Raw genomic sequence first — 57,537 nt, 5'->3', positions numbered from 1 at the left:
CTCCGGTCCCGCCGGCGTCCCCCTTGGCTCCGCCGGCCGTCGCCCGTCGACCGGACCCACGGACGGCCTTGCCGGAGGCGGCCTCGCCGGCCGCACCGGCCGCGGACCGGCGGTCGGAACCACGGCCGCGCGCTCCGCCGGCACCGCCCGTGGCCCCGCTGGCCCCCGCCCGGCGGGCCGAACCGCGCCCACCGCTTGCGGAGGCGCCACCCGACGCTGCCGTTCCGGCCGGTGCCCCGCGGTCGGAGCGCCGGCTCGCCGTGCCGGTGGCAGCCCCCGTCTCCGCTTCGGCCCCGCTGCCGTTTCGGCGTCGGCGGCCGGATCGCCTGCCGGGCTTGGTACCGGCCTTCCGGTCCGGGCGGGACGCCGTCGGTGTCGCCGGCTGGGGGACCTCGATGGTGACGGCCGTGCCGGAAGGCTCCCGGGCGCCGGTGAGGGTGGCCAGCTCCGTGTCGCTCGACGTGATGCGGGCCGTTCGAGGACGGATGCCCGCGTCCGACATGAGCCGGGTGACGTCCCGCTTCTGCTCGGGCAGGACCAGCGTGACCACGGTGCCGGAGCCGCCGGCGCGAGCCGTGCGTCCGCCCCGGTGGAGGTAGTCCTTGTGGTCGGTGGGGGGATCGACGTTCACGACGAGGTCGAGATCGTCGATGTGTATGCCCCGGGCCGCGACGTTCGTCGCCACCAGCGCGGTGACCTGGCCGGTCTTGAACTGTTCCAGGGTGCGGGTCCGCTGCGGCTGGGAGCGGCCTCCGTGCAGTGCCGCCGCGCGGACACCGACGGCCAGGAGCCGCTTGGCGAGCCGGTCGGCGGACCGCTTGGTGTCGAGGAAGAGGATGACCCGGCCGTCGCGGGCCGCGATGCGCGTGGTGACGGCCTTCTTGTCGGTCTCGTCCTGGATGTGCAGGACGTGGTGCTCCATGGTGGTCACCGCTCCCGCGGACGGGTCCACGGAATGCACCACGGGGTCGGTCAGGAACTGCTGGACCAGGCGGTCGATGTTCTGGTCGAGGGTGGCCGAGAAGAGCAGGCGCTGGCCGTCGGGCCGTACCTGCCGGATCAGCTTGGTGATCTGCGGCAGGAAGCCCATGTCGGTCATCTGGTCGGCTTCGTCCAGCACCGTGATGCGGACGTCGTCCAGGACGCAGTCTCCGCGTTCCACGAGGTCGTTGAGCCTGCCGGGGCTGGCCACCACGACTTCGGCGCCGCGCCGCAGGGCGTCGGCCTGTTTGGTGAGGGACAGCCCGCCGACCACGGTGGCCAGCCGGAGGTTGACCGCCGTCGCGTAGGGGGTCAGCGCGTCGGTCACCTGCTGGGCGAGTTCACGGGTGGGCACCAGCACCAGGGCGAGGGGTGCCTTGGGCTGCGCGCGCAGACCGGCCGTACGGGCCAGGAGCGCGAGCCCGAACGCGAGGGTCTTGCCGGAGCCGGTACGTCCCCGTCCCAGCAGGTCACGGCCGGCCAGCGAGTTGGGCAGCGTGGCGGCCTGGATGGGGAACGGGGTGGTGACGCCTTGCGCGGCGAGGGTCTTCAGCAGTCCCGCGGGCATGTCCAGACCGGCGAAGTCCTCGACGGCGGGGAGTGCGGGTGTCGTGCTTTCCGGCAGCCGGAATTCCCTGGGCGACGACGCGGAGGGTGGGGGCGACGAGACGCGCCGGTTCGGCTTCTGGGACCTGCGGGACATGCGGTGATCTGCCTTCCTGGAAACAGCACAAACCGGGGTCCGCACCGTGACGGTGCGGACCCCGGTGCGTGGATACGCGTCCGGCGATCAGGCGGGGACGATGTTCTCCGCCTGCGGGCCCTTCTGGCCCTGCGTGACGTCGAAGGAGACCCGCTGGCCCTCCTGCAGCTCACGGAAGCCCTGGGTCGCGATGTTCGAGTAGTGGGCGAAGACGTCGGGGCCGCCGCCGTCCTGCGCGATGAAGCCGAAACCCTTTTCAGCGTTGAACCACTTCACGGTTCCCTGTGCCATGACCTTCTCCGTTCTGTAGGCAGAGGCCCCATCCGGAGATGCCGGAAAAACAAATCATGCGCCTGCAGGGGAAACATTCCTGTCAGGCGCACATAGGTTCATGGGTACCACAACTGCAACTCCAGAACCTTAACACAGCTCGGCGGCCCGTGGTGGATCAAGGCGGCACTCGAAGACCCGCACGCGGTGGCGACGAGCGGGCAGACATGGGTTTCACCGGCCCTCGGCTGTGGCGAGACGGTGACGATCGAGCACGGTCCGCCTGGGGTGGACCAGGTTCTGCGAGTCGGACCAGTTCGAGCCCTTGGTGGTCCGGGACGGAGAGGTCGTGTGGCCCTAGGGTCCTCTTCCAGCCGCAACGGGAAACAGTGTGCGAGGCACGAGATGCCGTCAGGTTCCTGTTTGATCAGATGTCGATCGGCGTCAGAGCGGGGTAGATGTCCTGCCAGCGATAGCGACGGCAGTGGAAATGCCAGTACGCGAAGGCGGTCATGTAGCGGTCGAGGTGGGGGCGTTGCTCGTCGGTGGCGAGGTCCAGGACGCGGCGGTAGGCGGCCACGCCGCCTTCGAGGCTCCGGCGGTAGGCGGCGAGGTAGGGGATGTTCTCGCTCACCGACCGGCGGTAGATGAGGCTGGCGATGAAGTCCTCGCCGCTCACCGCCTCCTTGTAGAAGGACAGGACATCGTTGATGTCGTTGAGGAACGCGACACAGGAGCTCAGCGCCGCCGACCAGAAGGCCCGGTTGCGGTGGGCGCTCAGGCAGGGGTCGGTGAACTGGAGCGAGGCGAACCAGAACTGGGAGAACCCGTTGAAGACGCGGACGAAATCGCTGTCGACCTCGTCGGAGGTCTCCGGCGTGAACTCCGCCTCCATGAGGACGCCCGTCATCCCGTTGTAGAAGAAGGTCTTGAAGACGGCGAGGAACGTCGGATCGCAGAACCGCGCGACCTCGTCGAACATGTGCCGGATGTACCGGGCGTTGGACGACGGTGTGGGCACCTCGGGCAGCATGCCGGCCCGCAGGACGGCTCCGGCTTCCGCGCGGTTGCGGCAGCACACGTCATCGACGTAGGTGGTGAACACCCAGATGCGATCAACGGCGAGGGCGAGCGCGTCGTCGGCGATGGGCATCATGAGGGTGCGCATCAGCGTCACGTTGTCGGTGGTGGCGGAGGGGACGGTGACACCGAACGCCGCGAACTCCGTGTCGAGCAGGTCCGCGTGGGCACGGGCCTGCGCGAAGTTCGCGGGCGGGTCGAAGGTCTCGACGTGGGCGATCAACCTGTCGACGAGACCGGAGGACAGCACACCGGCGACCATCGCGCGGTGGCGGGGGTCAGGGACGCGATCGAGGCCGCGCCGCGCGGTGTAGTGGAGGGTGTCGACACCAGGCGGCCGGTGGTGCCTGGGCGTGAGGCGGCCTGTCGAGTTCACGCCGTGTCCTTCCGTTCGCCGCTTCCTGTCGCAGGCATACGTCCCTGTGGGCTCCTTCGGATACTCACACGGCTTATCGTTCCTCGGCGGTGCATCGGACACCGCCAACTCGACCGGGGGTACCCCCCGCCGGCGGCTTGACGGAAGCGGGACCCACCGCCCAGCGGCTGGCGTGGCCCCTCCCCCGCGGGATCAGCCACAGCGAGAGCGACGAGGCCGGCCAGCGCACGCCCGCTGCAACCGCCCGCCCCTTGTGGTCGTCTTGTGCGCTGACTGTGTACGAAACAGGGATGCGGGGGACGTTGTGACGCGGAACGTGACGAAGGTGGGTCTCGTGGCGGTGGCCATGGCGACGGTGCTCGGGGCCTCGGCCTGCGGCGGGAAGGCCGGCGCGGCGGTCGGGGGAGGCGGAGGGACGCTCCCCGCGCACGGGAAGGGGCAGTCCGTGGCGGCCTCCGGGCACGGGGCGTCGTCCGGCTCGGCGTCGACGTCTCCCGGCACGGTGGGCACGTTGTCCGGTAGCGCGCGGACCACGGCGTCGCCCGTCACCCGGCATGTGCCGTGGAACCTGGACATCCTGGACCAGCGGTCACGGCCGCTGGACGGGAAGTTCACCACCACCGCCACGGGCAAGGGTGTGCACGTCTACGTGATCGACACCGGGATGGATGTCGCCCACAAGGAATTCGGCGGACGCGCCCACCTCGGCGCCGACTTCGTGGGCCCGAAGGACTCCGGTGACTGCTTCAGCGAGGACGGGATGGGCCACGGCACGTTCGTGTCGGGCATCATCGGCGGGGCGAGGTACGGGGTGGCGCCCAAGGCGGAGCTCGTCCGGGTCCAGGGCGTCCTGTGCGAGAGCGAGGGCGGGGGCTCCCCGGCGGCGGCCGAGGCGGCCTTGGTGAAGTCGGTCAAGTGGGTCACCGCGCACGCGCAGAAGCCCGCGGTGGTGAACATGTCGCTCAACTTCGACCGCCGTTCGACGGCCGTGGAGTCCGCCGTGAAGAAGATGGTCGACGCGGGGATTCCGACGGTGGTGTCGGCCGGCAACTTCCATGACGACGCCTGCAAGCACTCTCCGGCCGGCGTCCCCGGCACGATCGTCGTGGCGGCCTCCACCTCGAACGACCGCGCGTGGAGCGACACCGGCTCCTACGGATCGGGCTACGGTCGGTGCGTGGACCTGTACGCCCCCGGCCAGAAGGTGACCGCCGCGCTCGCCGGCGGCGGCACGACCACGGAGAACGACGGCGCGACGTCCTGGGCCGCACCGCACGCCACCGGCGTGATCGCTCTGTACCTGTCGGCACACCCCCACGCCACGGCCAACGAGGTCCACGTCTGGCTCGACCACACGGCCACCCGCGGTGTCGTGCACGGCGTGCGCTCCGACACCCCCAACCGGCTGCTCAACACCGGCGGCCTCTGACCCGGTCCGCGGGTCCTGCCTCAGGCCGCCGGCCGGCGTACGACGGGCTGTGCCGCCGAATCGCGGTGGCACCGGTCGTCGACGCCTGTCGGCGGCGGTGGCGCGACCGGGGTGGGCGGGGAGCTCTCCCGTGGGGTGCGCGAACGTGCGGTGATCACCGCTGACAGGCCGGCGGCGGCCACGGCGGAGATCACGCCTCCGAGGACGAGGCTGAAGCGGGCGCCGAGGGAGTCGGAGACCAGTCCGACCAGAGGGGCACCGACCGGGGTGCCGCCGAGCAGGACCAACAGGTAGACGGAGACGATGCGGCCGCGCATGCCCGGGTCGGCGTTCAGCTGGATCATGGAGTTGGCGGTGGTCATCACGGTCACCGAGGCGAGCCCGGTGGGCAGGAGTACGAGCAGGAAGCCGGCATAGCCGGGCATGAGTCCGGCCAGGGACTCCAGGGTTCCGAAGACGATCGTGGCGGTGACCAGGCGGCGGGCGGTGGGGGGTTTTCGTTTTCCGGCTCCCCTGAGCGCACCGACGAGGCTGCCGACGGCGTAGGCGGCGGAGAGGTAACCGTAGGCGACGGAGTCCGAGTTGAAGACCGTTGTTGCGATCAGGGCGATGGTGACCTGGAAGTTGAAGCCGAAGGTGCCGACGAAAGCGATGACGGTGATCGGCAGCAGCAGTTCGGGGGTGGTGCGGATGGCTCCGAAGGCGTCCGACAAGCGGGTGTGCGCACGGTTCTTCTCCCCGGGCGCGTGGAGTTCGTCGGCGCGGATGGTGACCAGCCCGTAGAGGACGGCGAGGTACGAGGCCGCGTTGATCAGGAAGACGGCTCCCGTACCCGCGGTGGCGACCGCCAGGCCCGCCACGGCCGGACCGATCGCGCGGGCGACGTTGAACTGCGCCGAGTTCAGGCTGACGGCGTTGGCCAGACGTTCCCTGCCGACGAGTTCGGAGACGAAGGCGTTGCGGGCCGGGCTGTCCAGCGCCGTGGCCGTGCCCAGCGAGAAGGCCAGCACGTACACGGCCCCCAGGTTCACCGCGCCGGTCACCGTCAGGACACCGAGAACCAGCGACTGCACTCCCATGGCGGACTGGGTGACCACCAGCAGGCGGCGTTTGGCGAAGCGGTCGGCGAAGACGCCCCCGAAGAGGCCGAAGAGTGTCTGCGGCAGGAACTGCAGGGCGGTGAGGACGCCGACGGCGCTGCCGCTGTTGCCGGTGAGCTTCAGGACCAGCAGGTCCTGGGCGGCACGCTGCATCCAGGTACCGACGTTGGAGACGAGCTGCCCGGTCAGGTAGCGGCGGAAGTTGCGGGCCCCGAGCGTGGCGAGTGCCTCGCTCGGGGCCCGTCGCTTGCCGCCCCTGCGCACCCTGCGGTGCCGGCCGCCCACGTCGAGGGCGGCGAGGCGGGCGCGGAGAGTCTGCGACCTGTCGCTGCTGAGGACACTGCGGTGCTTGCTCATGACCTTCTACCGGTGGGGTCCGGCGAGGGCGGGGGCGTGGTCGAGGTGGTGGAACCGCGGCGCGGGATGCATCAGGAACTCGTGGTGGGAGATGTTCCAGGCGTACGCCCCCGCCAGCGCGAAGGCGACCTTGTCTCCGACGCGCAGCCGTCCTGCCCGCACGCCCCGCGCGAGGACGTCCTTGGGCGTGCACAACTGGCCGACCAGGGTGACGGCTTCGTCCCGTGCCTCGGGACGCTTCCAGGACCGGTCCCAGGTGTCGACGGGGACGACGGTGAACGGCTGGTCGTGCTGTTTGGCCGCCGGCGTGCGCAGATGATGGGTGCCGCCGCGCAGGACGGCGAAGGCGCGGCCGTGGCTGCGTTTGATGTCGAGGACCTCGGTGACGTACCAGCCGCAGTACACGGTGACCGAGCGGCCCGGTTCGATGCGCAGGGTCAGGTCCGGACGTCCCGCCAGCAGACGGCGCAGGCCGGTGCCGAAGGCCGCCCAGTCGAAGCGACGGTCGGGGCGGGCGTAGTCGACTCCCATGCCACCACCGAGGTTGACCTCGGTCAGTTCCACGCCCCTCTGGTCCGCCCATGCGGTCGCCCAGGCCAGCACCCGGCCGGCGAGGTCGAGGTGGGCGGTGGCACCGAGGCCGCTGGCGAGGTGGGCGTGGATGCCGCGCAGCCGGATGCGGGGGTCGCCGTTGATGAGGGCCAGGCAGCGGTCGAGGGGTTGAGGGTCCAGGCCGAAGGGGCTGGGCTGACCGCCCATGGCGAGGGCCGCCGGGCCGACGGCGATCGGGGGGTTGACCCGGAGCAGGACGTCCACGCTGCGCTCGCCCAGCAGGCCGGTGAGCAGGTGAAGTTCTTGCTCGCTCTCGATGTGCAGGCGGTCCACTCCGCCGCGGAGGGCCTGTTCGAGTTCGGCGGGTGTCTTGCCGGGTCCGCCGAAGGCGATCGGCGCGCCTGGGCAGGTGCTCTGGAGGTGGTGGAGTTCCCCGCCCGAGGCGACCTCGAAGCCGGCGACGTGGTCGCGCAGGACGCCCAGGAGGCGAGGGTCGGAATTGGCCTTGGCGGCGTAGAACAGCTGGACGCTCTCGGGCAGGGCGGCACGGATGGCGGCCGCGTGTTCGCGCAGATCCTGCAGGTCGTAGACGTAGGCGGGGAGGCAGTCGCCGCGTAGTTCGTTGACGTGCTGGAGGAGTTGCCGCCTCACCGGGTCACCTCCCGGGGGAAGCCCTCGCCCAGTGGGCTGGGCAGGGGGACGTAGGTGGCGTGCCGGTCGGCCTGCCGGGACCAGCGCAGCAGCAGGTTGGCCTTGGCGGGCAGCGGGACGCCCGAGAGCAGGGCGCGCAGCCGGGGTGGCTCGCCCGCGCTGCGTGCGTAGGCGTCGAGGTGGTCGCGGACCAGCCCCCACAGGGCGGGTTCCAGAGCGGGCTCGGTGTCGGCGAGGGCGGCGAGGACTTCGGCGGTGTGGTTGACCAGGAGGCAGTAGGCCACCCGGTTCCAGCCGCGCTCGGCGTCGTACGTCATCGGCGTGCGCACGTCTTCGGGCAGGGCGGCGAGGAACGCGCGGTGGTGCTCGGGGAGCAGCTTGGTGCCTTCCAGGTCGCGGAAGAGCAGCTGGGCCGGAGTGCCGTCGGCGCGTACGCCGACGACGACGTTCTGGAGGTGCGGTTCGAGGACGATGCCGTGCTCGAAGTAGGCGGTCAGGACGGGCGGCAGGAGCAGGCCGAGGTAGGCGTCCCACCAGGCGAGCACATCGCCGTCGCCGCGGGCCAGCAGGCGGGAGGCCTGGGCCGGGCTGGTGGGGTGCTCGTCGGCGATCGCTGCGGCGAGCAGCGGGGTCACGCCCGGGCGCAGGTGTTCGCGCAGGCCGGTGCGGACGATGACGCCGAAGCCCTCCAGGAGGCGGAGGTCGTCGTCGAGCGTGAGGGTGCGGTAACCCGGCTCGGCGAGCAGCGAGCTTCGGGGGTGTGCCTTTCCGATGTGAGCGAAGACGGGCGGCAGGAGCCGGTTGAGGGCGACGGCGCCGGACAGCTCGTAGGCCGCGTTCTTCCGGACGCAGTTGGTCAGACGGACGTCGAGGCTGAACTTCAGGAAGGTGTCGGCGTCCGGCTGGTAGAGGGTCCGCACGGAGGCGGTGGGGGCGAAGTCCGGGCCCATGACGCCCGTGTCGATGACCGAGCCCGCGGCCATGGCCCTGCGCAGGGCCGGATGGTCGCCGAGCATCCGGTACTGCCACGGGTGGACCGGCAGGGTGACGTAGTCCTCTCGCCCGTCCGTATGAAGGGCGTCGAGCCTGCTGAGATCGCCTTCCTCGCGCACCAGGCTCCGGTGCACGGCGAGGTGGCGCAGCGGGAACCGGGTGCCCGTCTCCGGGCCGTAGTCCAGCCAGTCCTCCGTGTCGCCGGTGCGCGACTTGGGTGAGGGGTGGAAGCGGTGGCCGAAGACCAGGGACTGTTCGGACTCCACGTACGGGTCCTCCGGCAGGACCGCCGTGGCGCGGTGTGCGAGGACGGTGCGGATGGTGTTCCGGCTGTCGCCGACCTGGTCCAGGAACTCGTCGTTGGCCACACCGGTCCGCAGTTCCAGCTCGTCCCGGATGTATCCGGCGAGCTCGCGCCAGCCGATCGGGGACCAGCGGGCACGGTCGTAGCGCTTGACCGGTCCGTCGAAGCGGTGTGCGCCGATCAGGGAGACGCGGCGCAGCGGGACGCGGAGCAGGATGTCGCGGCGGGGCAGCGACAGCAGCAGGTGGTCCTTGTCGACGGTGACCTGTCGCTCGGGCGCGGAGACCTCACGGATGAGGCAGTTGAGCAGGGTGTGGGCGGTGACGGTGTCGGCCACCTGGGCGGGACGGGCCGTGGTGGCGAGAGCGCTGCCGGTGGTGCTGGGGAACGTCATGCGGAACGACTCCAGTCGGTGCAAGGAGGTGTGGGGGCAGGCCGGGCGGCCGGAGGGGGACCGTCAGCGGTGGCGGGCCAGGGGGCTGGGGACGGGAGTCCACCGGGCGAGGCCGGAGTCCTGCGCCAGGCGCATCGCGACGGTCGCCTTCAACGGCAGCGTGTCCCCGAAGAACACCTCCCGGTCCCCCGCCGCGTCGGGGAGGCCGGCGTAGACGTTCCGGCCGACCGCGGCCACCGCCGCCCACAGCTCTTCGGGTTCGGTTCCGTGCGTGCGCGACAACACGTCCACCAGTTCGCTGAAGACACCGCTGAGCAGGCCGCCGAACAGCTTGGTGCGCAGTGCCGCCTCGTCGTTGCCGGCCCGGGTGCCGGCCAGCGGCGGCAGCGAGAAGCCGTGCCGGGCGAGCCGGCCCGGGTGGATGCGGACCCCGTCCAGGTCGCGGTAGAGCACCCGCACCGGACGTCCGTCGCGCAGCACGACGAGCGTGTTCTGGCCGTGCGCCTCCAGGGCCACGCCCAGGGACAGGAGCGTCAGCGCGGGCGGCAGGACGAGTCCGGCGAATTCCGCCAGCCAGGTGACCGGGTCAGCGCTCACCATCCGGGCCCCGGTGCCGTGGACCGCGGTGAGCGGGACGGCGATCTCCTGGGAACCGAGGTGCCGTTCGCCGGACTCACGGATCATCGCCGCCAGGCTCGCCGAGGGCGTGCCGTCCACGCGGATGGCCCCGCCGGCGAGTTCGCGCAGGATGCGCAGGCTCTCGCCGTGTCCGGCCTTGTCGACTACCGCGGTGACCAGCTCGGACAGTGGGGGGCCGTCAGCCACCTCTGCCGGCGAGATGGTGCGCCGGTAGTTGGTGACCTGCACGTCCAGCGCCGTCTTGATGTGGCAGCCGGACAGGGCGTCGAGGGGGGACAGGGTGCGCATCGACAGCAGCGGGCGGGCGGCGATCGTACGGTCCACGACCGTCAGGCCGGTCTGGTGCGGCAGGACGTGGTCGCGCTGCCAGGGGTGGAGCGGCATCAGGACGGTGTCGCCGTCGCGCAGCTCTTGCGGCCAGTCGCCGGTGCCCTGCCAGCGGTCGGCCGGTACGGCGACGAGCGCCAGGCCGACGACCGGGTGGTGCTCGGGCGCGTAGGCGAGGACCTCGGCGACGGACATTCCGGTGCGGGTACGGCAGCAGGGGTGCTGTGGATGGCCGTCGACCACGGCCTGCTCCGCGTCGACGGAGTCCCGTACCTCGTGCGGTTCCGGGTTGGCCGCGCGGGCGAGGGCCAGATTGGCGACGCTGTTGTCGAGCTCGGCAGCCAGCCGTGATGCGCCCTGCGAGTGGGCTGCGAGGGCGGCGAGGAGCCGTACCGGCTCCTCGATCGGGCCCTCGGGGCCCCGCACGGTGAAGTCGGCGGGGATCGGGGCGAATCGTTCGGCCGCAGCGGCAGGACCCGAGAGCTGTCCACCGGCCGTGAGGCGGATGACGAGGGAGCCGTCGTGGCGGCGGTCGACGACACCCGGCAGGGGTTCGCGGGCGAGGGCGCCCCATAGTCGGCCGAGCACCGTGGCACGCGCACCGGGAAGCGCGGCCTCGAACGGCTCGACCAGATCGGGTCGCACGTGGCGCAGTTCGTCGTTCGTGCTGCTGTACGGCATGTTTCACCGTCCCGTGGCATAGGAAAGCAAGGGGGAGGCTGCGGAAGGAAAAAGAAAGCGCGCAATGCGAGCACCGCCCGAGATCAGCCGCTGACAACGTTACGGGATCGTTAGTTAACTGATCGCCAGAGAAAAGGAAGGCCGGTATCAGAATCGATCCAGCATTCCGCGCGCTCGGCCGTCCCGAAAAATACAGCTGTCGTCGGACAATGTGCGGGATGTCCTGTGTGCCCGTGGTGAGGGGCCAAGCGACGACGCCGGACCGGCGCTTGGACAGGAAGCGTTTGCTGGGCGACGGAGCCGGCGCTGCCCTTTCTTAACAGATTGCTTGCACAACGCTGTACTTTCGCTGACGTTCTGCTGGGCGCGGGCTCCGTAGGGTCGTCGAAAGGCAGGAGACGGTAAGGAATACGGTTGTTCAGGTTCGCCGAAGGTAATTCACGCGACACTGAGCCGTTTTCCCGGCGCGGCGCCCTGCTGGCCTGTGAGTCTGTCGGCATGCGTGTCTTACTGATCGAGGACGACGACCGGGTCGCCGGCCCGCTGGCGGAAGGCCTGAGCCGTTTCGGGTTCACCATCGAGCACGCCCGTACGGGCGCCGAAGGACTCGCCGCGGCGGAGGCCGAGATGGTGCTGCTGGATCTGGGGCTGCCGGACATGGACGGCATCGATGTCTGCCGGCTGCTCCGGCTGCGGTCCCAGGTGCCCATCATCATGATCAGCGCGAGAAACGACGAGGTCGACCGCGTCCTCGGTCTGGAGCTGGGGGCCGACGACTACCTGTCCAAACCGTTCGGGGTGCGGGAACTGGTCGCGCGGATCCGGGCCGTCTTCCGTCGTACCCGGCCCGCCGCGGCCGAGCCGGTCGCGGTCTTGTCCGCTGCGGGCGGCGGCCACCCCGTTCCGGTGGCCCACGTCCAGCGGATCGGACCGCTGAGCATCGACCGGCGGGGCCGCCAGGTCCACCTGCGCCGGCGCTCCATCGCCCTGTCGCCCAAGGAGTTCGACCTGCTCGCCCATCTCGCCGACGATCCCGGCGCCGTCCGCACACGACAGCAGATCCTGGACGCGGTGTGGGAACCGGACTACTTCGGGCCCACCAAGACCCTGGACGTCCACGTCGCCGCACTGCGGCGCAAGCTCGGCGACCCCGCCTGGATCGACAACATCCGCGGCGTGGGATTCCGGCTCATGCCACCCACCGCCGGCGCGTCCACCCGGCGGGCGGAAGAGAACGACGAGGGAGGCGACCGGTGACCCGCCGCCTCCTGCTCAGCTATCTCAGCCTCACCCTGCTCGTCCTGCTGTGCCTGGAAGTACCGTTCGGCTACGTCTACGCCCGCGGTGAGATGTCCCGCTTCACCGGCAACGGGCAGCAGGCCGCGGTCATGCTCGCAGAGGTGCTGGAGGAGAAGGTCGAGCGGCGGTCCGTCACCGACGTGCCGGAGCTGGTGGAGAGCTTCGCGCAGCGCACCGGCAGCCATGTCGTGGTCGTGGACGGTGAAGGAAGACTGCTCGCCGACTCCCGCGACGCGGTGCCCGCCGGGACGGACCTGTCCGCGCAGCCGGACATCGCGGCCGCCCTGCGGAACGGGTCCCGTGCGCGGACCCAGCGGGATCCGGCTCTCGACGAAGCGGCCTTCTTCGCCACCGTGCCGGGCGCCTCGGGCGCAACGGTCCGCTGCGTCGTACGGGCGTCCTTTCCCCTCACGACGGTGACGTCCAAGGTCCATGACGCCTGGCTGGTACTGGCGGCCGTAGGACTGGGGGTGCTGGCGGCCGTCGCGTTGATAGCTCTCGCGCTGGCCCGCTGGATCACCCGCCCGGTGCGGGCGCTGGAGCACGCCACGACGCAACTGGCCGACGGCACCCTGAAAGACCTGCCCGCCACCGACCTCGGGCCTCCCGAGCTACGACGCCTGGCCGCCAGCTTCGTCCGGACCGCGACCCGGCTCCAGCATCTTCTCAAGGCACAGCACGCGTTCGCCTCGGAGGCCTCCCACCAGCTGAAGACCCCGCTGACCGCGCTGCGGCTACGGCTGGAGAACTTCGAGCCGCACCTCGACCCGCGTGCCCAGCCCAGCCTGGACGAAGCGGTGGGAGAGGTGGAGCGGCTCAGCCGGATGGTGCACGGGCTGCTCGCACTGGCCCGGCTGGAGAACGCGGCGACCACCCCGGAGGCCGCCGACCTCGACTCCGTCGTCGCCGACCGCGCGGCTGTGTGGACCGCCTTCGCCGGCGAGCATCGCGTGGACATCGCCGTCGTCGGGCCGAAGATCGGCCGGGTGCGGGCCATTCCCGGTGCCCTGGAGCAGATCATCGACAACCTGCTCTCCAACGCGCTGCGGGTCGCACCGCCCGGCACCACGATCACTTTGGCCACCGCCTGGGCGGGCGGAACGCCCGCAACCGTGGAGCTGCACGTGATCGACCAGGGTCCGGGCATGACCGAGGAGCAGCGGCGGCGCGCCTTCGACCGCTTCTGGCGGGCGAACGACGCCGACCACGAAGGCACCGGCCTGGGCCTGCCCATCGTGCAGCAGCTCGCCCGCGCCTCGGGCGGCGACGTGACCTTGCGGGCCGCGGTCGGCGGGGGACTCGATGCCGTGGTCCGCCTCAGGACCGAGGACGTCCACCGCACCGCCCCGCCTCGACGTCCCCGGCCGGCGATGTGGGCGAAGCAGGCAGCGGTGCCTGCCCTCCCCGCCGAACCGCCCCGTGCCGTATCCGACCGGCAGCAGTGAGGCGGTGGAAGCACACGGGCGCGCCGCGCGCCCATGTCGAAACATTGGCCATCTGCTGACACGGCGCTGGCGGGCCTCTGGCCCCGAGCCGCCCTTCTCACCCGTAGGGTCGTCGCGACAGCGCACCCACACGATCACGGACACAGCGATGCCGACGAACAGCGATCCCTCGTACACCGCAGGGGCCGAACAGGTCGTCCCGGCCGAACCACCAGCGGAGACCATGCGGCTCCTGCTCGTCGAAGACGACGACCGGATCGCCGGACCCCTCATGGAGGGGCTGAACCGCTACGGCTTCGCCGTCGACCACGTCAAATCCGGAGCCTGCGCCCTGACGGCCTGCACCGCCGATCTCATCCTTCTGGACCTCGGACTGCCCGACATGGACGGCATCGACGTGTGCCGGGCCCTGCGCACCCGCTCCGCCGTCCCCATCATCATGATCACCGCACGCGGCGAGGAGACCGACCGCGTCGTCGGTCTGGAAGTCGGAGCGGACGACTACCTCTCCAAGCCCTTCGGTGTACGCGAGTTGGTCGCCCGGATCCGAGCCGTCACCCGCCGCACCCACCCCGGCAGACACGCCCCACCGCACACCGGCGCGACAGCGGGACTCCCCCTTCAGCGCACGCAACTTCCGCAGGAGCGTGGCGTCCAGCAGCTCGGGCCGCTGACCATCAACCGGCGCACCAGGGGCGTCGCCCTCGACGGCCGCCCGCTCACCCTCACCCCGAAGGAATTCGATCTCCTGGCCCAACTCGCCAGTGATCCAGGCGCGGTGCACTCCCGCCAGCAGATCCTGGACACGGTGTGGGACCCGAACTACTTCGGCCCCACCCGCACACTCGACGTGCACGTGTCGGCGCTGCGCCGCAAGCTGGGCGACCCGGCATGGATCGCCACCGTCCGCGGCATCGGCTTCCGGCTCACCGTGCCCGGCGACAGCGCCTATGCCTGAACGGCGGCACACGGAGTCGTGCGCCGCCCGAACAGTCCCCGTTCGAGTACGTCGACCGCGTGCGAAGAGGCACACGACCGCCTCGCACGCGCCCCCCGGGCACCACGGTCCAGGACGACGCGTACGAGGTGAGTAGGGTGTAGCCGTGATCGCCTCGCAGCCCGCCCCGAGCACGGCCGCGGCCCGCCACCGCCGGGTGGTGCGGCCGGCCGTGCTGGTCGCGGTGCTGCTCGGGCTGTTCCTCATGCACGGCGGCCCAGCCGCGGCCGACGGCGGTTGCCACGGGGCCATGTCTGACACGGCGGTCCTGCAAGCAGCCCCTGGCACGATGACCGCGCACCCCGTGGAGGCCTCCGGGACCGCGGGGGAAAAGCCCACCGCGCATGCGGGCGAGGCCATGCGGGGCGCGCTGTGCCTTGCCATCCATCCCCGCTCGGAGATCCCGCTGCCGCCACTCGCCGCGGTCGCCCTGGTGCTCCCGGCCGGCGTCCTGCTGCCATGGGCCCGGCGGGCGTACGGCGACACCCGGCATCGCGGGCCACCGGCCGGCGGGCGCTCACTACTGCTCCAGGTGTGCATCGCGCGGACGTGACGAGACCTGCGGACTTCGGCTCATCGCTTCGGTCCCGCACAGGTCTCACGTCCACCCGCGCCACGTCACGGCGCCCACCTGGAAAGACACACCCATGTCCCAGCGTCTGCGGACGACTCGCCATGCTCTCGCGGCAGCCGCCGCCACGGCACTGCTCACTCTGGCCCTCGCCGCGTGCGGCTCCGGCAACGACTCGGGCCGCTCCTCCGCCATGCCCGGCATGGACCACGCAAGCGCGCCGTCCCCGTCGGCATCGGCCGACGGGATGGGGTCGATGCCCGGTATGGAGACCGCGTCCACCGGAAACGGTCTGGCCGCCGCGAAGGACGGCTACCGGATGACGTCCGCGGCCTCCACCCTGCCCACCGACGAGGCCGCCGCCTTCCCCTTCACGATCACGGGCCCGGACGGCAAGCCGGTCACCGACTTCGCCGTCGACCAGACCAAGCGGATGCACTTCTACGCCATCCGTTCCGACCTCACCGGCTTCCAGCACCTGCACCCCACCATGGCCGCCGACGGCACCTGGACCGCGCCGCTGGCCGCACTGCGACCGGGCCTGTGGCGGCTGTACGCCTCCTTCACCCCGGACAGCGGTTCCGGCAAGGGCGAGGACCTCGTGCTCAGCCGCACCGTGAAGGTCCCCGGCACGGCGAGGGCGACGACCCTGCCCGAGGTGTCCGGCACCACCACCGTCGACGGCTACACCGTGGCGGTGAAGGGGGACCTGATGGCCGGCATGGCCCACGAGCTCACCGCCTCCCTCACCAAGGACGGCAAGCCGGTCACCGACCTCCAGCCGTACCTCGACACCTATGCCCACCTGACCGCCTTCCACCAGGGCGACACCGCCTTCGCCCACCTCCACCCGGAGACCAAGGTCGACGGCGACCGCGGCGGACCGGCGCTGAGCTTCCACGCCGTGTTCGCCCGGTCCGGCAACTGGCGGCTCTTCCTCCAGTTCCGGACCGGCGGAAAGCTCCACACCGCGGCCCTCACCCTGCACGTCGGCTGACGGCCACGCCCCGACGGCTGCCCGGCCCGTCCACCCAGGTGGTGGACGGGCCGGGCCCCGGCCGGCCGCGGGCGCCGAGCGACCGGCGCAGGGCCGAAGAGCCCTGGCACCCCTTCAAGGCCGGAGGGACAGTAGGTAGAGGAAGCCACCTTGGGAGGTGGGCAGAGTGTGGTACTGGCATGGCGGTGGCTGGGCCCTGATGGCCTTCATGCCCATCGTGTGGATCGTGCTGCTCGGCGTCGTCCTGTGGGCGGTGGTCCGGCTCACGCACTCCCCGGGGCACTCCAGCGGGCCGGGTCCGGGGTGGCAGCCGCGGGAGACGCCCGAGGAGATCCTCGACCGGCGCTTCGCGTCGGGTGAGATCGACGCGGACACCTACACCGAGGCACGCGAACGCCTCGCCGCCCACAGGCCGAAGCCCCAGTGAGTGCGGCGCGGCGGTGGGCGTGCGGCAGCGGCCGCTGATCGCGAGCTCGTGGTCGCCGATCCGATCCGTGGCGCGACCCGTGTGTGGAGCTCGGCAGTTCCAAGGCCGCGCACAGGCGGCTGTCGTGGTGCCGAGCCTGAGTCGGCAGCCTCGTCCCGCCGGGTGACGCCCGGTCCGCCGTGCGGCGGAGCGCGGTGGTCCGCGTGGGGGATGTGCCCGGCCTGTCCGCCGCGAAGCCTTGTGCCGGAAAGGACGGCGGACTTACGGAGGCTGCGGTGGCTGTTCCCACCAACTCGCCGACACGCGTCGATGCCGGGCCACCGCCCGAGGCCACGGCGTGGACGACGTGGTGGCGGCGATGGCCCGGGTGGGCGCCGCGCGCCGCCCTCGTGTGGGGCGTGGGGGATGCCGTCGTCCAGACCGCGTGGGCGGTGACGGGGACCAGCGTGCCCGTGAAGCCGCACGAGACGTACACAGCGGGGGGTCCAGTTCGCCCTCGCGGCCCTCGCCGTGCTGGGCGGCGCCGCGGCCCAAGCCACCTCCCGGCCGCTCGGCAGACCCGGTCGGGTGGTGGTGTCGGTGGCGCTCGCCGCTTCCCTCCTCGTCTTCGGGGCGGGCGCGCTGGGCGTGACGGAGATCCTCGTGACGCTGGTGACGCTGTCCGGGATCGAGAGCGCCACCGGGGTGGTCCAGATCCTGCTGAACACGTCCGGCGCCGGCTTGCTGCTGATGACCGTAGTGGCGCATCGCCGCAGGCGCCGGGGCGGGTGCCCGCGGTGCGGGCACCCGCACACCAGGGCCGGCGACGGTCCGCTGGTCCACCCGGGCGCCTCCATGGCCTCGGCGCGCACCCAGGTGACGGCGTACGTCCTCATGTGCGGCCTGGTGCCGTGGGCGGGCCTCAAGACCATCTGGACGCTGGGCGGCGACGCGCTGGGCGTCACGGCGGAGGGCTGGCGGAAGCTGAACGAGGGCGCGGGGGCCGCCGGGTCACTCGCCTCGGCCGGGCTCGACGCGTCGGTGATGGCCGCGCTGCTCGGGGTCTTCCTGCTGACTGGGCTCATGTACCGGTGGGGGATGGCCTTTCCCCGCTGGACACCGTTCCTGTCCGGGCGCCGGGTCCCGCGCCTGCTGCCGCTGGTCCCCGCCTGGCTGACCGGCGGAGCGCTGTCGGTGTACGGGGTGGTCCTCAACGTCATGGCCCTGCTCAGCGCCATCCGGGTGATACCCGCCTTCGAGCCGAAGCCGCCGTTCACCACCAGCGCGGACCTCACCTGGATGGTGTGGTTCGGCGGCCTGGCCTTCGGCGGCCTCGGCTTCGCACTCATCGTGGCGGCCCGCTCCTACGCGGCTCGCACCCGCTACATCTGCGCGAGCGCGGACACAGCGGAGGCGGCGGGGTCTGACGGCGTCGACGTCGAAGCCCGGTGACCGGCCGACGTACGGGCAGGACGCGGGTGCAGCGGGTGACGAACCGGGGCCCGTGGAACCCGACGTCCCCGCAGTGTCGTGCGACAGCCCGTCCCGCCAGGGGGCCTGTCGGGCCGTCAGCCGCTCACTGCGAGGACACCACGACTCGGAAGGAGTCGAGATCAGACCTCTTCGACATCCAGGAAGAGGAGCCGCACCCCGCCGGTCGCCAGCTCGAAGGCCTTGGCGACGAACGCCGATGCCTCTTCGGTCGTCACAGCCCTGCTGGCCGCGTCGTAGTCGGCGAAGTACATGTCGAGTACGCGGTACGCCGGCGTCGCGCTGCCGTCCTCCTTCGGCCAGATCTTCGCGCTCTCGATCCGCTGGACTCCGGGGATCTTCTGCGCCAGATCGAGCTGCTCGTGGTGACCGGCCTCGAAGGCCTCGGGGGACTTCGGGTTCTCGTAGATTGCAGTGATCTTCGTCGGCACGATTCTCTCCTCGTGTTCTGCTACTGGGCTTTCCACTTCGCATTGTCGGGAATCGACTTGTTCGGCACGCGGACCTGGATGATGGAGGGGCCGCTCACGTTCTCCAGAGCGCCCGTCACGGCATCCCTCAACTCTCCATACGTGCCGACTTCCCACCCCCGGCAACCGAAGACCTCGGACAGGAGGCTGTAGTTCCACCGGTGCAGGATGCACGGCTTGTAGAACGGCTTGTCGGCATGGAAGACCGATGCATCGGCGAGCCACTGCTCCACGGCGTAGACGCCGTTGTCGATGACGAAGATGATCGGATTGAGGTTGAAACGAGTCTGCGTCGAGAGGCACTGGGCGGTCATCTGGAAGCCGCCGTCGCCCGTGAAGACCATGGCCCTCTGGTCGGGCCGCTTCGCCAGGGAGATACCGGTCGCAGCCGGCCCGCTGTAGCCGATCGACGAGTACGACGACTGGACGACGAACCCGCCCGGTCCTGGCACATCGAGCAGCAGGCTGCCGAAGTAGTTCATGCTCGCGTCGGCGCTGACGATGGTGTTCCTGTCGATGTACCGCTGGATGAAGTTGTAGAACCCCTGGTACGTGATCACGTCGGACGAGCCCATGGTCGGCGCGCTCTGCGCCGGCCTTTCCGGCAGCCTCCGCACCTTGGGCGCCACTTTTTCAGCCAGGATGCCGTCGATCAGATGCTCCAACGCGACCTGTCCGCCGAAGTAGGTTCCCAACTTGACCGCGTCGAACGACGCGAATGCGGTCTTGTCGTAGTCCGGGTCCCAGCCCAACGAGTTGATGTCCGTCAGCCACACACCGAGGGCCAGCACGAAATCAGCCGTCCCGACCAGATCCGTGACGGCCGGCGCTGACGCCTGGCCGTCGAGGACGCCGGCGAACAGCGCATCGTCCTCGGACAGGACGGACTTGCTGAGGAGTTCCGTGACGAAGGGGACGTTCAGTTGCTGGATCAGGCTCAGGGCCTTGTCCTGCAGGCCGAACCGGTCGATCTCCACACCAACCCAGATGAGCGGGTTCTCGGCGCTTTCGAGCCGTTCGCAGATCCGCGCGACCGACTGCTCCAGGCTGGTCTCGTCCGACAGGATCCTGGCCGGCTTCAGAACGCCCCTCGGCGGCTCGCATTCCAAGTCGACCATGTCCTGGAGGAGCTCGATATAAATCGGGCGCCGTTCTGTTATGCACTGGGTGAGTGCATAATCGATCAGCGTCGGCGCAAGGTCGGGGTTGTCGACGCGTACGGTGGCGGCCGTGATGTGCTCGAACGACTGCATGTCCGTTTCGCGTCCGCTGATGAAGTGGTGCGCGCTGAAGCCGGTCTGCTCGAAGGTGAGCGTCTTCTTGATACTCGGCGTGCCGTTGATCAACACCAGCGGCACCTTTTCGACGTAGGCACCGGCGACGGCGTTCACGGCACACAGCGCACCCGCGGAGTAGGTGACGCAGAGGGCCCCGATGCCCTTCAGCCTCGCGTACCCGTCCGCCGCGTATCCGGCATTGACCTCGTTGACTTCTTCTACGATTTCAATGCTGCTCGGCGTGACGTAGTGGTTCAACCAGTCGATCGAGTAGTCGCCCGCGATGGAGAACAGATGCTCGAGGCCCAGTTGGCGAAGCCGGTCTACCAGATACTGCCCTACGGTGCAGGTCTCGTTCACGTCTGGATACCTCCGCGGTCAGTAGTCGCTCGCGCCGCCGAACAGCCGGGGCATGTAGATGTCGAATATCCCCGGACACTTGCGTTCGGGATACCGCTGGAGCATGAAACCCTTGAAGGCGTCGCCTGCCAACCCGTTGCCGATCGCCTGCCGGGCGGCCGAGAGGTACTCGATGTTGCGAGCGACTTCGTTTTTGTCGGCCGGCAGGCCGTGGCCCGGCATGAACAGATCGTAGTCCGATAGCAGCATCCCCTGGAGCACCCGGATCCAGTGGTCCATATGATCCGTCAGATACAGATGGGTACCGCTGTAGATCAGGTCCTGAGTGAAATAGACTCCCAGATCAGGAAGCCTGATCGTCAGGTGGAAGTCGATTTCGGTTTCTGTCACCCGGTCGAAGATGTACCTGACCCCGTCGATGGTCTCGGTGCCGGGGCCGACGGCTTGCTTGGGCACGACTATCTGGTCCGGAACGAGGTCGCCCAGTTTCCAGTGGTCGCTCCTCGAGGCTTCTCCATGCTCCTGGATGAAGCTCATGGTCTCGGGCAGCGCGTGGATCGCGATGTCGCTGAACGCCGCTCCCAGGCCGAACCAGTGGTCGGGGTGCCGGTGCGAGAGGTACAGCCTTTCGATCGGCTTGCCCAGGCTGTCCGCGTAGTCCCTGAACGCCCTTGCGTAGGGAACCAGGAACTGCCCGTCGACGAGGACCAGTTGGTTCCTGGTTTCGACGATGTGCGTGGCGTTCGCGATGTTGTTGTACGCGAAGGAGGAGACGAAGGTGTGGATACGGACATCGCCCTCCTGCTTCACGACCATGATGATGGGATCTGACACCTGAGCCAGCATGCGGGACCTTTCCGAGGTCATGTGGTGTGCTCTCGCAGTTCCGCCAACGCAGCCCTCGCGACGTCGTAGGCGCTGTCCCCGCCCGGTACCGGGTCGTCCTCGCCCGGGCGCCAGAATCGCCGGCGTGCCATGCGCATGGAGCTGTCGAACGGTGGGATCGCGTTGAACACTTCGATGAGGTACGGCCCGCGGTACACCGGCTCGATCTCGTTCAGGATGATGTCCCAGGGGATCCAGCTGTCCTTCACCGCACCCCGGTCGGGTGCGGATATGTGGACGTAGGAGAGCCGATCCCGCCGCACGGCTCGCGCGATGTTGTCCCTGAAGACCGACGGCCCCTGGCTTTCCATCACCACCTGCGCGGTGTCGATCGTGACACCGCCCTGCGCGTGCCGGAGGCTGTCGAGGAAATCGAGCACCTCCGAGACCATGTTGGGCGGGGGCGTCTCCCAGCTCTTGACGGGTTCGATCGCGAGCTGTACTCCGCGCGCCGCGGCGTACTCCGACAGCTCTTCGAAGACGGAACGCGCCGCGTGATAGCGCGGCTTCATCCAGTCCTGGAGGGCGTCGCTCCACAGCGGTTCATTGGTGTCCGTGGCCGGAAAGACGCCGTAGGGGTAGAGGAAGGGCCCTGACATGATCGAGTCGCCGCCCAGGACCCGCGTGATGTCAACGCGTGACTTGAGGTAGGACAGGGCCTGTTTGCGCTGTTCCTCGTACGGTGACGTCGGGTCGAAGGTCCGCGTGGTCCCGACGTTGGTGGTGAACTTGGCGTCCTGCAGCCCTGCCTGGTCGAAGGCCTTCCTGAGGCCGATGTAGCTGTCGACCTCAAGCTTGTGGTCGACGGTCGGGGGCTGGGAGGCGATGTGCACGTCGAAGCCGTCGTAGCCCATGTCCGTGAGGGCCTTCAGATGACGGATCAGGATCTGGGTGTAACCCGGGTCCTGCGGCCGCAGGTCGGCCGTGAACATGAAGAAGCTGAAGAAGACGTCTCGCCTGAATGTCGCGTTCATCGTCACCAGCCCAGGACGTCGGCGAGGTAGGCGCGGGCCTTCTGGGCGTACTCGAGCGGGTTGGCCTTGTTCGGGTCCTGCTCGGCCTCCACGACCAGCCACCCCTGGTAGCCGGCGTCGGCCAGCGCCTCCAGGATGGGCCGGAAGTCGATCGCGCCGTCTCCGGGCACGGTGAAGACGCCGAGCTCGACGCCCTCCTGGAACGACAGGCCTTCTTCACGCACCCGGCTCACGACCTCGGGCCGGATGCTCTTCATGTGGACGTGGCCGATGCGGTCGGCGTAGGCCTGGGCCATGTCCAGTGGATCGTCGCCGGCGAAGGCGATGTGGGCGGTGTCGAGCAGGAGGTGCACCAGGTCCGGGTCGGTCGAGGCCATCAGCCGGTCGACGTCGGCCCGGGTCATGACGCCGGTACCCATGTGGTGGTGGTAGCTGAGCTTCATCCCGGCCGAGCCCGCGATCTTGCCGAGCTCGTTCAGGCCCGAGGTCAGGGCGTCCCACTGGGCATCGGTGAAGACCGGGCGGTTGGCGAAGACGTCGACCGGGAGCAGGTGCGACGACGCTCCGAACTCGGCCACGACCAACTCGGTCCCGCCCAGCGCCTTGACATGGGCCAGCGTCTCCTCGAAGGCGGCGATCGTCTTCTGCCGCATCTTGCCGATGGTGAAGTAGGTGCTCGTCCAGGGTTCGGACACCTGCAGGCCGCGGAGATCGAGCGCGGCTTTGAGCGCGGCGGCGTCCGAGGGGTACTTGTGCCCGATGCTGCAGCCCTGGAAGCCGGCGAGTGCCATCTCGCTCACGGCCTGGCCGAAGGAGATGCCGGCGTCGATGGTGGGGAAGTCGTCGTTCCACCACAGGGTGCAGCAGACGCCGAGCTTCACCTTGTCCGGGCCGAGGCGGTCCGCCAGGTCGGTCATTTCGTCGCCCCATTCAGGTAGCGGTCCTCGATGCGGGGTGGCTGAGCCCAGGAGCCGTAACCGGGGGCCTTCGCACCTGGCGGATTGGCCCCGATGGCCCGCCACAGCAGCCCCTCCTGATAGGAAGCGGCCGTGACCGTGGAGGTCTCGCCCGCGGCATGGGCTCCGTAGCGGTCGGTCCACTCGGGTGGCAGTGCGTACCACATCCCGGCGTACCAGAGCTTGATCACATTGCGGGCCACCGGGCCGAGGCGGTCGTCGCTGAAGATCCGGTGGCGCAGGGCGCGATCGAGCAGGGCCCGATCGGGCAAGGTCCGGTAGGGCAGGGCCCGGTCACGACCGCCGGCGTCAACGGCCGCGTCCGCGCGGGCCGCGCGGTGGGCGTCCAAGAGGGCGGTGACGACCTCGTCCCCGCAGGCGGCCTGCACTTTGGCCAGGTAGTCGCGGGCCAGACCCGTGCCGAGCAGCACGGTCTCCTCGAAGGCGGTCAGGTCGACCGACAGGGAAAGGAACTCCTCGAACGACGGGGCGGTCACCGCGTCACCCCCTGGGTACGCTCGCCGGCGGCCGGTGTGGCCTCCGGATCGGACCCGAACGCGACCGGGATCTCGAAGGTAGGAGCGGCGTGCAGGCCGTCGCTGCCCGGCAGGGGATTGCGGACCAGCCGGTTGAACCCGTCGCGCAGCCGGAACATGTCGCAGACGGCGTCCTGCAGGAGGCCCGGCCGCCCGTTGAACGCCTTGGTGAGCAGGGCGAGGAAGGCCCCGTAGGCGGCGTTGAAGTCCCGGGCGACACCGGCGAGTTCCGACCCCGCCGGGTAGTCGGCGAGCCGGGCACTCACCTTCACCGGGTACACATCGTCCCAGGCGACACTGAGCGGCGGCCCCGAAGGCGCGTCGGGTTCGTCGCCGACCTGGTAGTAGCGGCCGAGCTGCAGCTGCCGGAACCGGTAGTAGTGGGCCAGCTCGCCGTCCGCGTCGTAGATGCCGGAGTCCAGGCCCTCGCCCTGAGCGGCGATGAAGCGCAGTGCCCCGCAGGCCGAGTCCAGGTCGGAGACGACGATCACCTTCCCGCCGCCGGAGTAGAAGTACTCGGGCCCCACCTGGAGGTCCGGGTCTCCGGAGAAGAGCTTCGGGTCGTCGGCCGCCACCTTCTCGAGGCCTTCGATGATCTCCGCGTAGAACTCGCCGATGCTGTAGAAGCGCATCCCCTCGGCCGTCGGGCTGAAGGCCAGGACCGGACTCCCGCTGTCCGGTGTGCGCACCAGCCGTGCGTCGGCGCTGGGAGCCTGGCCCGGCCGCTCGATCTTGCAGAACGTCTCCACCGCCTCGGGGGACAACGGCCGCAGGTCGACGGTGAAGTCGTTCTCGCCGTCGGGCAGGTAGGCCGGGTAGGACGGCACGAAGCCGGGGCGGTTCAGGTCGGGCTTCCCGCCGATGGCGTTCAGGACGTTGGCGACGAGGGTCAGGTGCAGCATCTCCTCCACCGCGACCACCCGGATGATGTGGGCGGCATCGGAGTTGGTGGTGGACCGTATGGAGTAGTACGCGGTCAGGTACGGCGGGATGGTCGCGTGCTCCAGGGCCAGCGCCACGTGCAGATAACTGATCAGGTCGTCACGGTTGTTGATGGTCGACGCGGTCACCGGGCCACCTCCTGAGGCCGGCGCCGGCCGGCTTCGGTCGAGGTGACCTCGACCGGTGCGGTCTCGGAGTCGAGCTGGGCCAGTATGGCGCGGGTGCTGCGCAGGCACAGGGCGGCGATGGTGAGTGTCACGTTCGACGTGCCCACGGTGGGCATGCTTCCCCCGCCGACCAGGTAGAGGTTCTCGTGGTCCCAGCTCCGCTGATCCGCGTTGACCACCGATGTGGACGGGTCGCGGCCCATCATGTGGGTGCCGGAGAGATGGTTGCCCCCGCGGATCTCGTACCCCTCGCCGCCATGGACGGCGTAGCCCCAGAAGTTCGGGTCGTACTCGGTGTGGTCCTCGGCCCCGAGGCGGGCGAAGATCCGTCGCGACAGCTGCCTGGCGTACGCCACCCCGCGCATCGTGTAGTCGGGGATGTCGTAGGTGAGGATGGGCCGCATGTTCCCCAGCTGGTCGGTGTAGGCCGGGTCCACGGTGATCCGGTTGCTCGGGTTGGCGGGGACCTCGACCATGAAGGCCAGTTGCAGCTGGCGGGAGACCCGGTCCACCAGGCCCTGGCGGAGGGACTCGCCGTAGCGGCCACCGGCGTCCACCAGGTCCATCAGGTCGGTCATCGGCGCCCCTCGGGCCCAGCCCCAGCCGTCGTTGTGGATGTCGACGCTGAACGCCGCCTGGCGGCGGCGGAAGCGGCCCCCGCGCAGGTCGGTGATGCCGCCCGTGCAGTTCGTGCCCCGGAAGGTGCCGGCCACCTCGGGGAGCAGAGCCCACGCCAGCAGGTAGGCGTGGTCCATGAAGTTCCGCCCCATCAGGCCGCTTGAGCTGCGCAGGCCGGAGGCCAGCATCAGCCGGGGGTTCTCCACCGCGTTGGCGGCCAGGATGAACAGCCGGCCCCGGGCTCGCATGGTGGTGAAGTCGGGGCTGTCGGGCCGGTCGTAGTGGCGGTACTCGATCTCGGTCACCCGTCGGGTCTGCTCGTCGACGTGCACCTTGTAGGCCACCGCCTGGGCGACCAGGTCGACCCGGCCGCTCTGGAGGGCCACCGCGAGGGTCTTGCCGGCGTGGTACTTGGCCTGCACCGGGCAGATGGGCACGCAGTTGTTGTTGCCCTGGCAGCGCCCGCCGACCTCGACCTGGTAGGTGCTCACCGCGCCTCGCGGCACGTAGCCCTTCCCGCCGTCGAAGGCCGGGTTCGGTATCCCGTTCCGCCCCTGCGGGAACGGCCGTACCCGCAGCTCGCGCCGCTCCCCGTCGAGCTCGACCGGCATCCCGTCGAGGTCCTTGGCGACCATCCGGTCCAGGTAGGACAGGGGCAGCCCCTTCATCGGGAACACATAGCCCTCGTCGAAGGTCATCCCGAGGTAGGCCTGGTCCTCCACGTCCGCGGAGACGCCGATCTCGCGTTCGGCCTCGTTGTAGTACGGGGCGAGGTCCTCGTAGGTGAGCGGCCAGTCGGCCCCCTCGCCGTAGAGCGTGTGCATGCGGAAATCCTCGGGGAGCATCCGCAGCGTCTTGGCCTCCCAGTGCATGGTGGTGCCGCCGAGGACCCGGGTGTAGGTGGTGTCCGTGGCGAAGGGCCCGCTCTGGACGAGGTAGGCCGAGGCGTCGGGCGCGCCCGGGGAGATGCGCCGTGCGTCGGTACCGCGGGGCATCGGGGCGCCTGCGACGACCGGGTAGGGGGACTGGTTGTCCTTGCCGGCAGCCGAGTAGAAGCGGTCGAGGTAGCCCTCGTAGCCCCTCAGGGTGAGGTCCTCGGCCGGGCCCGCTTCGAGTATCAGTACCCTCTTGCCGGCGTCGCTCAGCCGCGCGGCGATGAGGGCGCCGGCGATCCCGCCGCCGACGATGACGGCGTCGTAGAGGACTTCGGCCGCCGCCGCGGGGGCGGTTCGCTTCGCCGCCCCCTCGGGGAACTTCGCGTACATGGGGCAGTCACTCCTCCGCTGCCGGGCGCGGTCGGGACCGGTGTGGGGTCGAGGATTCGAGTCGGTCGGCCATGGGTCAGACGGCCTCGGCCCGGGCCCGCATGGCGGACAGGTAGGCGGCGTAGCTCCACGTCAGGTTGTGCACGCTGCGCTCGAAGCCGGTGGTGCCGTCGAACTGCTCGGACAGCTCCAGGTTGTCGCTGTGGTAGATGACGGCCTGCACCATGGCGTCACCGGTCGCCGTCAGGGCGGCGGCGGCTGCCGCCGGGGACGTCGACGCGTCGATGCCGGACTGGGCGAAGAAGGGTGCGGACAGGTCGTCCACGGGCACCTTGCCGCTCGACTTGATCGTGGCGGCCAGCTTGTAGTGCAGCTCGGCGACGTTGCAGGTGGAGAGGGCCCAGGGGTGGCCGCCGAGCACCGGGTGCGCGGTGTCACCGTCGTAGACGTCGCCCGGGTAGCGGCCGAACAGCGGCCCGATGCCGAAGCTGTCCTTGTCGGCCTTGTTGATCGGGTAGAAGGCGATGCCGCCCTCCTCCCACTGCGAGCGCAGTTGGGCCGCTGTGGCCAGCAGCTTGGAGTCGGTGACCGGAACGGCGCCGTAGACGGCCGACTGGACGATGTCGATGTTCGGGTCGTAGCCGCTGACGACCGGGTTCTGGGGCGAGGGCTGGGACCCGTCACCGGGGTCGGCCAGCATGCTCACGTACTTGCTCCCGTCCCAGTGGCCTGCAAGGGCCTGGCGCAGCCACTTGACGGCCGGCCGCAGTCCGGTCGGCTTGTCGATGCCGACGATGGTCGAGGCCTGGATCTCCTCGAAGCAGCGCAGCTGGGCGGAGCGGGCGAAGAAGCTGTACCCGTTGTGCTCCTCCCACAGGTTCGTGGTGGGGCCCTGGTAGACGCTGAGGAGGTAGGCCACGTTCGCGTTCACCAGGTCGACCGCCCGCTTCTGGGTGCCGACATCGAGCTGGTCGTAGGCGGCCAGGATGGTGATCGTCTGCAGGGCCGGCCCGTCGTTCTGCTCGGTCCACGGGCGGGCGTCGCCGGCGATGTTGAAGCAGGCGTGACCCTTGGTCAGCGGCGGCTGGGTGTTGGAGTGGCAGAGATCGGCGAACTGCACGTAGTCGTTGAGCGTCTGCACCGTGCCGCCCGGGCGGGTGGGCATGCCGGCCTGGGCCACCTCCATGGCCGTGATGGCGCCGTCGCGCACCCAGTTGAAGACGTAGTCCTCGTCGATGCCGGGGGTGTCGGCCGGGAAGGACGGGGCGGCGATGATGCAGCCCGGCTTCGAGTTCCGGGACATGTCGCCCGGCGACTGCGGGTCGCTGAAGACGAAGCCGTCACTGGCGATGTTCCGGAACATGAAGGTGTACATGATCGGCACGAGCGACGGCAGGTCCACCGCTCCCGGAGCGAAGGAGATCTGGACGTTCGCCCGCGCTCGGGAAGTGCCGGCCGGTCGGTTCGAGCGGGCGGGCGTGCTGGATTCGGACATTGCTGAACTCCCCCGTTGTCTTTCGGGCGGGACTATCGGATTCGGTCGGCACCCCGCCACGTGGATCAAAGGGCTTGGGAACCGAGTGCGCCCATGCGTTGCGTCCATCGGGTGTGTGAGCTTGCGGCGCGAGCAAGCCGGAGGGACGCAACAATAGGATGCAGATTGTTCATAAGGAATTCGATGACGTCAGGCCGCGAGTTCATATCGCTGCCGGTAATGCCTGACGCGAAGACCATGGTCACGTCATCAGCGGCGCGCGGGAACCATCGAGATCGCCCAGTGGGCCGTGGGCGCGTTCCGGTCGACCCGGTCGACCTGGGCACACGAACCGCCCGTACCCTGGCGGCCGCGCGGGTGCGGCAGGCCCTCGCGTGAGCCACGCGCGCGGAGTGGCCGGGAGGACGCGCGGGCAGCCACGGGACCTCCCGTGACCGGACGGGTTGTGAGTATGTGAGCAACCGTCAGAAAGCCTTGCGCGTAAGAGACTTCTCAAGCGGAGCGCAGCCCCGCGGGGCCCCGGCGGCGTCGCACGCCCGTGAGGCGGGGCAGGCGGACCGGTCGTCTCGCAGCCGCGTTTTCGCCGTGGGGACGGGGCGACGGGAGTGGCGCACGGCAACGCCGTCAGGCCTGCGATGACACCCTGAATCAGGTACCCGAGTCGACGCCATTCCCCTAATCGCATTAATAGGGAATGCATTCCTTCGCCCCCCGTTTTCTCACCAGCGCGCGACGCAGAGACTTTCCGGCAGCGGGTCCCATGGCAGCTTTTCAATGAACGGCATGGAGGAATTTTTGAAGCAGCTGAGACGTGACCGTTCCACGCGATGCGTATGCCGCTTGGCGTGCCTTTATCTTTGCGTACCGCAGGCTACAGTTAGCCGGGCAGGCACCGCAAGAGAAAATTCCAATGTTGCGTATGAGGTTGAAATAAACGAGTGCAGCTTACTGGTGCATAACCGTGCGTCGAATCCTGGCGGTGCGCGACCCGACGTCAACAAGTCCGGACCGGTCAGGGCGTCGGACTCTTCCGCTCGGGCCTGCCCTTGCGGTATCGCTCCTGCAGCAGTCGCCCGGTCTGGGTGGACACCGGCGCGGCGAGCAGGGCGGTGACCAGGTCGACCAGCCGGCTGGTGAACAACCGGTCGTCCCTGCGAGGGCGTCCGGCGGCCCGGGCGGCGAGTTCGGCGTGGCAGAACCTCATGGCGGTGAAGCGGGTGTGGAACACCGCGACCGACTCGGGAGCCAGCAGCGGCTCCACCAGGCGCCGCCAGGGATAGATGCTCGACCCCTCGGTCACGACGGCCTCGACCAGGGGTTCGGGGCGGTTGAGCAGTTCGGCCACGATCTGCAGGAACGCGCGGCCGCCGTCGGGGTCGGCGAGTTTCGCGGCGGCCGGCAGCACGAGTGCGGCGGCGAGGGATCGCAGGTCCACGGCGCCGCCGTCCTCGTACTGCTGCAGCAGCACCTCCCGGCGGGCGTCCACCGCGGGGAGGTGCTTGTCGAGCACGGCACGCAGCAGACCCGCCCGGTCGCCGAAGTGGTACTGCAGGACCATCGCGTTGCGCTGGCCTGCGGCCCGCTTGATCTCGTTGAGTGACACACCGTCGACGCCCTTCGCCGCGAACAACTGCTCGGCGGCCCGGATGAGGGTGGCGCGCGTGTCGCCCGCCTTCCGGCTCCGAGGCGACGTGGCCTGCGTCTCATGTGCTGTCACGGTTGCCCATGCTAGCGTCGCCAGGCCGGAGTAATACACGTGCATTAACGACTGATAAAGGCGCCTTGGTGCGCCGCGGGAGTCAATCCAGTGAAGGCACTGACCTACCACGGCCCCCACGACATCCGCTTCGAAGATGTCCCCGACCCGGCCGTCACCAGCCCCACCGACGCGGTCATCGAGGTGACCACGGCCGGCATCTGCGGCAGCGACCTGCACATCTACGGCGGTCACGGGTTCACCCCGGAGACCGGTTACACCCCGGGACACGAGTGCGTCGGCGTGGTCACCGACACCGGCGACCGGGTCACCCGGTTCAAGCCCGGCGACCGCGTCCTGGTTCCCGCCTCGGTCGGCTGCACGCTGTGCGGAACCTGCGCTAAGGGACTCACCGCCAGGTGCGAGCGAGCACACGCGCCGACGGACCTCTGCTACGGAGTGAGCCCGCACCTCCCGGGAAGTCAGGCCCAGTTCCTGGCCGTGCCCCATGCCGATGTCAACCTGGTGCGCCTGCCCGAAGGCATCTCGGACGAGGCGGCGGTCGTTCTCACGGACAACGCCCCCACGGCCTGGTACGGCTGCCGCCGGGCCCGCATCCAGCCGGGCGAAACGGTTCTTGTCATCGGCCTGGGCCCGGTCGGCCTCATGGCCGCGCAGTCCGCCTTCACGATGGGTGCGGCCCGTGTGCTGGGTGTGGACCTGGTCGCGGAGCGCCGGGCCTTCGCCGAGACCCTGGGCGTCGAGCCAGTCGAGGGCGAGGACGCGCGAACGGCCGTACGCGAGATGACGGCAGGGCGCGGACCGGACGCCGTGGTGGAGGCCGTGGGCTCGGACGCCACCATCGGGCTGGCCCTCAAAACCGTCCGGCAGGCGGGACGGGTCAGCGTCATCGGCGTCAGCCAGAGCAAGGCCTTCCCCTTCCACATGGGACTGGCGCAGATCAAGGAGCTGGAGTTCGCCATCGGTCTGTGCTCGATCCATTACGAACTCCCCGCCCTGATCCCCCTCGCCCAGGCCGGCCGGATCACCCCGGAGGCCGTGGTCTCCCACCGCTTCGGCCTCTCCGAAGGCCCCGCCGCGTACGAACTGTTCAACAGCCGTGCCGCCGGTGTCCGCAAGATCCTCCTCGACCCCTCCCGTTGATCCGCGGACCGGCCCCCGTCCGGGGGAACGGCATCGTCCCTGAAACGTAACCAACGGCGGACTTACAAGCATCCCAACCAGTCGGTATGGTACGCGGCCCGGAGGCTCCTCCCCCGTTCACCTCCACGGATTCACGCCGTGACGGAAGGCCAGGCCATGACATACGCCGACGAGAACCAGTACCCGCCATCAGGACCGGCCGGATCGCCCTGGTCCCACACCCAGCCCCAGTGGTACGGATACGACGCCCCCGGACACGACTGGTACGGACACGCCACGTGGGACGAGCCTGTGGCGCAGGCTCGTCCTCACCAGGACGACCTGACCGCCCTGCGCTCGGCGTACCGGCTGCTTCGCCGGATCTCCACACTGACCGCGCTCGGCTCCTTCGTGGTGTACGTCGTACTGTCCTGCTCCGCGCCGGGCCTGATGGGGTCCAAGATCGCCGGGGAGCTGAGCCTGGGAATGGCCCTCGGAGTCCTCCAGCTCGTGGTCACCTTCGCGGCGGTCCACTGGTACGGACGCAGCGCACGGCGCTCGGTGGATCCGCTGGCCCGTGTCATCAGGGAACGGACGGCCCCCGCCGGCGGCAACGCGGGAGTGGCGAGATGAACGACTTCAGTTCCGGGACGCAGGCCACCGTCCTCATGCTGTTCACCGTCCTGGTCACCGTCACGCTGCTGATGTGCGTGATGGCCGGCCCGGACCGCGACGATCTGACGAACTTCTACACCGGCTACCGCTCGCTCACCCCGCTCAAGAACGGCCTCGCCATCGCGGGTGACTACATCTCCGCGGCCACGGTGCTGAGCACCACCGGCATCGTCGCGCTCGCCGGGTACGACGGCTACGTCCTTGCGGTCAGCACCGCCCTGTCTCTCGTTCTGCTGATGTTCCTGCTGGCCGAACCTCTGCGCAACGCCGGCAGGTTCACCATGGGCGACGTCCTGGCCCGCACCATGCCGGGGCGCGCGGTGCGTGTCGCCGCCTGTGTGGTGACGCTCGCGGCCACCCTGCCCTTCCTCGTCGTCCAGCTCTCCGGGGCCGGGTCGCTGCTCACCTTCATCCTGAACCTGCCGCACGTGGCCGGTGCCAGGACGGTGTGCATCGTCATCGTAGGCAGCCTGATGATCATTTACGCGGCGCTCGGCGGGATGCGGGGCACCGCGCTCATTCAGATGATCAAGATCGTGCTCCTGCTCGGCACCAGCGCCGTCGTCGCCGTCCTGGTCCTGAACCGCTTCGACTGGAGCCCGGGCGACCTGCTCAGGGCCGCCCAGCACGGCAGCGGCGCGGGCCCCGCCTTCCTCCAGCAGGGCCTTCAGCTGGGCACCTCGGCCACCGAGCGGCTGGACTTCATCGGCCTGCAGATCACCGTGGTCCTCGGTGTCGCCTGCCTGCCCCACATCACGATGCGCCTGTACTCCGCCCAGGACGTGCCGGCGGTGCGCCGCTCCATGTCGTGGGCGGTGGGCACGGTCACCACGTTCTGCCTGCTCGTGATCATCATGGGAACGGGCGCGGCGGCGCTGGTGGGATCGCGGTACATCACCGCGGCCGACCCACAGGGCAGGACATCGGTCCTCATGCTGTCCCAGGTGCTCGGCGGGGCACCCGGCTCCGCGGGCACGACGATCCTCTACTCGGCCGTGGCGGGCGTCGTCTTCATCACCTTGCTGTCGTCGGTCGCGGGGATGACCCTGGCCGCGGCCTCCTCGCTCGCCCACGACCTGTTCGCCCATGCGGTGCGGCGGGGGCTCTCGAAGCCGCGTACGGAGATGACGGTGGCGGTGTGGACGAGCGTGGGCGTGGGAATCGTCGCCATCGGGCTCTCCGTCCTGGTCCAGAACTGGAACGTCGGGGTGCTGACCACGCTGGCCATCTGCATAGGAGCCTCGGCGGTGGCGCCCGCGCTCACCTACTCCCTGTTCTGGCGCGGATTCACGCGCACCGGCCTGCTCGCCACCCTCTACGGCGGAGCGGCCTGCGCGCTGCTGCTGATGGTCTTCTCCCGGGCCGTCTCGGGCACGCCGGCCGCCGTCTTCCCGAACGCCGACTTCGACCTGTACCCCCTGCAGTCGGCCGGACTGGTGTCCGTCCCGTTCGGCTATCTGGCGGGCTGGCTGGGCAGCCGTCTCGATCACCGGCGCCGCGCCGCCGCCAGCCGGGAGAACCGGCGGCTCTACGAGGAGAGCGAGGCGCGGCTGCTCGCCGCAGCCGAGTGACGGGGCGGCGGGAGCCCCGCGACGGCCCGAGGCGGTCAGGCGAACGTGCCGGTCAGTGATTGTTCGGTCCACACGGTCTTGCCCTCCCGGGTGTAGCGGGTGCCCCAGCGCTCGGTCATCTGCGCCACCAGGAACAGGCCTCTCCCGCCCTCGTCGGTGGTACGGGCGTGGCGCAGGTGGGGTGAGGTGTGGCTGGAGTCGCTGACCTCGCACACCAGGCACCGTTCACGGATCAGCCGCAGGGTCGCGGGGCCGCCGGCATAGCGGTAGACGTTGGTGACCAGCTCACTGGCGATCAGCTCGGTCGTGAACGCCAGGTGTTCCAGGCCCCATTCGCTCAGCTTGGCCGAGGTCAGCGCCCGGGCCCGGGCGGCGCTGGCGGGCTCCGAGGGAAGACTCCAGGAGGCGACGTCGTCCGGTGGCAGCATCCGGGTGCGGGCGATCAGCAATGCGACGTCGTCGGCGGGGCGCGCGGGCACGAGTGCGTCGACCACCGCCTGGCACGTCCGTTCCAGCGCGTTCGCGGGGCGGGCGAGTGCCGCACACAGCTTGGCCAGGCCCAGGTCGGTGTCGATGTGCCGTTCGCCGATGAGTCCGTTGGTGTACAGGCACAGCAGGCTGCCCTCGGCCAGTTCGACGTCCCGGGCCTCGAAGGGGAGGCCGCCCACGCCGAGTGGGGGGCCGGCGGGCAGGTCGAGCACAGCCGCCTGTCCGTCCGGAGCGGTCACCACCGGCGGCGGGTGGCCGGCCCGGGCCCCGGAGCACCGCCCGGAGACCGGGTCGTACACGGCGTACAGACAGGTGGCGCCGACGACCTGCTCGTCCACGGGCCGTTCGCCGACCGCTTCCTGTTCGGCCGCCAGGAGGTTGACCAGGTCGTCGAGACGGGACAGCACCTCGTCCGGTTCCAGGTCGAGGCTGGCGAGCGTGTGCACGGCGGTGCGCAGCCGGCCCATCGTGGCGGCGGCGTGGATGCCGCGTCCCACCACGTCGCCGACCACGAGGGCGACCCGTGTCCCGGACAGCGGAATCACGTCGAACCAGTCGCCGCCCAGGCCCGGCGCCGCGCTGGCCGGCAGGTACCGCAGGGCCACCTCGACGGCCGACTGGTCCGGAACCGCCCGGGGCAGAAGGCTGCTCTGCAAGGTGAACGCGGTCTGTTGCTGCTGGGTGAAGCGCCTGGCGTTGTCGATGGACACGGCGGCGCGCGAGGCGAGTTCCTGGGCGAGAGTGAGGTCGTCCGCCTCGAACGGATCCGGGCGACGCGAACGCCACAAGGTCATCACGCCCAGCACGAGGCCACGCGCGGCGACCGGTACCACGATCATCGAGTGGGCGCTCAGGTCCGGAGCGTGAGTCCCCTGCCGGCCTCCCGTGGAGAACCAGTCCGCCGGGATGACCGGGTCCAGGACGGGCCGCCCTTCGGCCAGGCATCTGGCCTGGGGCGTGCCCGGAGCGAACTGGACCGGCTCGCCCTGGGGGTGGGGCGGACCGGCCTGCTGGGCACCGACGCCGCAGGCCCCCACACGGACCACGGGCCCTGCCAGGGCCTGCGCCGGTTCCTCCCCGCGCGTCACCGGCTGCAGCAGGTCCACCGACGCATGGTCGGCGAGGTGAGGCACCATCACCTCGGCGAGTTCCCGGGCGGTCTCCGCCACGTCGAGGGTCGTTCCGATACGGCTGCCGGCCTGGTCGAGGAGCGCGAGCCGACGCTGGGCCTGATGGCGTTCGGTGATGTCCTCGATCATCTCGGCCACCCCCAGGACGCGGCCGGAGGGATCCTCCATGGGGAAGGACGAGACCATCGCGACCCGCTCGCGTGCCGGATCCCACTCCAGGCGGACGAACTGCTCGGAGTAGACCATCGGCCTGCCGGTCTCCATCACCTGACGCACCCGGTCCACGGCCCTGCGGGCGTCGTCCGGGAGGAGGAAACAGCCGGTGGACAGCCCCCGGAACTCCGCTGCCGGGACACCGGTGAAGCGTTCGATGGCCCGGTTGACCCTGAGCAGCCTCAGGTCGGGGCCGTGGACGACCAGGCCGATGGGGCACCGGCGGTACAGCCCGTCGAGCACCGCGCGGTCCCTTTGCCACTCCAGGACGTCGGCCGTGGGCGCCCCGGCGAGGAGCCACTCGCGGATCCCGTCGCCGCGTGGGAGCGGCTGGGCCCTGAGCCCCATCTCCACGAGCTGCCCGTCGCGGTGCCGCACGTTCAGGACCCCGTACCAGCCGCCGGCTCTCCTGCAGCGCACCGCGGCCTCCCCCACGGCCGGCAGATCGTGGGGATCGGCGAGGACCTCGGATGCCGGACGACCGATCACGGCTGCCACCGGATGGCCGAGCAGTTCCTCGGCCCGCCGGTTCCATCCGACCACGACGCCCCGGTCGTCGAGCACCGCCAGTGCGGCGAGGTGCGGGGCGAACGGATCGTCGTGGCTTTCGCTGGACTCCTTCATGCGCTTCTCCACCGCTGGACTCCACCTTGCAATCGGTCGCTCTCCACTTCTCCCGCGCACGCCGGCCTGCCCCTGTCATGGAAGCAGCTCACGGGGGTGTCCCCAGCTCACGTGCCGCCAGGGCCCAGCTGAGCTCCACCGCGGTGTCCGGAGCGTCCAGACTGGTGCCGGTCAGCTCCTCGAACCGGCGCAGCCGGTAGCGGACGGTGTTGACATGGACGTGTGCGCTGCGGGCGACGTCGCGGATGTGCCGTCCCTTCTCCAGGTATCCCCGCACCGACTCCTCGATGAGGGCACCGAACTCCCCCTCCGCCTCCAGTGGGCGCAGATAGCGGTCGAGCAGCAACTCGGCGAGTTCCGGCTCGGCGACGACGGCCACCCGCCAGGACAGGTCGGCGAGGTCGTACACGCCGCGCCGTCCGTACGCACGGGCGGCTTCCAGCAGCCTGCCGGCGGCACGGAAGGAGTGGTGCACCGCGGCCAGGTCCGTCGGCGGGCCGAGCCCCGCCGTCACCTCCAGGTCACCGGTCTGCGGCTTCTGCTCGACGACTCCGACGACAGCCTCGTCCAGCACGGTGAGCAGCGCGACCCGGCCGTTCCTGCGGCCGTGGGAGTCCAGGGAGCGTTCCAGCGCGTCCGGGCCGGTGGTGCCGTGGGGGACGGCCCTGATCGCCCGGTACGGCCGCGCCAGGTCCAGTCCGTAGATCGCCGCACCGCTGTGGATCTCCGCCGCGCTCAGCGTCCCGTAGAGCAGTCCGCGCAGGAAGTCGGCGCGGCGGCGGGCGTCGAGCAGGGCGGAGGCGACCTCCGCCTGCCGGTGGACGGCGGCGATCTGCAGGCTTCCCGCGTCCGCCAGCTCCCACAGGCGCTTGGTGCGGTCGACGACGAGGCCGGGATCCAGACCACGTTCGGTGGCCTCGGCGAGGAACAGATCGCGTATGGCGCTCAGCGCCCGGCGGAAGGCGCGCAGCCCGTCGCCGAGCGGCACGCCCCGGTCGACCCGGTCCCGGGCCACGTCGGCTTCGTCGAAGTCCTCCGGCGCGGGCACCGTCCCCTCTCGCACCACGGTGAGGGCCCGTTGGAAGTGCCGATGCCAGATCTGGTCCAGGAGTTCCCGCGGGACCGCGCGGTAGGACGGGATGTGGTCCGTCAGATCCGCGTGCAGGCGCCCGCCCATGCGCCCCTGCTGCGCGGCCATCGCGGCGATGACCCGTTCGAGGGACACCACCGCGCCCGGCTGTCCGGGCATGGCCCTCACCTCCGCCCCGCCGGTACCGGCCGTTGTGTGACTGAACAATATGCCGCCCTCCGGCCTTGGCCGGGGAGCCGTCGACAGCCGGCCGTCCCCCGAAGCACAGTGGCACGGCGGCCAGAGCAGCGGATCGGCGTGCGTGCAGCGCGGCGCCGACCGGCGTGCCGGCAGCCGCCGCCGTGGTACCGACCCACCCTGACGAACAGTGCGGAGACCGCCATGACCCATGAGCACCATCAGCGACCCCACCCCGCCGCCGACGCCGGTCCGCGGCTCGCGCCGCTCGCCGAGGACGGCTGGGACCCCGCCACCCGGGAGCTGCTCGCCCCCGTTCCCCGGGACGCCGACGGCCGCCCCGCCAACGTCTTCACCACTCTGGTGCGGCACCCCGGCCTGTTCCGGCACTTCCTGCCGTTCGGCAGCCATCTGCTGCGCGACGGCCGTCTCGCGGACCGGACCCGGGAACTGCTGATTCTGCGCACCGCCTACAACACCCGGGCGCCCTACGAATGGGGCCGGCACGTGCCGCTGGCCAGGGCCGCCGGGGTCACCGACGAGGAGATCCGGCGGGTCGGCGCGGGCCCGGACGCCCAGGGGTGGCCGCCCGGCGACGTCCACCTGCTGCGTGCCGCCGACGAACTGCACCGGGACGCACGTCTGTCCGCGGCCACCTGGTCCGCGCTCGCCGCCGACCACGACGAGGCACAGCTGATCGAAATCACCATGCTCGTGGGTCAGTACCACATGGTCGCGTTCTTCCTGAACTCCGCCGGTACGGAGCTCGAACCCGGCTACGAGGCGGAAGTCCTGCCGGCGCCCGCCGGGGCCGGCGCGGACGCGACGGAAGGGGTGCACGGCGATGTCTGAGACCCCGCACGGCGCGGCCCGCCCGGTCGGCCTCCTGGCCGGCCGGAAGGTACTGGTCGTCGGTGCGGGCACCCGGTCCAGCGACGATCCCGATGCCCCGGTGGGCAACGGGCGGGCGGTGGCGGTGCTCGCCGCCCGCGAGGGAGCGTCCGTGGCCTGCGCCGACGTCTCCCCCTCCGCCGCGGCGGCCACCGCCGCGCTGGTCGGCGAGGAGGGCGCCCGCGGCCTCGCCGTCGTCGGTGACGCCACCGATCCCGGCCGGTCCTCGGCGATGGTCGCCGAGGCCCGCCGTGGGCTCGGCGCCCTCGACGCGATCGTCGTCAACGTCGGGATCGGCCTCGGCGCGGGCCTGGCGGACACCTCGCCGGAGCAGTGGGAGCGCGTGCTCTCGCTCAACCTGGGCGCCCCCTTCCTCGCCGCCAAGTACGGACTGCCCGCGCTCGCCGACGGAGGATCGGTCGTCTTCGTCGGGTCCGTGGCCGGGCTGCGCGCGGCCACCGACTCGCCCGCCTACGACAGCTCCAAGGCGGGCCTGTTCGGACTCACCCGCCATGTGGCCAAGGAGGGCGGGCCACGCGGGATCCGCGCCAATCTGGTCGTGCCGGGCCTGATCGACACCCCGATGGGCCGCGAGGCCTCCGCCCGGCGGGCGTCGCGTTCCGGCTCGTTCAGCCGCATACCCCTGGGGCGTCAGGGCACGGCCTGGGAGGTGGCCGAAGCCGTCGTCTTCCTGCTCTCCGAACGCGCCTCCTACATCACCGGGCAGAGCCTGGTGGTGGACGGCGGGCTGAACGCCGTCTGAGTGCTCCGGTCCGTCATGACGGGGCGGGGGCGGTCCCCCGGTGCCAGGGCACCGGGGGACCGCCCCGCCGTCTCACCCAGCCGGCGGACCGAACTCCTTGCGGGTGTCCACCGGCTTGCCGAACAGCTGCCACCGCTGCCCCTTGAACCGCATCAGTTGCATCGTCTCGAGCGGGAAGGCGTCGCCCGGGCCCGTGGACATGGTGACTCCGGGCAGCAGGAGCCCCACCTTCACGTCCTTCAGGTTGCGCACCGCGTCCCGCAGCCCTTCCCTGGTCGGGCACTTCATGGCGTCCAGGGCCTGGTGCAGGCTGGAGGCGACGGCCCAGCCGTAGGCGTTGAACTGGTTGGCCGGGTCGGCGTCGGGGGCGTACTTGTGCAGGGCGCTGGTGTAGGTCTTCATCGCGGGGTCGTTCGCCCACTGCGGGTCGGCGGGGTCCTTGAAGTAGGTGGCCGAGACCACGCCCTGGACGTTCTTGAACCCGACGGGCTGGAGCACGGCGGTGGACGAGGCCACGTTGTTCACGATGTGCAGCGGGTTCCACCGGGTGTTCCTGGCGTCGGCGGCGAGGGCCTGGCTGCCGAACTTGGGGGTGGTGACATCCAGCAGCACGTCCGCCCTGGAACGGGCGAGGCTCGCCATCTGCGCCGACACGGAGGGGTCGGTGACCTCGTAGCTCTCCTTGGCGACGACCTTGATGCCGCTGCCGGTGACGGCCTTCTCGAACCCGCCGAGCAGGTCCTTGCCGAAGTCGTCGTTCTGGTAGAGGACCGCGACCCTGGCCTTGGGCCTCGCCTCCTTGAGGTACTTGGCGTACACCCGTGCCTCGGCCACGTAGCTGGGCTGCCACCCGATGGTCCAGGGGTGCTTGTCGTCCGTGCCCCAGGCGGAGGCACCCGTGGCGACGAAGGGCTGCGGCACCTTCTGCTGGTTGAGGTAGTCCCACACGGCTGCGGTGGAGGGGGTGCCCAGGGTCTGGAACACGGCGAAGACCTTCTCCTGCTCGACGAGTCTGCGGGCCTCCTCCACCGCCTTGGGCGGCTGGTAGCCGTCGTCGCGGACGACGAACCGCACCTTGCGGCCGTCTATGCCGCCCTTGTCGTCGACGTACCTGAAATAGGCGGCCACCCCCTTGCTGATCGTGCCGTACGCGGAGGCCGGTCCCGACAGCGGGTAGATCCCGCCCAGCGTGATGGTCTTGTCGGTGATGCCCGTGGTCTGCTGGCCCTTGCAGGCACCGCCGGCGGCGGTGTCCTGGGCGTCCTGCCCTCGCTGGGTTCCGCAGGCGGTCGCGGTGAGCAGGGCGGCCGCGGCGACCGCGGCCGCCCGCCAAGCGGTGGTCTTGCGCATGTGACTCATTCCTTTTCCGTGCGGGGCGGTGCGCCCACGGGTTCGGCGTCGACGACCGCGGGGTCCGCGGGGCCGGGGGTCGCGAAGGGCCCGTCCTGGGCCTGGGGTTCCGGCCGCGCGTCGGGCGGGGACCCTGTCTCGGGTGTCTGGTCGGGTGCGGCGGCCGCGCGGGGCAGGCGGCGGGCGACAACGCCCCGGACCCGGCCCGGCAGACCGGCCAGTCCCGTCGGTGCCACGAACATCACCGCGATGATCAACAGGCCGAACACCACACCCGGGGCGGCCTCGTCGAGGTCCTGGGACACGCTCGGCACGTACATGACGAACGCCGCCCCCAGCAGCGGTCCGTACAGCGAGGCGAGCCCCCCGACCACCAGGCCCGCCAGCAGGGTGACGGACAGAACGAAGCTGAAGGAGTCGGGCGAGACGAAGCCGATCACCCAGGTGTACAGGCACCCGGCCACACCCGCGAACATCGCGCTCCACGCGAAGGCGAGGGTCTTGTGCAGCGACAGCCGTACGCCCATGACCTCCGCGGCGCTCTCGTTGTCCCGCAGGGCCAGCAGTGCCCGGCCGACCCGGGACCGCAGCAGGTTGCGGGCGAGCAGCAGGGCCACCGCGGTGACGGCGAGGACGACGAAGTACGTCCACTGGTCCTCGGCCAGCCTGCTCCACGCGGGAGGCTGCAGCTTCTCCACGGTCAGGCCCATGGAACCGCCGGTCAGCGGTTCGAGGCGCTTGAGCAAGGGCGGCAGGAACACCGCGAACGAGAGGGTGACCAGGGCGAGGTACAGGCCGCGCAGCCGCAGCGCGGGCACTCCGAAGCCCAGGCCCAGCAGGAAGCATCCGGCGGCCGCCACCGGCAGCGTGGCCAGGTGGCCGGTGGCGTGACGGTCGAGCATGACGGCCGCCGTGTAGGCCCCGGCCGCGAAGAACGCGCCGTGCCCGAGCGAGATCTGCCCGCCGAAGCCGACCAGCAGGTTCAGGCCGGAAAGCGCCACGGCGTACAGGAGCACCATGGTCAGCTGGAAGACCTGGAAGGGGGCGAAGTAGAACGGTACGTAGCCGGCGGCCGCCGCCGCGAGCAGCAGCGTGAGCGCGGCCCGCAGGCGCCGGACGCGGTCCGTGCCCAGTGGGGTGACGATCGTTCTCACGCGCGCTCCACCGCCGCCCGTCCGAAGAGGCCCTGGGGCCGTACCAGCAGCACCGCCAGGATGATCACCAGGGGGACGCCCACCTTCAGATCGGCGCCGATGACGCCGACGTACGCCCCGGTCAGCGTCTCCGCGACGCCCACGAACAGGCCGCCGACGACCGCGCCCACCGGGCTGTCGAAGCCCCCGAGGGTCGCCGCGGCGAAGGCGTAGATCAGCACTCCGCCCATCATGTTGGGCTCCAGGAACAGCACCGGGGCGACGAGCACGCCCGACACCGCGCCGACCGTGGCGGCCAGCCCCCAGCCGAGCATCAGCACCCGGCCCACCCGGATGCCCGACAGCCGGGCGGAGGCCGGATTGCCGGCGACCGCCCGCATGACCAGGCCGATGGAGGTGTGCTGGAACAGCAGGTACAGCAGCCCCATCACGACGGCCACCACAGCGATGATCCCGAGCGTCGACCAGTCCAGGCGCACCCCGGCCAGGTCCAGCCCGCCGTCGGGGAACGGCTGCGGGAAGTCCTTCACGGTGAAGGACCAGATCAGGCCGGCCAGCGCGTTGACGAAGATGAACAGTCCGACCGTGACGATGACCACCGTCAGCTCGGGCGCGCCCTGCACGGGTCGGATGACGAGCCGCTCGACCAGCATGCCCCCGGCGAAGGACACCGCGAGGGTGACCGGCAGCGCCAGCCAGAACGGCATCCCGGACGCCACCAGTTGCCAGGCGACGTACGTCGAGAGCATGGCCAGCTCGCCCTGCGCGAAGTTCACGATGCCGGTGAACCGGTGGATCAGCACCAGGGCCAGCGCCAGGCTCGCGTACACCGCGCCGGAGCCCAGACCCTCCACCACTTGCTGGAGAAGATCGGTCACGGCCCTCACCCCGCCTTCCGGGCGAGGGCGGAGACACCGAGGTACACCTCGGCGACCTGCCCGTCCTCGCGGATCTGCCGGGCCGGTCCGGACAGCACCAGGCGGCCGGCCTCCAGTACGTGCGCCCGGTGCGCGATGTCCAGCGCGAGCTGGGCGTTCTGCTCGACGACGACCACGGTGGTGCGTTCCTCCTCGTTGACGGCCCGGACGATCTCGAACAGCTCGCGGGTGACGAGCGGGGCGAGCCCCAGGGACGGCTCGTCCAGGAGGAGCAGCGTGGGCCGCAGCATCAGCGCTCTGCCGATGGCGAGCATCTGCTGCTCCCCGCCGCTGAGGCTGCCTGCGGCCTGCCCCGACCGCCGGCGCAGCCTCGGGAAGTGGCCGTAGATCCGTTCCAGGTCGGCCGCCACGGCCGCTCGCGCGACGCGGCTTCGCCGCCACAGACCGCTGCGCAGATGGGCGCCGATGCGCAGGTTCTCCTCCACGGTCAGGTCGTTGAAGGTGCCCCGGCCCTCGGGGACGTGCGCGACGCCGAGGCGGGCGGCGTGCTCAGGCGAGCGGCCCAGCAGGGGCGTGCCGTTCAGGGTGACGGAGCCACGGCCGCGGACCATGCCGCACAGCGCCCGCAGGGTCGTGGTCTTGCCCGCGCCGTTGGGTCCGAGGACCGCGCAGACCTCGCCGCGGGCGACGGAGAAGTCCAGGCCCTGGAGCACGTGGGCCTGGCCGTATCCGGCGTGCAGGCCGGAGACCGTCAGGAAGTCCGCCTGCGCCGTCGCCTCGATCTCGGTGGGCTCGCTCATACGGCCACCCCCAGGTACGCCTCGACGACCGCGGGGTCGCGCTGGATCTCCTCCGGCGCGCCCTCGGCGATCTTGCGGCCGAAGTCGAGGCAGACCACCTTGTCGCACAGGCCCATCACGAACCCCATGTGGTGTTCGACGACCACGAGGGTGAGGTCGAAGTCCTGGCGCACCGAGCGGACCAGATCCGCGAATTGGCCCACCTCGCCGTGGCTGAGCCCGTTGACGGGCTCGTCGAGCAACAGGAGCCGGGGCCGTACCGCGAGCGCCCGGGCGAGTTCGACGCGTTTGAGCGTGCCGAACGGCAACCCGGAGGCGGGCTGGTCGGCGACGTCGGCGAGGCCGAGCCGCCGTAGCAAGTCGTCCGCCCGGTCACGCAGTTCCCTCTCCTCCCGCCGCACGCGGGGCAGCCGGAGCGCCGCGGCGAGGTGTCCGGTACGCCCCCGGCTGTGGGCACCGACCATGACGTTCTCCCGGACCGTGAGCCGCGGGAACAGGCCCAGGTTCTGGAAGGTGCGGGCGATGCCGCGTCCGGCCACGGCGTGCGGCGGGAGGGCCAGCAGGTCCTCGCCCTCGAACCGCACGGTTCCCCCGTCGGGGGCGCAGCGCCTGGTGAGGCAGTTGAACAAGGTGGTCTTGCCGGCTCCGTTCGGCCCGATGAGCCCCACGGCGGTGCCCGGCTCGACGGTGAACCCGACACCGTCCAAGGCCGTGATCCCGCCGAAGCGCACGGTGATGCCGTCAACCGCGAGCATGAGTGACGCCCCTTCCGACGTGCTGGGGGGTGGGCGAGCGTCACAGTAGGTGGGGGCCTTCCGGGCGCACATTGGGTGTGAGCACCCAACTTCCCGGTCGCCGCACTGTGCGCCGCGCACAGGTGCCGGGAGATGTCTCACGCCGAGCCTGTTGACGGAGCACGAGGTGGACGGCGACGATCGGCGCCATGCCTCGCGGTCCCGCCCTGGGCACTCCCCGGCTCTCCGAACCGCTCCGCCGGGAGCGGTGGCGGATCCTGCACGCCGTCCACGACCGGGTGGAGGAGGTGGCGGAGACGGCCGTCGAGGTGATGCGCGCGGAGATCCCGTCGTACGCGCTGCAGGACGAACGGTTCTTCGACGAGGTACGGGGGCAGGTGCTGGAGCATTACCGGATGCAGTTGGCGGCGCTTGCGGGTGACCGCGACATCTCTCCCGAAGACCTCGTCTTCAGCCGCGCGGCGGCCATGCGGCGGGCACGCGCGGGTTTCGCGCTGGAGGACTGGATCAGTGCCTTCCGGGTCGGCCGGCAGGTGATGTGGGACGCGCTGCTGGACTGCGCGGGCACGTCCGCCGAGGCCCAGCAGGCCGCGCTGTCCCTCGTCACCCCGCTGATGCGGTACGTCGACTACGCCAGTACCCATGCCGCGCAGGCCTACGTCGAGTACCAGCAGCACGTGGTGGCGGACGCGGACCGGGAGCGACGGGATCTCCTGGACCAGCTCCTGGCCGGCCTGGCTCCGACGCGCGGTCCGCTGTCCGCGGCGGCGCAGGCGTACGGCATCGGACCGCACTCGCCGATGATGGCGGTCGTGGCGGTGTGCGTGGGCGACACACGCACCGGGGACCTCATGTCAGCCGAGCACGGATATGCGACCAGCGCGTCGATCAGCGTGGCCGGGCCCTGGGCCGGCAGAACCCTGGTCGTGGTGCGCCATGCCGAGGTGGTGGCCGTGCCCGTGGTCCGGGCCGGCATGGACGCCGAGGACATATGCGCCCACTTCGAGGCCGTGCAGCAGCGGCTCGCACGGAAGGGCACCATGCTCTCCATGGGCATCAGCACGGTCGCACAGGGCGCGTCCGAACTACCGCGCGCCTACGAGGAAGCGCTGGCCGCCCTCGACCTGGTGCCGAGCGGGGGCGGGGTGGCGGCGCTGCCGCGGCTGTCCCCCTTCGACTACCTGGCGCTGCGCGCCGACGACCTCGCCCGCCAGCTGATCGATCCCCGTGTGCGTACGCTGCTGGAGGAGGACCGCAGACGCGGCGACACGCTGGCCGCCACCATACGGGCCTTCGCGGAGGCGGACCTCAATCTGCGCCTGGCCGCGGACCGGCTGCGGGTGCATCACAACACGGCGCACTACCGGTTGCGCCGGATCGAGGAACGCACCGGCCGCAATCCGCGCCGGATCGCCGACCTCCTGGAACTACTGGTCGCCCTCGCCATCCGCGACGGGGCCGGGGAAGGTACAGATTGCCAGTGAGCGGCATCGTGGAGTCCGCCGGGACCGAGGCGGCACGCCGGCTTCCGGACGGACAGGGGCGCACGGGACTGCCCGAGGGGCAGGCGGAGCAGGACCGAACGGTCCGGCACACGCTGATGGACGTCGCACTGGAGGTCTTCACCGAGCGCGGTTACACCGACGCCGGCCTCACCGAGATCGCGGCGCGCTCCGGCATCCCGGCAGGCACACTCTTCCAGCACTACGGCGGGAAGCGCGGTCTCTACCTCGCGCTGTGGGAGGAGTTCCGGGAGGAGCAGGAGCACCGGACCGCGGCCACGCTGACCGCCGAGCGCAGCCGTGGCGTCGACGACCCCGTCGCCCTCTTCGTGGCCGGAGCCAGGGCGTACCTGGAGGGCGCCTGGGACAACCGGCGGCTCGCCAGGCTCCTCGCCGAGGACGACGGCCCGGCGGGCTTCGACGCGCTGCGCCGCCAGTGGGACCGCGCATGGGTGCGGCGCAACGCCCGGCTCCTGGAGGTGGACGAGCGCCGGCGCGCCGGCCGGGTCCGGGTGAGCGTACTGACCACCGTCATCGGCGGGGCGGCGCGCGAGCTGGGCGACTGCGGGGACGGGACGGAGGCGGGGGAGATCGTGGACGAGGTGTGCGGCATCCTGGTCCATCTGTCGACACCGCCCGGATGAGCCGCCGGATCAGCGGTGGCCGGGGAACCGCAGGGCGTTCGCCCACAGCCGGGTGACCGTGGAGACGAGCTCCTCGAAGTCCGCCGGGGCACCCTGTTCTTGCCGATCGCCCAGCACGAAGGCGTGGTAGGCCATGACGCTGACCATGCCGGACAGCGCACGGGAGGCCATCATCGGGTCGACCTCACGGTCGGCGACACCCCGCGCCTGCAGGTCCGCGATGCCGCGGGCGTTGCGGAGGATGAAGGCGTCGGCGCGCCGGCTCCGGAATTCACGGAACTCCGGCTCCACTTGAGCGACCTGCTCAAGCAGTGCCATCAGTTGGGCATTCCGCTTGTACGCGTCGAGATACGCGCGGTTGCTCGCCTCGAGAACCGCATAGGGATCGTCGGCATCCTGCACCCGGCCCATGCCGGGGTGCATCATGTCCTCCTGCGCCTCCAGCAGGACGGCGGCGAGGACCTCCTCCTTGTTGGCGAAGTAGGTGTAGAAGGAACCCGCCGCGCACTGGGCCTCTTTGGTGATGTCGGTCAGGCGGGTGTCGAGGTAGCCGTCCCGTTCGAACACCTTGCGCGCGGCCTTCACCAGAGCGGCCCGTGTCCGCGCTCCCCGCTTCGTCGTGGGCGGCTCGCGAAGCTGCGAGAGGGGCGCCATGGGCGGTGCCTCCTCGCCGTGGGTCTCCTGGGGCGACGTGCTGTCCATCCCGGAAACTGTACTCGCATCCGACGCCCTGATCGGAAGCCCGAAATGCGAGGTCAGGGGGTGATCCCGAAGCGCTCGGCAAGCTGGTGGCGGGTGTCGGCGGCGCTGGTGTGCAAGACGCCCCCGATTCCGATCCTGGCCGCTCCGTCGAGGTTCTGCTGCAGATCGTCGATCATGACCGCTTCCTCGGGACGGATCCCGAGGCGTTCACAGGCAAGCGCGTAGATGCGCCGGGAGGGCTTGCGGATCCCGACCTCGGCGGAGATGACGACCACGTCGGCGACGGCCGCGAGGTCGACGCCGTCGTAGGTTCCGGTACCGAACGAGTTGGACACCAGCGCGACCGGCCGGCCGGCGGTCCGGAGACCACCGAGCAGTGCGAGCATGTCCTCGTCGATCGACAGTCCCGCCTGCATCCGGGCCGTGAGCCCCTCGGCCGGTACGTCGGCGCCGTGGACGCGGAGACGTTCGGCGAATCCTCGCTCGAAGGCCTCCGTGTCGATACGGCCGCACTCGTGGTCGGCCAGGAGCGTGCGGGAGGCCTGGTCCTGGCCGAGAAGGTCCAGTGGCAGACGCGGATCGCCGCCGAGCGACGCGCCGAAGTCCGTGAAAGCCCGCAGCACGGAGGAAGTGATGACGCCGCCGAAGTCCACCAGGACCGCGGTCCGGGTCTTCTCCACCACGTTCGACACGGTGTTCAGGCCTCTCTCGTAGGTGGTGTGCACGGGCTGCGATGCCGCGTTCAGGCGATCTCGAACAGGCCGGCCGCGCCCATCCCACCGCCGACGCACATCGAGATCACCACGTACCGGACCCCGCGGCGCCTGCCCTCGATGAGGGCATGCCCCACCAGGCGCGCTCCGGTCATCCCGTACGGATGACCGACCGCGATCGCGCCGCCGTCGACGTTGAACCGCTCCGGGTCGATGTGCAGTTCGTCGCGGCAGTACACCGCCTGGGAAGCGAACGCCTCGTTGAGTTCCCACAGGCCGATGTCGTCGATGGTGAGGCCGTGCTGCTTCAGCAGTTTCGGGATGGCGAACACCGGACCGATGCCCATCTCGTCCGGCCCGCAACCGGCGACCGCCATGCCCCGGTAGACACCCAGCGGTTCCAGCCCCCGGCGCTCGGCCTCGCCCGACTCCATTAGCACCGACGCCGAAGCCCCGTCCGACAACTGGGAGGAGTTGCCCGCCGTCACGCTGGAGCGCGCGCTCACCTGCCCGTCGGGCAGCACCGGCGCCAGCCCGGCCAGGCCCTCGAGCGTCGTCGACGCGCGGTTGCCCTCGTCCCGGGTCAGGGTGACCTCCTCGTCCCGCACCTCCCCGGACTGCTTGTCGAGGACCTTCCGGACGCTGCTGAGCGCGACGATCTCCCGGTCGAACCGCCCGGCCTCCTGCGCCGCCGCGGTGCGCTGCTGCGACACCAGCGCGAACTCGTCCTGGCGTTCCCGGCTGACGCCGTAGCGGTCGGCGACGATCTCCGCCGTCTGCAGCATGGGCAGGTAGATGGCCGGCTTGTGCTCGACCAGCCAGGGATCTGTCATGCGGTGGGTGTTCATGTGGTCGTTCTGCACCAGGGAGATCGACTCGACGCCGGCGCCGACAGCGATCTGCATCCCGTCCGAGACGATCTGCTTGGCGGCCGTCGCGATGGCCATCAGGCCCGACGAGCACTGCCGGTCGATCGTCATTCCCGACACGGTGTCCGGCAGTCCGGCACGGAGGGCGGCCTGGCGCGCGACATTGAACCCGGAAGACCCCTGCTGCACGGCGCAGCCGAAGACCACGTCCTCCACCTCGCCGCCTTCGAGCCCGGCGCGCCGCACGGCGTGGGAGAGGGCGTGGGCGGCGAGTTCCTGCGCCTGGGTGTCGTTGAACGCGCCGCGGTAGGCCTTTCCGATCGGCGTCCGTGCCGTCGAAACGATGACTGCTTCCCTCATGTCGCCTCACTGCTTCCTGTTGAACCGGGCCGCCCGGGAGCGCGGGAGGTGACAGGAGCCGCCCCTCCGGACGGTTTATAGTTGAATCCGGCGTCAGATTCAACTGAGGCGCCCATGCGCTCCTTGTCACATGGAGCCGGGGAAGGACAGGGGGGCGAAGGTCCGCCTCCGCTGTCCGCTTCCTCCCGCGGGCGGGAATAGCCGCGGCCCCTCCCCTGGTTGCCGCGCACATGACGACGCACACGCCGCGGCCCGAGGTCCTGCGATACACCGCCTTCTCCAGCACCCCCGACGGCGGAAACCCCGCCGGCGTCGTGCTGGATGCCACCGCCCTGGACGACAGCGACATGCTGGCGATCGCCGCCGATCTCGGATACTCGGAATCCGCGTTCCTGACCGCACCCCCGGAGGGCCTTGGAGGCCAGGACGGACGGGCGTACAGCATCCGCTACTTCAGTCCCAAGGCCGAGGTGCCGTTCTGCGGGCACGCCACCATCGCGACCGCCGTCGCACTCGCCGAGCGCATCGGCCCCGGGGAGCTGGTGTTCGCGACACGCGCCGGCGCCGTGCCGGTCGAAGTGGCCGAAGAGGGCGGGACGGTCAAGGCCACACTCACCAGTGTCGAGCCGCACATCGAGGAGATCGCCGACGTCGACGTCGCGGAGGCGCTCACCGCGCTCGGCTGGCCGGCCGCCGATCTCGACCCGGCCTTCCCGCCCCGTATCGCGTTCGCCGGTGCCCGCCATCTCGTCCTCGGGGCAGCGACACGCGCGCGCCTGGCAGATCTCGCGTACGACTTCGCGCGCCTCGAAGCCCTGATGCACCGCCTGGACCTGACCACGGTCCAGTTGGTGTGGCGAGAGTCGGCCACTGTCTTCCATGTCCGTGACCCGTTCCCCGTCGGCGGCGTCGTCGAGGACCCGGCAACGGGTGCCGCGGCCGCCGCGTTCGGGGCCTACGCCCGTGAGCTCGGTCTGGTCCCCGAGGACGCCGTCCTCACCCTGCATCAGGGCGAGGACCTGGGCCGCCCCGGCGAGCTCACGGTGGCCCTGCGCGCGGGCGAGCCTCGTGTCCGGGTCAGCGGCACGGGAGCGCGCATCGGCTGAAGCGCCGGCTTCTCCTGTCACCTCCTTCTTCGCGGGCCGGTCCTCATCTGCTCCCTGCGCCTGGGGCGGGCCGGCCCGCTCGCACCTCTCGGGGGATCAGTGCGGGACGAACTTCGATCCCGGCATGCACCCTCGGTGACAGAGCCGCTGCCGTTCGCCGTGTCCGGAACGGTCGCGCAGACTTGCTTCCATACGTGGCAGCCCCGATCGCGAAGGGGCCCGTGTGTATCCGGTTCACTCGCGGCGCAGGACCTTCGACCCGTGCCAGCGGCAGATCGTGAGAGCGAAGTGGAGGTCGAAGGCGTTGGCGTCGAGGTCGAGGTGGTAGTGGTCGACGGCGCGCTGGACCCGGTAGTGGACGGTGTTGCGGTGCACCATCAGCTGGTCCGCGGTGGCGGCATAGCTGCGATGGGTCGCGAGGAAGACGCGGAGCGTCTCGCGCAGGAGTTCGCGGCGGCGGTCGTCCACGGCGAGGTCGCCGAGGGTGTCGAAGACGAAGTCGGCCAGCTCGCGGGGCTCCTCGACCAGGAGAGCGACCGGCGCGACGCGGGTGAAGGCCACCACTTGGGGGGTGCCGGTCCCCGCGGAGAGAGCGAGGGCCTTGGCGCGGGCAGCGGCGCGGGTGCTGCGGCGGAAGCCGTCGAGGCCCGCGCGGACGACGCCCAGGGCGACACGCACCGGTAGTGCGGCGTCGGCCAGTTCAGCGGCGACGGCGTCGGGGTCCACCGGGCGGCCGGGCCTGACGGTCAGCCAGATGCGGGCGTCGGCCTCGTCGGTGTGGATCAGCAGGGGGCGGCCGTCGGCGCGCAGGACGGCCGACAGCACAGCGGCCAGGCGGTCGAAGACCGCGGTGGGGTCGGTGGTCGCCGCGGTGCCGTGGAGCCAGCCCTCGACGGCCATGTGGTGGCCGGACAACCGGTGGCCGAGGGCGGCCTCGGCCTGCCGCAGATCGACGCGGGGGTTGTCGAGAAGCTGGTTGACCCAGTACTGGCGCAGCATGCCGCGGGTGCCCACCCAGCGTTCACGCTCCTCCTCGTAGACACGGCCGATCTGGTCGCAGACCCGGTCCACATAGGCGGAGCTGAGGCCGACCAGGGTGATGACGGTGCCGGCCGGGTCCGGCAGCCCCAGCCGGACCGCCTCGCCGAGGACCAGGTCCAGGCTCCGCGCATGGCCGAGCCGGTAGGCGCGCAGCAAGGCCGAGAGCGGAACGTCGCGCTGGGCGAGCCTGCGGGCGTAGGAGACGGCGGAGGCCGGCGCGTCCACGGTCCGCGGGTCGATGCGGTTGATGATGACGTGCAGGGCGGTGACGATGTTCTCGGTGATGCTGGCTTCCAGGAGCCCGTGCAGCGGTTCGTCGTGTTCGAGTTGGGCAATCTCCGCCTCGGTCATGGCAACCAGCCCGGCGATGACGTCGTCCCGGTTCGCCAGGATCACCTGGGCCGCGAGGACGACCGGATCGGGCGCCCCCTCCGGCCGCTGCACGGGACCGCTCACCGGTGCAGGTACCGCAGTGCGGAGCGGGCGGCGTTCGCACCGCACATGCCGTGCACCCCCGCACCGGGTGGGGTGGCCGCCGAGCACAGGTACACGCCGGGGATGCCGGTGCTGTAGGGATCGAGGGACAGCCGGGGGCGCAGCGCGACCTGCCGTGCGGTGTTGGCCCCGGCGACGATGTCGCCACCGACGAAGTTCGCGTTGTACCGGGCCAGTTCGGTGGCCGAGCGCGCCGCGATCCCCACGATCCGCTCCCGGGCGCCCGGTGCGAACCGCTCGATCTGGCGCAGCACCGCCTCGGTGGCGTCACCGGGGTGGCCGTGCGGGACGTGGGCGTATGCCCAGACGGGGTGGATGTCGCCGTGGGAGCGGCCGGGATCGGCGAGGTACTGCTGGCCGACCAGGACGAACGGGCGCTCGGGCATCCGCCCGGCGGCGGTCTGCGCCTCCGTGCGGACGACCTCCTCCAGGGTGCCGCCCAGGTGCACGGTGCCCGCGCGGCGGCATGCCTCGTGGGTCCACGGAATGCCGTCCTGGACGGCGAGATCGACCTTGAACGCCGCCGGGCCGTGCCGCCAGCCGAGGTAGGCCCGGCGCACCCGGCCGGGCAGCCGGTCGCCGCAGATGCGTGCCGCGGCCCCGGGCGCGGTGTCCAGCATGACGATCCGGGCGGGGGCCAGTTGGGCCAGCGAGTCCACCCGCACCCCCGTCTCGATGGTCCCGCCGAGTCGGGCGAGCAGTGCGGCCAGTGCGTCGGTGATGGTCCGCGACCCGCCGCGGGCGACCGGCCAGCCGAAGCGGTGGGCGGCGCCGACGAGCATCAGCCCGACCGCCGAACCGGCCGGCCCCGTCAGGGAATGCATCAGATGGGCCGCCGCCCCCGCGAACAGCGCCCTGGCCTCCTCGGTGCGCCAGCGCCGGGCCACCGCTGTGGCGGGCTGGAGCGCCCTGAGCCCGAACCTGGCCAGCGCCACCGGGTGGGCGGGCAGATGGGGCACCGGGCGCAGCACATCCTCGGTGAGCGCGTCGAAGTCGTCGGCCAGGGGGGCGAACAGCCGCTCCCAGGCGGGGCCGTCCACGCCGAGCCCGCGCACGGTCCGCTCCATGGAGCGGAGCAGCACCCCGGCCCGCCCGCCGTCCAGCGGGTGGGCCAGATCGACCTCGGCCCACGCCCAGTCGACGCCGTACCGCTCCAGGCCGAGGGTGCGCAGGAACGGCGAGCCGACGCCCAGCGGGTGGACCGCGGAGCAGTGGTCGTGCAGCAGGCCGGGGAGCGTCAGTTCGCTGCTCCGGGTGCCGCCGCCGATCTCGTCGGCGGCCTCCAGGACGGTCACCTTCAGCCCCCGCCGGGCCAGGGCGACGGCGGCGGCCAGCCCGTTGGGGCCGGCCCCCACCACGATCGCGTCACTCATGTACGGCCGCCACCCCGGTCGCCGGGCGCGGGCGCGCGACGGGCTCGACGGGAATCGCGGGCGTCTCGTCGTCGAGCCAGGGCTGCCGGGTCACCATCTCCCCCACGTTCACATGTCCCTCCTCGATCAGGCCGCTCGCCGCGTCCACGATGCGGTAGTGCTGGCGCTGCCGGTGGGTCGGCTGGGCCTCCAGCACGACGACCCGCAGGTCGCCCGGTGCGAAGCCGCACCGCTGCTGTACGGCGGCGACAAGTCGCTCGTCGTGCAGGTGGCCGTCGCCGAAGTTCCAGCCGAGTACCGCTCCCGCCACGGTCTCGCCGTCCCGCACATCGTAGGACTCCACGTCGTCCAGGGCCCGCGGCAGCAGCCCGGCGAGCGCACGGCCGTGGCTGTGCATCGCCCGCCAGGCCAGTGCCTGGTGCAGCACCAGTTCGGCGGCCTCGGCTCCGTACAGGCGGGTGAGCTGGTCCACGGGCAGACCGGACGCCTTCACGACGTGCTCGCCCAGACGGTGCTCGGTGCCCCTGCGGAAGCACCACAGGCTGGTGGCCCAGTTGCCGGCGTAGTAGCGCATCGAGGGGAGGAACGACACCAGGTCGGGGCGGACGTGCCCGAGCACGGGGACCACGGCCAGGCTCAGCACCAGCACCGCGGCGAGCAGCGGGGAGTGCAGGGCGAAGGCGCCGGCCGCCGCGTCATGGCCGAAGAGGACGAGCGCCGAGTAGACGAAGAAGACGTTCCACTCCAGCGGTACGCCCATCGGGAAGGTCGACATGATGTGCAGATGGAAGGCGACCATCACGGCCAGAGCGACCGTGGTGACGGTCCCGCCGTGCGAGAGCACCAGAACCAGAGGCACCGCGTACTCGATGACCGTGCCGCCGTGCGCGGCCGCGGCGGCGAGAGCGGACGGCCTGAGATCGTCGGGGTGGTGGCGGTACAGCCGTCGTTTGAGCCAGGCCGGGCGCAGTGGGCTGTTGCTGATCATCACCGCCACCACGAACGGGAAGTGGCGGTTGAGCTTGGAGGAGGCAGCGCCCCACCACAGGGCGAGCATGACCAGTTTCAGCGCGGCGGTCATGTCGCTCACCGGGAAGAGGAAGACCAGGAGGGTCAGACCGTAGTGCTCCGCGCGGGCGGCGAGGAAGACGGTCTTGTCGCGGAGCCCGAGCAGTGCGAGCAGCACGGCGAGAACGGCGACGCGCCACGGAGCCAGCACGCCGGACGCGCCCGGGGCGCCTCCCTCGGCCGGGGAGCACAGCAGCCACGCCGCCGCTGCCAGCAGCGCCGCGTACAGGGCCACATCGGCCACCGTGCGCCGGGTTCCCGCGGTGAGCGGAATCCGGCCGGGCCAGGGGGGCAGCCGTACCGTGCCGGGGCGCAGCCAGTGCAGCAGGGCGCCCACCGGCGGCAGGAAGTGTGAGCTGAGCGGTCCCGAGCCGCAGCCGAGGCCCAGCACCTCCCACAGCAGGGTCCAGACGACGAGTTTCTGGTAGACGATCGGTTCCGCCCACCAGGAACCGAAGTGCGCGATGCCGCCCACGCCGGGGGACGCGGCGACGGCCGCGATGCCGCCGAGGGCGTAGGCGGTGATCTTCACCAGGTACAGCAGGTGCACGATGCCGGGGGTGCCGAAGCCGTGCAGGGTCCAGTGCTCGGCCAGCGGCCTGATGCGTTGCTGGTAGGGGCGGCTGCGCCACTGCCGCAGGTCGACGTCCGCGGTGTTCGGTGCGAGAAATCCCATGACGGCCCTCCCGTCCTCTGCTCAGCCGGCCGCGGTGACGGCGGCGGTCCTGGCCCGCAGTCCGGGCTTGTCCGTCTTGCCCACGGGATTCCTGGGCAGCCGGTCGACGAAGGTGATCTCGGTGGGCACCTTGAACCGGGCCAGCCGGGTGCGGCAGTGGTCGAGCAGTTCACCCGCGTCGGTCGCCGCGCCCGGACGCAGCGCCACGAACGCCACCGGAACTTCGCCGAGCCGCGGGTCGGCGACGCCCACCACGGCGGCTTCGAGCACGTCGGGGTGGTCGCCGAGGACGGTCTCGACCTCCATGGGGGAGATGTTCTCGCCACCTCGAATGATCATGTCCTTGATGCGGTCGACCAGCACCAGATAGCCGTCCTCGTCGAACCGGCCGGCATCGCCCGTGTGCAGCCAGCCGTCGACCACCGCGCGGGCGGTCTCCACCGGGCGGCCCAGGTAGCCGCGCATCACGTTGGGCCCGCGGACGACCACTTCACCGGTCTGCCCCGCCGGGAGGATCCGGCCCTGCGGGTCCATCACGGCGACCTGCTGGCCGGGCAGCGGCCGTCCGACCGTGCCGGGCCTGCGCGGGCCGTCCAGCGGGTTGGTGGTGGAGGCGCAGGTGCCCTCGGAAAGGCCGTAGCCCTCCAGGACCGGGATGCCGTAGCGGCGCTCGAAGCGCTCGATGAGTGCGGGCGGCATCGGGGCCGCTCCACAGGCGGCGAACCGCACCGAGGAGGTGTCCGGCCGTACGTGGTCCGGCAGTTCGGCGAGCATCGAGTAGATCGCCGGGACCGCGGAGAAGCAGGTGGGGCGCGCGGCGGCGACCAGGTCGAAGAAGGTCTCGGCCGCGAACCGCCGGGTCATCGTGACCCGCCCGCCGGCCAGCAGCGGGGACAGCACGCCGACCACGATCCCGTTGACGTGGAACAGCGGCAGGATCAGCAGGCTGTGGTCGGCGTCGGAGAGGCGGGCGGCCTCGATCATCATGCCCGCCATGGCGGCGAGGTTGGCGTGGTCGAGCATGACGCCCTTGGGGCGCCCGGTGCTGCCGCTGGTGTAGATCAGCAGGGCGAGCGCGTCCGCATCCGTCTCCGGTGCGGCCGTGTCTTCGGCCGCGGCACCCAGTTCGGCCACCGTGAGCGTCCCGGCGCGTGGCGACGGCTCCGCGCTGACGACCACCGTGGCACCCGCGTCGCCGAGTTGGTGGCACACCTCGTTCTCGGTGAGTGCCGGGTTGACCGGGGTCACCGCCGCGCCGAGTCGCCAGGCGGCGAAGAGCGCGACGACGAAGTCCACCGTGTTGGGCAGCAGCAGTGCCACCACGTCGCCGCGTCCGACACCCCGCGCCCGCAGGGCCGCCGCGGCCCGCCGGACCCGGCGGGCGAACGCCGCGTTGTCCAGGGCTGACGTCTCGTCGGCTGTGCAGGGACCGTGCGGGTCCCGCCGGGCTCGCAGATCCGGCAGTTCCACGATGTGCATGTCGGCTCCTCCTGGTACGTCGACGGACGTCGGGGCCCGTCCCGGCGCGGGACGGTTGCCCGGTACTTGGGGAGAGACGGTACGAATCGGCGGGGTTCGCGGCCCATGGGCGCGGACGACGACGCTCGCGGCCGGACTTGTGCGCGGCGCACGAAGCCGTGCCGGCACCTCCCCACTGGTCCGCGCCGGCCCCGGGGCACACGTCACCCGGGGCCGGCGCGGACCGGTGGGGAGCCCCGGATCAGACGAAGGCGCTCTCGCCGGTGACCGCCTTGCCGACGATGAGGGTGTTCATCTCGCGGGTGCCTTCGAACGAGTAGATCGCCTCGGCGTCGGCGAAGAACCGGGCGATGTCGTGGTCGAGCACGATGCCGTTGCCACCGAAGATCTCCCGGCACCACGCGACCACCTCGCGCATCCGCGAGGTGACGTACGCCTTGGCCAGTGAGGAGTGCTCGTCGCGGAAGACGCCGGCGTCCTGCAGCCCCGCGAGCCGGACCAGCATGCCCCAGCAGGCGGTGATGTTGCCGAGGCTCTTGACCAGCAGGTCCTGCACCATCTGGAACCGTGCGATCGGGCGGCCGAACTGCCGTCGTTCCTTGGCGTAGTCGAGCGCCAGCTCATAGGCGCCGATCATGACGCCGAGGGCCTGCCAGGCGACCCCGCTGCGGGTGGCGCGGAGGATCTCTGCCACGTCTCGGAAGGAGTTGATCCGCTGCAGCCGGTTGGCCTCGGGCACCTTGACGTCGGTCAGGGTGATCTCGGCGTTCTCCACGATCCTGAACGCGATCTTGTTCTCGATCTTCACCGGGGAGAAGCCCGGGGTGCCCTTCTCCACCACGAAGCCCTTGACCCTGTCGTCCGCCTCGTCGCGGGCCCAGACCACCACCAGGTCGGCGAACGTCGCGTTGCCGATCCACCGCTTGGCTCCGTTGAGCACCCAGTTCTCGCCGTCCCAGCGGGCCGTGGTGCGCATGCCACCGGCCACGTCGGAGCCACCGAGCGGCTCGGTCATGGCGAAGGCCCCGATGGTTTCCAGCGCGGCCATCGAGGGCAGCCAGCGGTCCCGCTGCTCCTGGTCGCCACCGCGGTAGATGCTGTACATCGCCAGGCCGCTGTGCACGCCGAAGAAGGTCGCGCTGGAGGCGTCGGTGCGGGTGTACTCCATCGAGAGCATGCCGACCAGCAGGTTGCTTCCGGCGGGCAGGGGGTCGCCGTACCCCTCGTAGGGGACGCCGGCCAGCCCCAGGTCGCGGAACCGGCCGATGAGTTCGCGGGGGAACTCGCCCTTCGCCCAGTACTCGTTGACCAGCGGCTTGACTTCGGTGCGCATGAACGAGCGGGCGCGCAGCAGCAGTTCGCGCTCGTGCGGCGGCAGCAGCGACTCGAAGTCGTAGAAGTCCGCGGCCGGCCGCTCGTCGCCGGATGTCTTCTCGGATGCCTTCTCGGGCAGCAGGGCGGTCATGACCGGGTCTCCTTCTCCAGGCTGGTGGCGCTGTTCCGGGCGGACAGCACGGCGATCTGCCGGGCGTCGCGTTCCTGGCTGAGCTCGGCGTAGGAACGGGAGCCGTAGGCGTCCTCGACGGCCGCGACGAGCCGTTCCGTCTGTTCGGGGCTCTGCTCCGGGCGGCCCAGCGAGTCCCACATCCTCTGCATCGACACACCGATGTGCTCGGCCATGTGCCGGTAGCCGCCCGGGCCGCCGCCGAGGTGCGCGCCGAGAAACGGTCCGACCGTCGCCCAGCGCAGGCCGAGCGAGTTCACCATCACGGTGTCCAGCTCCGCCGGGCTGACGACACCCTGTTCGACGAGGTAGATCGCCTCCCGGCTGAGGGCGTTCTGCAGGCGGTTGCCGACGAAGCCGGGAATCTCCTTGCTTTCCACGACCGGGACCCGGCCGACGGAGCGGTAGAAGTCCACGGCCCGCGCGACGCTCTCCTGAGAGGTGCGCGTCCCCGGCACGACCTCCACCAGAGGCACCAGGTGCGGCGGGTTGAAGGGGTGGCCGATCAGGATCCGGCCGGCCTCCTCGATGGTGTCGGTGAACGCCGTGGCGGGAATCGCCGAGGAGGAGCTGAGCAGCAGCGCGTGGGCCGGGGCCGCGCCGACCAGGGTGGTGAAC

General features: G+C 70.8%; 49 protein-coding genes (2 of these 49 cut by a window edge). 16 read left to right on the top strand and 33 right to left on the bottom strand.

The window, feature by feature from the left end; all coding sequences use genetic code 11:
* The 3 genes from IO33_RS0105960 to IO33_RS0105950 all read right to left on the bottom strand — a co-directional run.
* Positions 1-1,684, bottom strand: partial view of a DEAD/DEAH box helicase gene (locus tag IO33_RS0105960; protein WP_051926431.1) — the 5' portion only. 89 nt of this gene lie to the left of the window's left edge; 1,684 of the gene's 1,773 nt are visible here — the first part of the coding sequence; it begins with the start codon at positions 1,682-1,684; its stop codon lies off the left edge, out of view.
* Between the two features lie 87 nt (positions 1,685-1,771).
* On the bottom strand, positions 1,772-1,975 hold the full coding sequence (locus IO33_RS0105955; RefSeq protein WP_031161015.1) for a cold-shock protein: 204 nt from the start codon (positions 1,973-1,975) through the stop codon (positions 1,772-1,774).
* Between the two features lie 406 nt (positions 1,976-2,381).
* The gene (locus IO33_RS0105950; RefSeq protein ID WP_157857804.1) at positions 2,382-3,410 is read right to left on the bottom strand and encodes an isoprenoid biosynthesis enzyme family protein; all 1,029 of its coding nucleotides are present in this window, start codon (positions 3,408-3,410) and stop codon (positions 2,382-2,384) included.
* A gap of 316 nt (positions 3,411-3,726) precedes the next feature.
* On the opposite strand from IO33_RS0105950, the gene IO33_RS0105945 reads away from it, so the two are divergent.
* Positions 3,727-4,839 (top strand): S8 family peptidase, encoded by a 1,113-nt coding sequence (locus IO33_RS0105945; RefSeq protein WP_245235703.1) that lies wholly within the window; start codon positions 3,727-3,729, stop codon positions 4,837-4,839.
* 20 nt (positions 4,840-4,859) lie between these two features.
* Here IO33_RS0105945 and IO33_RS0105940 read toward each other — a convergent pair whose 3' ends face one another.
* From IO33_RS0105940 to IO33_RS0105925, 4 genes are all read right to left on the bottom strand, one after another.
* Positions 4,860-6,296, bottom strand: a complete 1,437-nt coding sequence (locus tag IO33_RS0105940; RefSeq protein WP_031161009.1) for an MFS transporter — start codon at positions 6,294-6,296, stop codon at positions 4,860-4,862.
* A 6-nt stretch (positions 6,297-6,302) separates the two neighbouring features.
* Positions 6,303-7,499: a type III PLP-dependent enzyme gene (locus IO33_RS0105935; RefSeq protein WP_031161008.1), complete on the bottom strand. Its 1,197-nt coding sequence runs from the start codon at positions 7,497-7,499 to the stop codon at positions 6,303-6,305.
* Positions 7,496-9,190: an IucA/IucC family protein gene (locus IO33_RS0105930; protein WP_031161007.1), complete on the bottom strand. Its 1,695-nt coding sequence runs from the start codon at positions 9,188-9,190 to the stop codon at positions 7,496-7,498. The genes IO33_RS0105935 and IO33_RS0105930 overlap by 4 nt, the downstream gene beginning before the upstream one ends.
* A gap of 63 nt (positions 9,191-9,253) precedes the next feature.
* Positions 9,254-10,837: an IucA/IucC family protein gene (locus IO33_RS0105925; protein ID WP_031161006.1), complete on the bottom strand. Its 1,584-nt coding sequence runs from the start codon at positions 10,835-10,837 to the stop codon at positions 9,254-9,256.
* 498 nt (positions 10,838-11,335) lie between these two features.
* Between IO33_RS0105925 and IO33_RS0105920 the strand changes: the two genes are divergently transcribed.
* From IO33_RS0105920 to IO33_RS43845, 7 genes are all read left to right on the top strand, one after another.
* Complete coding sequence (locus IO33_RS0105920) at positions 11,336-12,094, top strand: response regulator transcription factor (RefSeq protein ID WP_031161005.1); 759 nt, start codon at positions 11,336-11,338, stop codon at positions 12,092-12,094.
* Positions 12,091-13,581 (top strand): sensor histidine kinase, encoded by a 1,491-nt coding sequence (locus IO33_RS0105915; protein WP_051926429.1) that lies wholly within the window; start codon positions 12,091-12,093, stop codon positions 13,579-13,581. The genes IO33_RS0105920 and IO33_RS0105915 overlap by 4 nt, the downstream gene beginning before the upstream one ends.
* A gap of 223 nt (positions 13,582-13,804) precedes the next feature.
* Complete coding sequence (locus tag IO33_RS0105910; RefSeq protein WP_031161002.1) at positions 13,805-14,539, top strand: response regulator transcription factor; 735 nt, start codon at positions 13,805-13,807, stop codon at positions 14,537-14,539.
* A gap of 145 nt (positions 14,540-14,684) precedes the next feature.
* On the top strand, positions 14,685-15,131 hold the full coding sequence (locus IO33_RS0105905; protein ID WP_051926427.1) for a hypothetical protein: 447 nt from the start codon (positions 14,685-14,687) through the stop codon (positions 15,129-15,131).
* 94 nt (positions 15,132-15,225) lie between these two features.
* On the top strand, positions 15,226-16,146 hold the full coding sequence (locus IO33_RS0105900; RefSeq protein ID WP_031160998.1) for a hypothetical protein: 921 nt from the start codon (positions 15,226-15,228) through the stop codon (positions 16,144-16,146).
* 166 nt (positions 16,147-16,312) lie between these two features.
* A complete protein-coding gene (locus tag IO33_RS0105895) occupies positions 16,313-16,573 on the top strand; it encodes an SHOCT domain-containing protein (protein ID WP_031160995.1) in 261 nt (86 codons plus the stop codon).
* Between the two features lie 567 nt (positions 16,574-17,140).
* Positions 17,141-18,004 carry a hypothetical protein gene (locus IO33_RS43845; RefSeq protein ID WP_051926426.1) on the top strand — a complete coding sequence of 288 codons (864 nt, stop codon included), beginning with the start codon at positions 17,141-17,143 and terminating at the stop codon, positions 18,002-18,004.
* Positions 18,005-18,165: 161 nt separating this feature from the next.
* On the opposite strand, the gene IO33_RS0105885 is transcribed toward IO33_RS43845, so the two are convergent.
* From IO33_RS0105885 to IO33_RS0105840, 10 genes are all read right to left on the bottom strand, one after another.
* Positions 18,166-18,474 carry an EthD family reductase gene (locus IO33_RS0105885; RefSeq protein WP_031160993.1) on the bottom strand — a complete coding sequence of 103 codons (309 nt, stop codon included), beginning with the start codon at positions 18,472-18,474 and terminating at the stop codon, positions 18,166-18,168.
* Positions 18,475-18,494: 20 nt separating this feature from the next.
* The gene (locus IO33_RS0105880; RefSeq protein WP_031160991.1) at positions 18,495-20,150 is read right to left on the bottom strand and encodes an alpha-keto acid decarboxylase family protein; all 1,656 of its coding nucleotides are present in this window, start codon (positions 20,148-20,150) and stop codon (positions 18,495-18,497) included.
* Between the two features lie 18 nt (positions 20,151-20,168).
* Positions 20,169-20,984 carry an MBL fold metallo-hydrolase gene (locus IO33_RS0105875; RefSeq protein ID WP_209438810.1) on the bottom strand — a complete coding sequence of 272 codons (816 nt, stop codon included), beginning with the start codon at positions 20,982-20,984 and terminating at the stop codon, positions 20,169-20,171.
* Between the two features lie 29 nt (positions 20,985-21,013).
* Positions 21,014-22,009, bottom strand: a complete 996-nt coding sequence (locus IO33_RS0105870; protein WP_031160986.1) for a sugar phosphate isomerase/epimerase family protein — start codon at positions 22,007-22,009, stop codon at positions 21,014-21,016.
* 2 nt (positions 22,010-22,011) lie between these two features.
* Positions 22,012-22,926 (bottom strand): myo-inosose-2 dehydratase, encoded by a 915-nt coding sequence (iolE, locus tag IO33_RS0105865; protein WP_031160984.1) that lies wholly within the window; start codon positions 22,924-22,926, stop codon positions 22,012-22,014.
* Positions 22,923-23,462, bottom strand: a complete 540-nt coding sequence (locus tag IO33_RS0105860; RefSeq protein WP_037684910.1) for a hypothetical protein — start codon at positions 23,460-23,462, stop codon at positions 22,923-22,925. Before IO33_RS0105860 ends, iolE begins: the two co-directional genes overlap by 4 nt.
* On the bottom strand, positions 23,459-24,571 hold the full coding sequence (locus tag IO33_RS0105855; protein WP_051926425.1) for a ferritin-like domain-containing protein: 1,113 nt from the start codon (positions 24,569-24,571) through the stop codon (positions 23,459-23,461). The genes IO33_RS0105860 and IO33_RS0105855 overlap by 4 nt, the downstream gene beginning before the upstream one ends.
* Positions 24,568-26,493, bottom strand: coding sequence for a GMC family oxidoreductase (locus IO33_RS0105850; RefSeq protein WP_051926424.1), 1,926 nt, complete (start codon positions 26,491-26,493; stop codon positions 24,568-24,570). The genes IO33_RS0105855 and IO33_RS0105850 overlap by 4 nt, the downstream gene beginning before the upstream one ends.
* A gap of 76 nt (positions 26,494-26,569) precedes the next feature.
* The gene (locus IO33_RS43840; protein ID WP_107069230.1) at positions 26,570-27,988 is read right to left on the bottom strand and encodes a glycoside hydrolase family 15 protein; all 1,419 of its coding nucleotides are present in this window, start codon (positions 27,986-27,988) and stop codon (positions 26,570-26,572) included.
* Positions 27,989-29,000: 1,012 nt separating this feature from the next.
* Complete coding sequence (locus tag IO33_RS0105840; RefSeq protein WP_051926423.1) at positions 29,001-29,705, bottom strand: TetR/AcrR family transcriptional regulator; 705 nt, start codon at positions 29,703-29,705, stop codon at positions 29,001-29,003.
* Positions 29,706-29,795: 90 nt separating this feature from the next.
* Here IO33_RS0105840 and IO33_RS0105835 point away from each other — a divergent pair, with 90 nt between their 5' ends.
* The 3 genes from IO33_RS0105835 (at position 29,796) to IO33_RS0105825 (ending at position 33,073) form a co-directional block, all read left to right on the top strand.
* Positions 29,796-30,848 carry an alcohol dehydrogenase catalytic domain-containing protein gene (locus IO33_RS0105835; protein ID WP_031160974.1) on the top strand — a complete coding sequence of 351 codons (1,053 nt, stop codon included), beginning with the start codon at positions 29,796-29,798 and terminating at the stop codon, positions 30,846-30,848.
* Between the two features lie 156 nt (positions 30,849-31,004).
* Positions 31,005-31,460, top strand: coding sequence for a DUF485 domain-containing protein (locus tag IO33_RS0105830; RefSeq protein WP_031160972.1), 456 nt, complete (start codon positions 31,005-31,007; stop codon positions 31,458-31,460).
* Positions 31,457-33,073: a sodium/solute symporter gene (locus tag IO33_RS0105825; protein ID WP_031160970.1), complete on the top strand. Its 1,617-nt coding sequence runs from the start codon at positions 31,457-31,459 to the stop codon at positions 33,071-33,073. The genes IO33_RS0105830 and IO33_RS0105825 overlap by 4 nt, the downstream gene beginning before the upstream one ends.
* A 35-nt stretch (positions 33,074-33,108) precedes the next feature.
* On the opposite strand, the gene IO33_RS0105820 is transcribed toward IO33_RS0105825, so the two are convergent.
* Positions 33,109-35,529 carry a SpoIIE family protein phosphatase gene (locus tag IO33_RS0105820; protein ID WP_031160967.1) on the bottom strand — a complete coding sequence of 807 codons (2,421 nt, stop codon included), beginning with the start codon at positions 35,527-35,529 and terminating at the stop codon, positions 33,109-33,111.
* 88 nt (positions 35,530-35,617) lie between these two features.
* Positions 35,618-36,778: a PucR family transcriptional regulator gene (locus IO33_RS49220; RefSeq protein ID WP_051926422.1), complete on the bottom strand. Its 1,161-nt coding sequence runs from the start codon at positions 36,776-36,778 to the stop codon at positions 35,618-35,620.
* A gap of 222 nt (positions 36,779-37,000) precedes the next feature.
* Between IO33_RS49220 and IO33_RS49215 the strand changes: the two genes are divergently transcribed.
* Together IO33_RS49215 and IO33_RS0105805 are read left to right on the top strand one after the other, a co-directional pair.
* On the top strand, positions 37,001-37,648 hold the full coding sequence (locus IO33_RS49215; protein WP_063765734.1) for a carboxymuconolactone decarboxylase family protein: 648 nt from the start codon (positions 37,001-37,003) through the stop codon (positions 37,646-37,648).
* A complete protein-coding gene (locus tag IO33_RS0105805) occupies positions 37,641-38,450 on the top strand; it encodes an SDR family NAD(P)-dependent oxidoreductase (RefSeq protein ID WP_031160961.1) in 810 nt (269 codons plus the stop codon). The genes IO33_RS49215 and IO33_RS0105805 overlap by 8 nt, the downstream gene beginning before the upstream one ends.
* Positions 38,451-38,522: 72 nt before the next feature.
* Here the strand turns inward: IO33_RS0105805 and IO33_RS0105800 are convergent, their stop codons facing one another.
* The 5 genes from IO33_RS0105800 to IO33_RS0105780 are packed head-to-tail and all read right to left on the bottom strand — an operon-like array spanning position 38,523 to position 43,387.
* Entirely contained in the window at positions 38,523-39,800 is a 1,278-nt protein-coding gene (locus IO33_RS0105800) for an ABC transporter substrate-binding protein (RefSeq protein ID WP_031160959.1), read from the bottom strand.
* 5 nt (positions 39,801-39,805) lie between these two features.
* Positions 39,806-40,954 carry a branched-chain amino acid ABC transporter permease gene (locus IO33_RS0105795; RefSeq protein ID WP_031160956.1) on the bottom strand — a complete coding sequence of 383 codons (1,149 nt, stop codon included), beginning with the start codon at positions 40,952-40,954 and terminating at the stop codon, positions 39,806-39,808.
* Positions 40,951-41,832, bottom strand: coding sequence for a branched-chain amino acid ABC transporter permease (locus tag IO33_RS0105790; RefSeq protein ID WP_031160954.1), 882 nt, complete (start codon positions 41,830-41,832; stop codon positions 40,951-40,953). The genes IO33_RS0105795 and IO33_RS0105790 overlap by 4 nt, the downstream gene beginning before the upstream one ends.
* 5 nt (positions 41,833-41,837) lie before the next feature.
* Complete coding sequence (locus IO33_RS0105785) at positions 41,838-42,632, bottom strand: ABC transporter ATP-binding protein (RefSeq protein WP_051926420.1); 795 nt, start codon at positions 42,630-42,632, stop codon at positions 41,838-41,840.
* Complete coding sequence (locus tag IO33_RS0105780) at positions 42,629-43,387, bottom strand: ABC transporter ATP-binding protein (RefSeq protein ID WP_031160950.1); 759 nt, start codon at positions 43,385-43,387, stop codon at positions 42,629-42,631. The genes IO33_RS0105785 and IO33_RS0105780 overlap by 4 nt, the downstream gene beginning before the upstream one ends.
* A 188-nt stretch (positions 43,388-43,575) precedes the next feature.
* Between IO33_RS0105780 and IO33_RS0105775 the strand changes: the two genes are divergently transcribed.
* Together IO33_RS0105775 and IO33_RS0105770 are read left to right on the top strand one after the other, a co-directional pair.
* Positions 43,576-44,871 carry a PucR family transcriptional regulator gene (locus IO33_RS0105775; protein ID WP_031160948.1) on the top strand — a complete coding sequence of 432 codons (1,296 nt, stop codon included), beginning with the start codon at positions 43,576-43,578 and terminating at the stop codon, positions 44,869-44,871.
* Positions 44,868-45,533: a TetR/AcrR family transcriptional regulator gene (locus tag IO33_RS0105770; RefSeq protein WP_051926419.1), complete on the top strand. Its 666-nt coding sequence runs from the start codon at positions 44,868-44,870 to the stop codon at positions 45,531-45,533. Before IO33_RS0105775 ends, IO33_RS0105770 begins: the two co-directional genes overlap by 4 nt.
* 9 nt (positions 45,534-45,542) lie before the next feature.
* Here IO33_RS0105770 and IO33_RS0105765 read toward each other — a convergent pair whose 3' ends face one another.
* From IO33_RS0105765 to IO33_RS0105755, 3 genes are read right to left on the bottom strand one after another with little or no spacing between them, the layout of a single operon-like run.
* The gene (locus IO33_RS0105765) at positions 45,543-46,235 is read right to left on the bottom strand and encodes a TetR/AcrR family transcriptional regulator (RefSeq protein ID WP_031160944.1); all 693 of its coding nucleotides are present in this window, start codon (positions 46,233-46,235) and stop codon (positions 45,543-45,545) included.
* A gap of 53 nt (positions 46,236-46,288) precedes the next feature.
* A complete protein-coding gene (locus IO33_RS0105760) occupies positions 46,289-46,960 on the bottom strand; it encodes an HAD family hydrolase (RefSeq protein ID WP_245235702.1) in 672 nt (223 codons plus the stop codon).
* Between the two features lie 17 nt (positions 46,961-46,977).
* A complete protein-coding gene (locus IO33_RS0105755; protein WP_031160940.1) occupies positions 46,978-48,177 on the bottom strand; it encodes an acetyl-CoA C-acyltransferase in 1,200 nt (399 codons plus the stop codon).
* Positions 48,178-48,407: 230 nt separating this feature from the next.
* Between IO33_RS0105755 and IO33_RS0105750 the strand changes: the two genes are divergently transcribed.
* A complete protein-coding gene (locus tag IO33_RS0105750) occupies positions 48,408-49,283 on the top strand; it encodes a PhzF family phenazine biosynthesis protein (RefSeq protein WP_031160938.1) in 876 nt (291 codons plus the stop codon).
* Between the two features lie 234 nt (positions 49,284-49,517).
* Here IO33_RS0105750 and IO33_RS0105745 read toward each other — a convergent pair whose 3' ends face one another.
* From IO33_RS0105745 to IO33_RS0105720, 6 genes are all read right to left on the bottom strand, one after another.
* Positions 49,518-50,780 (bottom strand): PucR family transcriptional regulator, encoded by a 1,263-nt coding sequence (locus IO33_RS0105745; protein WP_157857803.1) that lies wholly within the window; start codon positions 50,778-50,780, stop codon positions 49,518-49,520.
* Positions 50,777-52,192 (bottom strand): phytoene desaturase family protein, encoded by a 1,416-nt coding sequence (locus IO33_RS0105740; RefSeq protein WP_031160932.1) that lies wholly within the window; start codon positions 52,190-52,192, stop codon positions 50,777-50,779. The genes IO33_RS0105745 and IO33_RS0105740 overlap by 4 nt, the downstream gene beginning before the upstream one ends.
* A complete protein-coding gene (locus IO33_RS0105735; RefSeq protein WP_031160929.1) occupies positions 52,185-53,936 on the bottom strand; it encodes a DUF3556 domain-containing protein in 1,752 nt (583 codons plus the stop codon). Before IO33_RS0105735 ends, IO33_RS0105740 begins: the two co-directional genes overlap by 8 nt.
* Before the next feature lie 21 nt (positions 53,937-53,957).
* Positions 53,958-55,415 (bottom strand): class I adenylate-forming enzyme family protein, encoded by a 1,458-nt coding sequence (locus IO33_RS0105730; RefSeq protein ID WP_031160926.1) that lies wholly within the window; start codon positions 55,413-55,415, stop codon positions 53,958-53,960.
* Positions 55,416-55,656: 241 nt separating this feature from the next.
* Positions 55,657-56,880, bottom strand: a complete 1,224-nt coding sequence (locus IO33_RS0105725) for an acyl-CoA dehydrogenase family protein (RefSeq protein ID WP_051926418.1) — start codon at positions 56,878-56,880, stop codon at positions 55,657-55,659.
* A protein-coding gene (locus tag IO33_RS0105720) for a 3-hydroxyacyl-CoA dehydrogenase NAD-binding domain-containing protein (RefSeq protein WP_342448260.1) crosses the window boundary here: on the bottom strand, positions 56,877-57,537 show its 3' portion. It continues 332 nt past the right edge of the window; only the last 661 of its 993 coding nucleotides appear in the window; the start codon falls outside the window, past its right edge; its stop codon occupies positions 56,877-56,879. Before IO33_RS0105720 ends, IO33_RS0105725 begins: the two co-directional genes overlap by 4 nt.

The sequence above is a fragment of the Streptomyces durhamensis genome (assembly GCF_000725475.1).
In the GTDB taxonomy this organism is placed as follows: Bacteria; Actinomycetota; Actinomycetes; order Streptomycetales; family Streptomycetaceae; genus Streptomyces; species Streptomyces filipinensis.
Note: the sequence above shows the minus strand (reverse complement) of the source record. Positions and strands in the feature narration are given on the sequence as shown.

What these genes read in the sequence shown, in the direction of transcription:
- IO33_RS0105955 (WP_031161015.1), bottom strand. Translation starts at nt 1,975, where the DNA reads ATGGCACAGGGAACCGTGAAGTGGTTCAACGCTGAAAAGGGTTTCGGC.
- IO33_RS0105940 (WP_031161009.1), bottom strand. Translation starts at nt 6,296, where the DNA reads ATGAGCAAGCACCGCAGTGTCCTCAGCAGCGACAGGTCGCAGACTCTC.
- IO33_RS0105930 (WP_031161007.1), bottom strand. Translation starts at nt 9,190, where the DNA reads ATGACGTTCCCCAGCACCACCGGCAGCGCTCTCGCCACCACGGCCCGT.
- IO33_RS0105925 (WP_031161006.1), bottom strand. Translation starts at nt 10,837, where the DNA reads ATGCCGTACAGCAGCACGAACGACGAACTGCGCCACGTGCGACCCGAT.
- IO33_RS0105920 (WP_031161005.1), top strand. Translation starts at nt 11,336, where the DNA reads ATGCGTGTCTTACTGATCGAGGACGACGACCGGGTCGCCGGCCCGCTG.
- IO33_RS0105910 (WP_031161002.1), top strand. Translation starts at nt 13,805, where the DNA reads ATGCGGCTCCTGCTCGTCGAAGACGACGACCGGATCGCCGGACCCCTC.
- IO33_RS0105900 (WP_031160998.1), top strand. Translation starts at nt 15,226, where the DNA reads ATGTCCCAGCGTCTGCGGACGACTCGCCATGCTCTCGCGGCAGCCGCC.
- IO33_RS0105870 (WP_031160986.1), bottom strand. Translation starts at nt 22,009, where the DNA reads ATGAACGCGACATTCAGGCGAGACGTCTTCTTCAGCTTCTTCATGTTC.
- iolE (WP_031160984.1), bottom strand. Translation starts at nt 22,926, where the DNA reads ATGACCGACCTGGCGGACCGCCTCGGCCCGGACAAGGTGAAGCTCGGC.
- IO33_RS0105850 (WP_051926424.1), bottom strand. Translation starts at nt 26,493, where the DNA reads ATGTACGCGAAGTTCCCCGAGGGGGCGGCGAAGCGAACCGCCCCCGCG.
- IO33_RS43840 (WP_107069230.1), bottom strand. Translation starts at nt 27,988, where the DNA reads ATGTCCGAATCCAGCACGCCCGCCCGCTCGAACCGACCGGCCGGCACT.
- IO33_RS0105830 (WP_031160972.1), top strand. Translation starts at nt 31,005, where the DNA reads ATGACATACGCCGACGAGAACCAGTACCCGCCATCAGGACCGGCCGGA.
- IO33_RS0105825 (WP_031160970.1), top strand. Translation starts at nt 31,457, where the DNA reads ATGAACGACTTCAGTTCCGGGACGCAGGCCACCGTCCTCATGCTGTTC.
- IO33_RS0105820 (WP_031160967.1), bottom strand. Translation starts at nt 35,529, where the DNA reads ATGAAGGAGTCCAGCGAAAGCCACGACGATCCGTTCGCCCCGCACCTC.
- IO33_RS49220 (WP_051926422.1), bottom strand. Translation starts at nt 36,778, where the DNA reads ATGCCCGGACAGCCGGGCGCGGTGGTGTCCCTCGAACGGGTCATCGCC.
- IO33_RS49215 (WP_063765734.1), top strand. Translation starts at nt 37,001, where the DNA reads ATGACCCATGAGCACCATCAGCGACCCCACCCCGCCGCCGACGCCGGT.
- IO33_RS0105805 (WP_031160961.1), top strand. Translation starts at nt 37,641, where the DNA reads ATGTCTGAGACCCCGCACGGCGCGGCCCGCCCGGTCGGCCTCCTGGCC.
- IO33_RS0105800 (WP_031160959.1), bottom strand. Translation starts at nt 39,800, where the DNA reads ATGCGCAAGACCACCGCTTGGCGGGCGGCCGCGGTCGCCGCGGCCGCC.
- IO33_RS0105785 (WP_051926420.1), bottom strand. Translation starts at nt 42,632, where the DNA reads ATGAGCGAGCCCACCGAGATCGAGGCGACGGCGCAGGCGGACTTCCTG.
- IO33_RS0105780 (WP_031160950.1), bottom strand. Translation starts at nt 43,387, where the DNA reads ATGCTCGCGGTTGACGGCATCACCGTGCGCTTCGGCGGGATCACGGCC.
- IO33_RS0105775 (WP_031160948.1), top strand. Translation starts at nt 43,576, where the DNA reads ATGCCTCGCGGTCCCGCCCTGGGCACTCCCCGGCTCTCCGAACCGCTC.
- IO33_RS0105765 (WP_031160944.1), bottom strand. Translation starts at nt 46,235, where the DNA reads ATGGACAGCACGTCGCCCCAGGAGACCCACGGCGAGGAGGCACCGCCC.
- IO33_RS0105755 (WP_031160940.1), bottom strand. Translation starts at nt 48,177, where the DNA reads ATGAGGGAAGCAGTCATCGTTTCGACGGCACGGACGCCGATCGGAAAG.
- IO33_RS0105750 (WP_031160938.1), top strand. Translation starts at nt 48,408, where the DNA reads ATGACGACGCACACGCCGCGGCCCGAGGTCCTGCGATACACCGCCTTC.
- IO33_RS0105740 (WP_031160932.1), bottom strand. Translation starts at nt 52,192, where the DNA reads ATGAGTGACGCGATCGTGGTGGGGGCCGGCCCCAACGGGCTGGCCGCC.
- IO33_RS0105735 (WP_031160929.1), bottom strand. Translation starts at nt 53,936, where the DNA reads ATGGGATTTCTCGCACCGAACACCGCGGACGTCGACCTGCGGCAGTGG.
- IO33_RS0105730 (WP_031160926.1), bottom strand. Translation starts at nt 55,415, where the DNA reads ATGCACATCGTGGAACTGCCGGATCTGCGAGCCCGGCGGGACCCGCAC.
- IO33_RS0105725 (WP_051926418.1), bottom strand. Translation starts at nt 56,880, where the DNA reads ATGACCGCCCTGCTGCCCGAGAAGGCATCCGAGAAGACATCCGGCGAC.